This window comes from Rhodococcus sp. NCIMB 12038 (genome assembly GCF_002165735.1).
Classification (GTDB): domain Bacteria; phylum Actinomycetota; class Actinomycetes; order Mycobacteriales; family Mycobacteriaceae; genus Rhodococcus_F.
Window position 1 is genome coordinate 285,689 of record NZ_NHML01000008.1, and the last position, 55,443, is coordinate 341,131.

General features: G+C 67.2%; 58 protein-coding genes and 4 pseudogenes (2 of these 62 only partly in view). 28 read left to right on the forward strand and 34 right to left on the reverse strand.

Annotated elements, in window-relative coordinates:
• Window positions 1-137: the final stretch of a gas vesicle protein K gene (locus CA951_RS14625; RefSeq protein ID WP_143543055.1), read on the forward strand. It extends 196 nt beyond the left edge of the window; 137 of the gene's 333 nt are visible here — the last part of the coding sequence; its start codon lies off the left edge, out of view; the stop codon is at window positions 135-137.
• Between the two features lie 25 nt (window positions 138-162).
• On the opposite strand, the gene CA951_RS14630 is transcribed toward CA951_RS14625, so the two are convergent.
• The 3 genes from CA951_RS14630 to CA951_RS14640 are packed head-to-tail and all read right to left on the reverse strand — an operon-like array spanning window position 163 to window position 2,171.
• Window positions 163-357, reverse strand: a complete 195-nt coding sequence (locus tag CA951_RS14630; RefSeq protein WP_087557497.1) for a CsbD family protein — start codon at window positions 355-357, stop codon at window positions 163-165.
• Window positions 358-408: 51 nt separating this feature from the next.
• On the reverse strand, window positions 409-1,467 hold the full coding sequence (locus CA951_RS14635) for an S-adenosylmethionine:tRNA ribosyltransferase-isomerase (RefSeq protein WP_087557498.1): 1,059 nt from the start codon (window positions 1,465-1,467) through the stop codon (window positions 409-411).
• The gene (locus CA951_RS14640; RefSeq protein WP_087557499.1) at window positions 1,464-2,171 is read right to left on the reverse strand and encodes an SDR family oxidoreductase; all 708 of its coding nucleotides are present in this window, start codon (window positions 2,169-2,171) and stop codon (window positions 1,464-1,466) included. Before CA951_RS14640 ends, CA951_RS14635 begins: the two co-directional genes overlap by 4 nt.
• A 229-nt stretch (window positions 2,172-2,400) precedes the next feature.
• On the opposite strand from CA951_RS14640, the gene CA951_RS14645 reads away from it, so the two are divergent.
• Window positions 2,401-2,721: a hypothetical protein gene (locus CA951_RS14645; protein WP_087557500.1), complete on the forward strand. Its 321-nt coding sequence runs from the start codon at window positions 2,401-2,403 to the stop codon at window positions 2,719-2,721.
• A 21-nt stretch (window positions 2,722-2,742) separates the two neighbouring features.
• Here CA951_RS14645 and CA951_RS14650 read toward each other — a convergent pair whose 3' ends face one another.
• The 3 genes from CA951_RS14650 to CA951_RS14660 all read right to left on the reverse strand — a co-directional run bounded on the left by CA951_RS14650 (window position 2,743) and on the right by CA951_RS14660 (window position 4,606).
• A complete protein-coding gene (locus tag CA951_RS14650) occupies window positions 2,743-3,405 on the reverse strand; it encodes a class I SAM-dependent methyltransferase (RefSeq protein WP_256973660.1) in 663 nt (220 codons plus the stop codon).
• Window positions 3,406-3,500: 95 nt separating this feature from the next.
• Complete coding sequence (locus tag CA951_RS14655; protein WP_087557502.1) at window positions 3,501-4,022, reverse strand: hypothetical protein; 522 nt, start codon at window positions 4,020-4,022, stop codon at window positions 3,501-3,503.
• The gene (locus tag CA951_RS14660) at window positions 4,019-4,606 is read right to left on the reverse strand and encodes a hypothetical protein (protein WP_087557503.1); all 588 of its coding nucleotides are present in this window, start codon (window positions 4,604-4,606) and stop codon (window positions 4,019-4,021) included. Before CA951_RS14660 ends, CA951_RS14655 begins: the two co-directional genes overlap by 4 nt.
• Before the next feature lie 129 nt (window positions 4,607-4,735).
• On the opposite strand from CA951_RS14660, the gene CA951_RS14665 reads away from it, so the two are divergent.
• Complete coding sequence (locus tag CA951_RS14665) at window positions 4,736-5,770, forward strand: Gfo/Idh/MocA family oxidoreductase (RefSeq protein WP_087557504.1); 1,035 nt, start codon at window positions 4,736-4,738, stop codon at window positions 5,768-5,770.
• A gap of 14 nt (window positions 5,771-5,784) precedes the next feature.
• Here CA951_RS14665 and CA951_RS14670 read toward each other — a convergent pair whose 3' ends face one another.
• On the reverse strand, window positions 5,785-6,594 hold the full coding sequence (locus CA951_RS14670; RefSeq protein WP_087557505.1) for an alpha/beta fold hydrolase: 810 nt from the start codon (window positions 6,592-6,594) through the stop codon (window positions 5,785-5,787).
• A gap of 309 nt (window positions 6,595-6,903) precedes the next feature.
• Here CA951_RS14670 and CA951_RS14675 point away from each other — a divergent pair, with 309 nt between their 5' ends.
• Window positions 6,904-7,188 carry a hypothetical protein gene (locus CA951_RS14675; RefSeq protein WP_256973664.1) on the forward strand — a complete coding sequence of 95 codons (285 nt, stop codon included), beginning with the start codon at window positions 6,904-6,906 and terminating at the stop codon, window positions 7,186-7,188.
• Here the strand turns inward: CA951_RS14675 and CA951_RS14680 are convergent.
• Window positions 7,179-7,661 carry a DUF6194 family protein gene (locus tag CA951_RS14680; protein WP_087557507.1) on the reverse strand — a complete coding sequence of 161 codons (483 nt, stop codon included), beginning with the start codon at window positions 7,659-7,661 and terminating at the stop codon, window positions 7,179-7,181. The genes CA951_RS14675 and CA951_RS14680 overlap by 10 nt on opposite strands.
• A 77-nt stretch (window positions 7,662-7,738) precedes the next feature.
• Between CA951_RS14680 and CA951_RS14685 the strand changes: the two genes are divergently transcribed.
• Complete coding sequence (locus CA951_RS14685) at window positions 7,739-8,488, forward strand: TioE family transcriptional regulator (protein WP_087557508.1); 750 nt, start codon at window positions 7,739-7,741, stop codon at window positions 8,486-8,488.
• On the opposite strand, the gene CA951_RS14690 is transcribed toward CA951_RS14685, so the two are convergent.
• On the reverse strand, window positions 8,439-9,053 hold the full coding sequence (locus CA951_RS14690; protein ID WP_087557578.1) for a bifunctional 2-polyprenyl-6-hydroxyphenol methylase/3-demethylubiquinol 3-O-methyltransferase UbiG: 615 nt from the start codon (window positions 9,051-9,053) through the stop codon (window positions 8,439-8,441). The genes CA951_RS14685 and CA951_RS14690 overlap by 50 nt on opposite strands.
• A gap of 126 nt (window positions 9,054-9,179) precedes the next feature.
• Between CA951_RS14690 and CA951_RS14695 the strand changes: the two genes are divergently transcribed.
• Window positions 9,180-9,599 carry a nuclear transport factor 2 family protein gene (locus CA951_RS14695; RefSeq protein ID WP_087557509.1) on the forward strand — a complete coding sequence of 140 codons (420 nt, stop codon included), beginning with the start codon at window positions 9,180-9,182 and terminating at the stop codon, window positions 9,597-9,599.
• Window positions 9,600-9,612: 13 nt separating this feature from the next.
• Here CA951_RS14695 and CA951_RS14700 read toward each other — a convergent pair whose 3' ends face one another.
• Entirely contained in the window at window positions 9,613-10,716 is a 1,104-nt protein-coding gene (locus tag CA951_RS14700) for a substrate-binding domain-containing protein (RefSeq protein ID WP_256973665.1), read from the reverse strand.
• Between the two features lie 137 nt (window positions 10,717-10,853).
• On the opposite strand from CA951_RS14700, the gene CA951_RS14705 reads away from it, so the two are divergent.
• Both CA951_RS14705 and CA951_RS14710 read left to right on the forward strand, forming a co-directional pair.
• Window positions 10,854-12,218: a hypothetical protein gene (locus tag CA951_RS14705; RefSeq protein ID WP_087557510.1), complete on the forward strand. Its 1,365-nt coding sequence runs from the start codon at window positions 10,854-10,856 to the stop codon at window positions 12,216-12,218.
• On the forward strand, window positions 12,218-13,204 hold the full coding sequence (locus tag CA951_RS14710) for a glutamate ABC transporter substrate-binding protein (RefSeq protein ID WP_087557511.1): 987 nt from the start codon (window positions 12,218-12,220) through the stop codon (window positions 13,202-13,204). Before CA951_RS14705 ends, CA951_RS14710 begins: the two co-directional genes overlap by 1 nt.
• Before the next feature lie 8 nt (window positions 13,205-13,212).
• On the opposite strand, the gene CA951_RS14715 is transcribed toward CA951_RS14710, so the two are convergent.
• The 3 genes from CA951_RS14715 to CA951_RS14725 form a co-directional block, all read right to left on the reverse strand.
• Window positions 13,213-13,626, reverse strand: a complete 414-nt coding sequence (locus CA951_RS14715; RefSeq protein WP_087557512.1) for a hypothetical protein — start codon at window positions 13,624-13,626, stop codon at window positions 13,213-13,215.
• Window positions 13,627-13,702: 76 nt separating this feature from the next.
• The gene (locus CA951_RS14720) at window positions 13,703-14,461 is read right to left on the reverse strand and encodes a haloacid dehalogenase type II (protein ID WP_087557513.1); all 759 of its coding nucleotides are present in this window, start codon (window positions 14,459-14,461) and stop codon (window positions 13,703-13,705) included.
• 81 nt (window positions 14,462-14,542) lie between these two features.
• Complete coding sequence (locus tag CA951_RS14725; protein WP_087557514.1) at window positions 14,543-14,986, reverse strand: DoxX family protein; 444 nt, start codon at window positions 14,984-14,986, stop codon at window positions 14,543-14,545.
• Between the two features lie 219 nt (window positions 14,987-15,205).
• Between CA951_RS14725 and CA951_RS44235 the strand changes: the two are divergent.
• Window positions 15,206-15,654: pseudogene (locus CA951_RS44235) on the forward strand (DUF5990 family protein).
• A 9-nt stretch (window positions 15,655-15,663) separates the two neighbouring features.
• On the opposite strand, the gene CA951_RS14735 reads toward CA951_RS44235, so the two are convergent.
• On the reverse strand, window positions 15,664-17,067 hold the full coding sequence (locus CA951_RS14735; RefSeq protein ID WP_256973703.1) for a CHASE3 domain-containing protein: 1,404 nt from the start codon (window positions 17,065-17,067) through the stop codon (window positions 15,664-15,666).
• A gap of 160 nt (window positions 17,068-17,227) precedes the next feature.
• Complete coding sequence (locus CA951_RS14740) at window positions 17,228-17,593, reverse strand: MmcQ/YjbR family DNA-binding protein (protein WP_087557581.1); 366 nt, start codon at window positions 17,591-17,593, stop codon at window positions 17,228-17,230.
• A gap of 104 nt (window positions 17,594-17,697) precedes the next feature.
• Between CA951_RS14740 and CA951_RS14745 the strand changes: the two are divergent.
• A pseudogene (locus tag CA951_RS14745) lies at window positions 17,698-18,595 on the forward strand (VOC family protein).
• 33 nt (window positions 18,596-18,628) lie between these two features.
• Here CA951_RS14745 and CA951_RS14750 read toward each other — a convergent pair.
• The gene (locus CA951_RS14750) at window positions 18,629-19,078 is read right to left on the reverse strand and encodes a hypothetical protein (protein ID WP_087557515.1); all 450 of its coding nucleotides are present in this window, start codon (window positions 19,076-19,078) and stop codon (window positions 18,629-18,631) included.
• 33 nt (window positions 19,079-19,111) lie between these two features.
• Window positions 19,112-20,344 carry a DUF6745 domain-containing protein gene (locus tag CA951_RS14755; RefSeq protein ID WP_087557516.1) on the reverse strand — a complete coding sequence of 411 codons (1,233 nt, stop codon included), beginning with the start codon at window positions 20,342-20,344 and terminating at the stop codon, window positions 19,112-19,114.
• Between the two features lie 348 nt (window positions 20,345-20,692).
• Between CA951_RS14755 and CA951_RS14760 the strand changes: the two genes are divergently transcribed.
• The 3 genes and pseudogenes from CA951_RS14760 to CA951_RS14765 form a co-directional block, all read left to right on the forward strand.
• Window positions 20,693-21,268, forward strand: coding sequence for an FHA domain-containing protein (locus CA951_RS14760; protein ID WP_373413810.1), 576 nt, complete (start codon window positions 20,693-20,695; stop codon window positions 21,266-21,268).
• A 71-nt stretch (window positions 21,269-21,339) separates the two neighbouring features.
• The gene (locus CA951_RS42800; RefSeq protein WP_143543056.1) at window positions 21,340-21,771 is read left to right on the forward strand and encodes a hypothetical protein; all 432 of its coding nucleotides are present in this window, start codon (window positions 21,340-21,342) and stop codon (window positions 21,769-21,771) included.
• Window positions 21,772-21,936: 165 nt separating this feature from the next.
• Window positions 21,937-22,226 (forward strand): annotated as a pseudogene (locus CA951_RS14765) (hypothetical protein); the annotation flags it as partial.
• Between the two features lie 30 nt (window positions 22,227-22,256).
• On the opposite strand, the gene CA951_RS14770 reads toward CA951_RS14765, so the two are convergent.
• From CA951_RS14770 to CA951_RS14795, 6 genes are all read right to left on the reverse strand, one after another.
• The gene (locus CA951_RS14770; RefSeq protein ID WP_087557582.1) at window positions 22,257-24,281 is read right to left on the reverse strand and encodes a TerD family protein; all 2,025 of its coding nucleotides are present in this window, start codon (window positions 24,279-24,281) and stop codon (window positions 22,257-22,259) included.
• A gap of 303 nt (window positions 24,282-24,584) precedes the next feature.
• Entirely contained in the window at window positions 24,585-25,160 is a 576-nt protein-coding gene (locus CA951_RS14775) for a TetR/AcrR family transcriptional regulator (RefSeq protein ID WP_087557518.1), read from the reverse strand.
• 67 nt (window positions 25,161-25,227) lie between these two features.
• A complete protein-coding gene (locus CA951_RS14780; protein ID WP_087557519.1) occupies window positions 25,228-26,349 on the reverse strand; it encodes an agmatine/peptidylarginine deiminase in 1,122 nt (373 codons plus the stop codon).
• 135 nt (window positions 26,350-26,484) lie between these two features.
• Window positions 26,485-27,507 carry a glutamate ABC transporter substrate-binding protein gene (locus CA951_RS14785; protein WP_087557520.1) on the reverse strand — a complete coding sequence of 341 codons (1,023 nt, stop codon included), beginning with the start codon at window positions 27,505-27,507 and terminating at the stop codon, window positions 26,485-26,487.
• Window positions 27,507-28,847, reverse strand: coding sequence for a hypothetical protein (locus tag CA951_RS14790; protein WP_256973705.1), 1,341 nt, complete (start codon window positions 28,845-28,847; stop codon window positions 27,507-27,509). The genes CA951_RS14785 and CA951_RS14790 overlap by 1 nt, the downstream gene beginning before the upstream one ends.
• Window positions 28,848-28,998: 151 nt before the next feature.
• The gene (locus tag CA951_RS14795; RefSeq protein ID WP_087557522.1) at window positions 28,999-29,424 is read right to left on the reverse strand and encodes a hypothetical protein; all 426 of its coding nucleotides are present in this window, start codon (window positions 29,422-29,424) and stop codon (window positions 28,999-29,001) included.
• 346 nt (window positions 29,425-29,770) lie between these two features.
• Between CA951_RS14795 and CA951_RS14800 the strand changes: the two genes are divergently transcribed.
• Window positions 29,771-30,643 carry a hypothetical protein gene (locus CA951_RS14800; RefSeq protein WP_087557523.1) on the forward strand — a complete coding sequence of 291 codons (873 nt, stop codon included), beginning with the start codon at window positions 29,771-29,773 and terminating at the stop codon, window positions 30,641-30,643.
• A 39-nt stretch (window positions 30,644-30,682) separates the two neighbouring features.
• Entirely contained in the window at window positions 30,683-31,579 is an 897-nt protein-coding gene (locus CA951_RS14805; protein WP_087557524.1) for a glucose 1-dehydrogenase, read from the forward strand.
• A gap of 40 nt (window positions 31,580-31,619) precedes the next feature.
• On the opposite strand, the gene CA951_RS14810 is transcribed toward CA951_RS14805, so the two are convergent.
• A complete protein-coding gene (locus tag CA951_RS14810) occupies window positions 31,620-32,363 on the reverse strand; it encodes a Clp protease N-terminal domain-containing protein (RefSeq protein ID WP_087557525.1) in 744 nt (247 codons plus the stop codon).
• A gap of 142 nt (window positions 32,364-32,505) precedes the next feature.
• Here CA951_RS14810 and CA951_RS14815 point away from each other — a divergent pair, with 142 nt between their 5' ends.
• The 3 genes from CA951_RS14815 (at window position 32,506) to CA951_RS14825 (ending at window position 35,315) form a co-directional block, all read left to right on the forward strand.
• Complete coding sequence (locus CA951_RS14815) at window positions 32,506-32,868, forward strand: PadR family transcriptional regulator (protein ID WP_087557526.1); 363 nt, start codon at window positions 32,506-32,508, stop codon at window positions 32,866-32,868.
• Complete coding sequence (locus CA951_RS14820) at window positions 32,868-34,214, forward strand: permease prefix domain 1-containing protein (protein WP_087557583.1); 1,347 nt, start codon at window positions 32,868-32,870, stop codon at window positions 34,212-34,214. The genes CA951_RS14815 and CA951_RS14820 overlap by 1 nt, the downstream gene beginning before the upstream one ends.
• A gap of 111 nt (window positions 34,215-34,325) precedes the next feature.
• Entirely contained in the window at window positions 34,326-35,315 is a 990-nt protein-coding gene (locus tag CA951_RS14825) for a rod shape-determining protein (RefSeq protein ID WP_087557527.1), read from the forward strand.
• Here the strand turns inward: CA951_RS14825 and CA951_RS14830 are convergent, their stop codons facing one another.
• The 3 genes from CA951_RS14830 to CA951_RS14840 form a co-directional block, all read right to left on the reverse strand.
• Window positions 35,316-38,147, reverse strand: coding sequence for an FtsW/RodA/SpoVE family cell cycle protein (locus CA951_RS14830; RefSeq protein ID WP_087557528.1), 2,832 nt, complete (start codon window positions 38,145-38,147; stop codon window positions 35,316-35,318).
• Between the two features lie 15 nt (window positions 38,148-38,162).
• Window positions 38,163-39,293: a hypothetical protein gene (locus CA951_RS14835; protein ID WP_256973678.1), complete on the reverse strand. Its 1,131-nt coding sequence runs from the start codon at window positions 39,291-39,293 to the stop codon at window positions 38,163-38,165.
• A 278-nt stretch (window positions 39,294-39,571) separates the two neighbouring features.
• Window positions 39,572-41,107, reverse strand: a complete 1,536-nt coding sequence (locus tag CA951_RS14840; RefSeq protein ID WP_087557530.1) for an alpha/beta fold hydrolase — start codon at window positions 41,105-41,107, stop codon at window positions 39,572-39,574.
• Window positions 41,108-41,284: 177 nt separating this feature from the next.
• On the opposite strand from CA951_RS14840, the gene CA951_RS14845 reads away from it, so the two are divergent.
• The 5 genes from CA951_RS14845 to CA951_RS14865 all read left to right on the forward strand — a co-directional run bounded on the left by CA951_RS14845 (window position 41,285) and on the right by CA951_RS14865 (window position 45,810).
• On the forward strand, window positions 41,285-41,767 hold the full coding sequence (locus CA951_RS14845; protein ID WP_087557531.1) for a DUF1931 family protein: 483 nt from the start codon (window positions 41,285-41,287) through the stop codon (window positions 41,765-41,767).
• A 188-nt stretch (window positions 41,768-41,955) separates the two neighbouring features.
• A complete protein-coding gene (locus CA951_RS14850) occupies window positions 41,956-42,354 on the forward strand; it encodes a hypothetical protein (RefSeq protein WP_087557532.1) in 399 nt (132 codons plus the stop codon).
• A 253-nt stretch (window positions 42,355-42,607) separates the two neighbouring features.
• Complete coding sequence (locus CA951_RS14855) at window positions 42,608-44,077, forward strand: APC family permease (protein WP_087557533.1); 1,470 nt, start codon at window positions 42,608-42,610, stop codon at window positions 44,075-44,077.
• Complete coding sequence (locus tag CA951_RS14860; protein ID WP_256973682.1) at window positions 44,061-45,497, forward strand: FAD-binding oxidoreductase; 1,437 nt, start codon at window positions 44,061-44,063, stop codon at window positions 45,495-45,497. Before CA951_RS14855 ends, CA951_RS14860 begins: the two co-directional genes overlap by 17 nt.
• Window positions 45,498-45,510: 13 nt before the next feature.
• On the forward strand, window positions 45,511-45,810 hold the full coding sequence (locus CA951_RS14865) for an HNH endonuclease (RefSeq protein ID WP_087557535.1): 300 nt from the start codon (window positions 45,511-45,513) through the stop codon (window positions 45,808-45,810).
• A gap of 14 nt (window positions 45,811-45,824) precedes the next feature.
• Here CA951_RS14865 and upp read toward each other — a convergent pair whose 3' ends face one another.
• Genes upp through CA951_RS14880 form a run of 3 tightly spaced genes read right to left on the reverse strand, consistent with a single transcriptional unit; the run spans window position 45,825 to window position 49,008 of the window.
• A complete protein-coding gene (gene upp, locus CA951_RS14870) occupies window positions 45,825-46,454 on the reverse strand; it encodes a uracil phosphoribosyltransferase (RefSeq protein WP_087557536.1) in 630 nt (209 codons plus the stop codon).
• Between the two features lie 20 nt (window positions 46,455-46,474).
• The gene (locus CA951_RS14875; RefSeq protein ID WP_087557537.1) at window positions 46,475-47,740 is read right to left on the reverse strand and encodes a URC4/urg3 family protein; all 1,266 of its coding nucleotides are present in this window, start codon (window positions 47,738-47,740) and stop codon (window positions 46,475-46,477) included.
• Window positions 47,737-49,008, reverse strand: coding sequence for a GTP cyclohydrolase II (locus tag CA951_RS14880; RefSeq protein ID WP_087557538.1), 1,272 nt, complete (start codon window positions 49,006-49,008; stop codon window positions 47,737-47,739). The genes CA951_RS14875 and CA951_RS14880 overlap by 4 nt, the downstream gene beginning before the upstream one ends.
• A gap of 175 nt (window positions 49,009-49,183) precedes the next feature.
• Between CA951_RS14880 and CA951_RS14885 the strand changes: the two genes are divergently transcribed.
• Complete coding sequence (locus CA951_RS14885) at window positions 49,184-50,569, forward strand: DUF2252 domain-containing protein (RefSeq protein ID WP_087557584.1); 1,386 nt, start codon at window positions 49,184-49,186, stop codon at window positions 50,567-50,569.
• Between the two features lie 148 nt (window positions 50,570-50,717).
• Here CA951_RS14885 and CA951_RS44240 read toward each other — a convergent pair whose 3' ends face one another.
• Window positions 50,718-51,095 (reverse strand): hypothetical protein, encoded by a 378-nt coding sequence (locus tag CA951_RS44240; RefSeq protein ID WP_179220201.1) that lies wholly within the window; start codon window positions 51,093-51,095, stop codon window positions 50,718-50,720.
• A 107-nt stretch (window positions 51,096-51,202) separates the two neighbouring features.
• Between CA951_RS44240 and CA951_RS14895 the strand changes: the two genes are divergently transcribed.
• The 3 genes and pseudogenes from CA951_RS14895 to CA951_RS14905 all read left to right on the forward strand — a co-directional run bounded on the left by CA951_RS14895 (window position 51,203) and on the right by CA951_RS14905 (window position 53,004).
• The gene (locus CA951_RS14895) at window positions 51,203-51,802 is read left to right on the forward strand and encodes a TetR/AcrR family transcriptional regulator (RefSeq protein WP_087557539.1); all 600 of its coding nucleotides are present in this window, start codon (window positions 51,203-51,205) and stop codon (window positions 51,800-51,802) included.
• Window positions 51,803-51,983: 181 nt separating this feature from the next.
• A pseudogene (locus CA951_RS14900) lies at window positions 51,984-52,413 on the forward strand (ionic transporter y4hA); the annotation flags it as partial.
• A 60-nt stretch (window positions 52,414-52,473) separates the two neighbouring features.
• Entirely contained in the window at window positions 52,474-53,004 is a 531-nt protein-coding gene (locus tag CA951_RS14905; protein ID WP_087557586.1) for a hypothetical protein, read from the forward strand.
• Between the two features lie 39 nt (window positions 53,005-53,043).
• Here the strand turns inward: CA951_RS14905 and CA951_RS14910 are convergent, their stop codons facing one another.
• The gene (locus CA951_RS14910; RefSeq protein WP_087557587.1) at window positions 53,044-53,562 is read right to left on the reverse strand and encodes a PadR family transcriptional regulator; all 519 of its coding nucleotides are present in this window, start codon (window positions 53,560-53,562) and stop codon (window positions 53,044-53,046) included.
• Window positions 53,563-53,664: 102 nt separating this feature from the next.
• On the opposite strand from CA951_RS14910, the gene CA951_RS14915 reads away from it, so the two are divergent.
• Window positions 53,665-54,141: a DUF1707 domain-containing protein gene (locus CA951_RS14915; RefSeq protein ID WP_087557540.1), complete on the forward strand. Its 477-nt coding sequence runs from the start codon at window positions 53,665-53,667 to the stop codon at window positions 54,139-54,141.
• A 37-nt stretch (window positions 54,142-54,178) separates the two neighbouring features.
• Here CA951_RS14915 and CA951_RS14920 read toward each other — a convergent pair whose 3' ends face one another.
• Together CA951_RS14920 and phnE are read right to left on the reverse strand one after the other, a co-directional pair.
• Window positions 54,179-54,802, reverse strand: coding sequence for a tyrosine-protein phosphatase (locus tag CA951_RS14920; RefSeq protein ID WP_256973685.1), 624 nt, complete (start codon window positions 54,800-54,802; stop codon window positions 54,179-54,181).
• An 82-nt stretch (window positions 54,803-54,884) separates the two neighbouring features.
• Window positions 54,885-55,443, reverse strand: partial view of a phosphonate ABC transporter, permease protein PhnE gene (gene phnE, locus CA951_RS14925; protein ID WP_087557541.1) — the 3' portion only. 260 nt of this gene lie beyond the right edge of the window; only the last 559 of its 819 coding nucleotides appear in the window; its start codon lies off the right edge, out of view; the stop codon is at window positions 54,885-54,887.

A 55,443-nucleotide genomic window follows, 5' to 3' on the forward strand; every position in this document is an offset into this window, starting at 1 on the left:
ACCAGATCGAACGCATCGGCACGACGCTCATGCTGCTCGAGGAGCGCATGGCCGAGTTGCGTGATCATTTCGACCTCACACCCGAGGACCTGAACATCGACCTCGGACCGCTGGGTCCGCTGCTGTCGAACGAGTAGCCGAACTCACCGAGCGTCGGCAATATCAGTGTTTGAGGGCGTTCTTGATCTTCTTTCCTGCGTCCTTGACCTTGTCGCCCATCTGTTTGGCGTTGCCACTGGCCTGTTCTTTACTCCCCTCTGCTTCGAGGTGGGCGTTGCCAGTGGCCCTACCGACCGCTTTCTTGGCGGCGCCCTCGGCGGTTTCGACCTTGTGCCGGATCTTCTTTCCCATATTCATGACGCCGTCCTGTCCTCTGCTGTCACTCCCGATTGCCCAGCGTCACCGGTTTCAATCACGCAGCAACAGCGCGCTGTCCCCGAACTCGTGCCACAGATATCCGCGTGCGAGCGCCTCGTCGTAGGCGCGTCGGACCGCCGCCGCGCCCACCACCGATTCGAGCAGCATCAGGTGGGAGGCCCCCGGCGCGTGCCACCCCGTGATCAGCCCGTCCACCACGCGGGCCGGCCGCGCCGCGCTCAGCACCAGGTTCGTCCAGCCCACGCCCGCCACCGCCAGCCCGTCCGGCGTTGCCTGGGTCTCGAGTGCCCTGGTCACCGTGGTGCCGACCGCGATCACACGGCCGCCGGCAGCGCGGCGATCATTGATCAGTCGCGCCGTGTGCTCCGGCACCTCGTACCGCTCGGGGATCGGCGGCTCCCCACGCTCGGGCGAGGACACACCCGTGTGCAACAGGATCGGCGCCGTCACCACCCCCGAGGTCGCGAGATCGGTGACCATCGGATGCGTGAACGGTCGCGCGGCGCTGGCCATCTCGGCGCTCCCACCGGTGCGGCCGAAGATCGTCTGGTAGTAGGACAGCGGCCAGCGCCCATGGACGTACGCGTACGTGATCGGACGGCCCGCGGTGGCGAGCAGTTCCGTCGCTACGTCCGCGACGCCGTCGACCGAGGCACGCCACAGCCGGGTCGAACCACGGGGCCAGGGCTCCCGGAGTGTCGCAACGGCGCCGCGCGAAAGCCCGATCCGCGTGCCCGCCTCGAGCGAGTCGAGGGCTCCCGATACCGGGCCCGGCGCTCGCACCTCGACCGCCCAGTCCCCGCCGCCGAGTTCGGTGGAGAAGTGCACGACCACCGGTCCCACCGTGTCGACGGTGCCGTCCACTGCCGCGGCCAGCGTCGCCGACGCGTTCACCACCACCACGTCACCAGGCCGGAGAAAGCGCGGCAGGTCGTGAAAAGTGCTGTGCACCAGCGTGCCCCGATCGGACACGAGCAGCTTCACCGAGTCGCGCAGCAGGCCCCGATCCTCCGGCGGGCCGCTCGCCTCCAATCGCTGGGGCAGGACGAACCGGAATTCGGTCACGGACCCGCTGCCTGCCCGGGTCACGACAACACTCCCGTGTTCGCGGCCGTGAAGTCGGATGCACGGTACCGGCCGCTGGATGGGCGCGTCTCGAGCAGCCTCAACAGGGCCGGGACCACCGTTTCCGGCTCGGGCCGATCCGAGATGTCCTCGCCGGGGAACGCCGCCTGGTGCATCGCCGTGCGCATGTCGCCGGGATCGAAAGCGTAGATCGCGAGATCTGGCTCCTCGACCGCCAGTACCGCGGTCGCGTGGTCGAGCGCCGCCTTCGCCGCACCGTAGCCGCCCCAGCCCACATAGGCCTCGACCGCGGCGTCCGACGAAATGTTGATCACGGTGCCGTCCGCGGCCCGCACCTGCCCGATCAGCGCGGTGATCAACGCGATCGGCGCCAGCACGTTCGTCGCGAAGACCTGGGCCAGTTCATCCTCCGGGTACCGGGTCAGGGCGGGCATCGGGCTGGGACCGAGCGCGCTGGCATTGTTGACGAGCAGGTCCAGTCGCCCCCGCGCCGCGATCACCTCGGCGAGACGCTCACGATGTCGCGGATCCGTCACATCACCGGGGATGGCAGTGATGGTGCTCCCCCGCGAGGCGACCCGATCGAGCGGTTCGACCCGCCGTCCGGTGACGATCACCTCCCAGCCGCGCTCCGCGAGCGCGAGCGCGCTCGCCCGACCCAATCCTGCCGATCCCCCAGTGATCAGCGCCCGTTTGGTGCCGTTCATCGCAGACTCCTTGCCTCCAGTGACATCTGGCACCATCCTGAAACCTGAAGTCCACTTGATGTCAAGGGCTGCCGCCGACGATGTGCTGCCCGCGCCGAGGGGGGTGGGATTCTGGGGTGGAACGGACGATAATGAGTCCCTACCGTGAGACGAATGCGCCACGTGCCACGACCCGCCTGGAAGCTCGCGAGCCGAACCCGGGCGCCGACCGAATCGAGAGTGACTTCGTATGAACACAGTCGCAGTGCGCTCGGCGATCGCAGCGGCCGCTGCATTCGCCGCCTTCGCCGCACCCGGTATCGCGGCCGCCGCACCGAACCTGCACGGGGATCCGACGACTCCCGGCAACCAGGTCCAGGTGGAGAGCGAGCCGGGCGACTCGAACAGCTACACCTGCGGGGCGGTCGGCGTCGCGGGAGCCGGCGTCGGATCGAATTCCTCCGGTGGCGCCGGTTCGGTCAACGGCACCTATTTCGGACCCGGCCCGGTCCAGGGCGGCTGCGTCGGTAGTGACGGGTCGGTGTACTTCCCGACCGGCAACGCCGAATAACGGCAACCCCGAAAGCGCTGCCTAGATCCGCGTGACGGTCGCGAGCCAGGCCGGCGCGCCGTCGTCACCGTGGAATCGCGTGTGAATCCGGTCCGGTTCGATCGCGGTGATGTTCCATCCGGCGCCAGGGTTGAACGCCGCGCTCAACTCCTCCCGGGTGACGGGGTGCGGGCCGGTATCGGGGCCTTCGTCACGGAAGCACAGCACGTACAGGGTCCCGTCGCGTTCGGTCACCGAGGCCACACTCGCCACGTAGCCCGGCCGCTCTCCGGCGTCGAACGTGTGGAACAGCCCGCAGTCCAGCACTGTCGCGAACCTGCGTTCAAGCGTTTCCAGCCGGAGCGCGTCGGCGGCGGTGAACTCGATCTCGATTCGACGATCCCCGGCCTTCGCCCGGGCGATCGCCAGCGCCGTCTCGGCCACGTCCACGCCCACAACCGACAGTCCCAGCGCGGCGACGTGAAGAGCGTTCTCGCCGGTTCCGCAGCCCGCGTCGAGGACCGCTCCGGCGAATCCACCCTCGGATGCCACCCGCACGACCGCCGGCTGGGGCCCGTCGATATCCCAGGGCGCACGGCCCTCGTGATACGACGCATCCCAGGGCAGCCCCGTCATCCGCTCGTGACTCGTGGGTTCCCGACCGCCGAACGGATCGTCGGCGAGAGGCCCTGATCGCTCCGGCACCGTCGTCCCCTTCCCGCATCCGATCGGGCCAACCCATCATGGCACGGCAATGCGTGAAAGTCGGCCGTTCCTCCTGTCGCCGCTCGTCCTTTCGCTCAGAGTTCGAGCAGCCGCTGGAAGAACTCGCGATAGCGTTTCAGCGCGAGACGGAGGTCCTCCGTGGAGCCCTCTTCACCTCGGGCCCATTGCTCCTCGAGCCGCGAGCGCGCCTCCGAGAATCCGGTCGTGATCCGGTCGACGACGTCGGAGACGAGGCCGTCGGCCTTCTGTACGCACTCTCGGGGATCGTCGACGAAGCCCGACTGAACCTCGTCCCAGCGCAGGCGAAGTACCGAAAGTTCGTCCTCGGCGAAAAGTGCCTGCCCGCCCGACGTGTCGGCGTTCTGTGCGGGCGGTTGGGATCCCTCAGCCGACGCGGATCGGGCTTCCCCCGCCGAGTCCGGGACCTCCGCAGGCCGCTGGGCCGCCTCAGCCGGCGCAGCGGCGGCCTCGGGAGCAGATTCGGTTGTTCCCGTGGGTGATCCGGTTCCCTCGGCCGCCGAGGCGGGGGCCTCGGCTGACGTTTCGACACTCCCGGTCGGGCTGGTGCCCTCGGGTTGCCCGTGTGGGGTTGTCATGCGCGTGTCTCCTTCGGCTTGTCCTTGTTCGGCTCGTCTTTGTTCTCATCCGTCTCGAGCAACTTCTCGAAAAGCTCGCGGTAGTGCACGAACGCCTCCCGCTGTTGCTCCGTACCGATCTCGCCCTGCTCCTGCGCGAGATAGATGCCGTGCGCCGTGCGGTAGTTCTCGACGACCTTCGGGTGGTCCACCGAAATGTCGGCCGCGCGCTGATCGAAGTCGTCGATCGGGTAACCACGTTCGCGCATGACGTGGATCACGAGCCGGTCCGCAGCGGCGACCGCACTCGACGGGTTGTCGACGAACTCGATCTGAACCGTCCGCCACGAATCGGCGTACTTCGCTCGCGCCTCCGGTGGCAACGCGACGATGTCGAGCTTCTCCCGCTTTCGTTCGCGGGCGGCGAGCTCCTTCTCGGCGGCGCTTTGGTCGCCCACCTCACCGACCGTCCGCTCGTATTCGGGGCCGAACCGTCCTTTCAGCCGTTCCGTCCTCTTGCGACTGTTGATCGAGCGGGAAGCGATGATCGCCAGCACCGCGATCACGACGAGCACCGCGATCAAGATCCATCCCCAAACAGGCATTTCCTCAGACCTCCTCGTCCCTCGACCGTGTACCCCGACTGCTCATTCGAAAACGGCCACCATGGCGGACCCCTTAGTCGATTTCGCAGTCCGGTAGATTGTTCGAATGTCTTAACATAGACTCGCGGCATGACCCTAAAGATTGGAATTGTCGGGTACGGCCTCGGTGGCCGGTATTTCCACGCGCCGTTCGTCGAAGCAGCCGAGGGAATCACACTGGGCGGCATCGTGACCCGGTCCGCCGAGCGCGCCGCCCAGGCTGCCGCCGACTTCCCCGGAGTGCCGGTGTTCGCGAGCCTCGGCGAACTCGTCGATTCCGGTGTCGACGCCGTCACGATCACCACTCCACCGCAGACGCGACGCGAGCTCGTGCTCGAGGCGGTCGGGCGGGGTGTGCACGTGGTCGCGGACAAGCCGTTCGCGCCGGATGTCGCGACGGCCCGCGAGTTGATCGCCGCCGGCGACGAAGCCGGGGTACTGCTCAGTGTTTTTCACAACCGTCGCTACGACGCCGACATCCGCACGCTGAAGTCGGTGCTGCCGCGACTCGGCGACATCTGGCGGGTCGAGTCGCATTTCGACCAGGACGGTGCCGACACCCTCGAAGCCGGCCCGACCGGTGGGTTGTTGCGGGACATCGGCGCACACGTCGTCGACCAGGTGCTGTGGTTGTTCGGTCCGGCTGACCGGGTCGACGCACACCTCGATTACGTCGACCGGCCGGAGGGACGCACCGACGCCGGCTTCGTCGTCAACATCACCCACCGCAGCGGCGTCTATTCGACCGTCTCGTCGACCAAGGTCAACCATCTGGAGGGACGTCGGCTGCGGGCGTTCGGCAGTGCCGGCAGCTATGTGGCGGACGGCACGGACGTCCAGGCGCAGGCCCTGTTCGCCGGGACGCGGCCCGTCGACGATCCCGCCGGGTGGGGTCTCGAACGACCGGAGCGGTGGGGTGTCCTGCACACAGCGGAAGGTCCGGAAACGATCCCGTCGGAGCGGGGTGCGTATCAGGACTACTACACCGAATTCGCGGCTGCAGTTGCCGGTACCGGTCCGCAACCGGTTCCGGCTCGCACCGCACTCGGCACCATCGCAGTGCTGGCGGCGGCACGCGAGGCCGCCGAAACCGGCCGCACGGTCGTCGTGCCACCCGTCGACTGACCGCTGCGCGCCGCTCAGCGTGCCGAGGAGAGGAACTCGGCGACAGCCGCGTTGACCGGATCCGGTCGCTCCATGTTCGTCGCGTGGCCCGCACGCGGGACAACGATCGACGTTCCCTTCGGCGCCAGTGCCGCGGCCGCCTCCGCGTGTGCCGACGGCCAGAATTCGCTCTCGGAACCGGCGACGAAAAGCACGGGAAGGTCGCTCGAGCGGATTGCCGGACGCCAATCGCGTTTCGCGTGGTCGTTCAACAGAGCGAGCTCCGGTTGCGACAGTTTCCAGTCGACGCGGCCCATCGCGGCGACGAAGCGGACCAATCGCATCCCGCGCTTCCAGATCGGGGTGCCGTGGCCGGTCGAGGGAATTCCGTCCGCAAAGTACGTGTCTACCTCGTCCGGTCCGTAACCGTAGAACCCGTATTCCCAGTCCGGTGTGTTGAGCATCGTCGGGGTCTGATCGACCACGACCGCGGCGCGAAGCCGCCCCGTGCCGTACGTGTCGACATACGACCAGATCGTGTTCCCACCCATCGAGCCACCGATCATCGCCGCATCCTGCAGGTCGAGTTCGTCGAGGAGCGCGTGCACGTGGTCGGCCCGTGTCTGCATCGTCGTTCCGTGCGGCATTGCCGGAGCGGTCCCGTGGCCCGGAAGATCCACGGCGACGACGCGGTGGCCGGACCGGATCAGCGACGCGATCTGATAGCGCCACGAGGTGGCGGGCGCTTTGAACCCTGCCAGCAAGATCACGTTCGACGACGACCGGCCGCCGTCACCGTGCACGGTGTAGTCGATTCGAGCCCCGCCGGATTCGATGGATGGCACTGCGTCTCCCGTCGCCCTCCTGCCAAGCGGCACGGTGCCCGCCTGCGTCACTGCGACGGTAGTGCAGCGCGAGGGAGCAATCCATGGAGAACTTCTCCACTGCACAAGGACTTCTGTGTGGAGTTCAGCGAGGCGGTGTGGGCCCGCGACGTCTGCAGAATTCCTGGACCGCCGGGTGTAACGTTCCGGGCCGTCGCGGACACCATTCGAGTAGCCGTGGACGTCGGGTCCACGCATTCGGACAGGACACCAGAAATGCACACCTCACTTCCCCACGAGGCTTCCCCCGCGTCGAATCGTTCGGGCGCAGTGAACACTCTCCGTCGAATCCCGCTGCGGAACCGGCTCGTCACGGTCGTTGCCACCGCTGCACTCGCGGTCATCCCTGTCGGAGCGGCCACCGCCGTCGCGGCGGCGACCGAACTGCCCGCAACGACAGTCTCCGCGCCGACCATCCCCGGCGACCGCGGCGACAACGGTGACGGCCCCCGCCATGATCGGCAACGCGACCAACGGCAAGAGCGCAGAGACCAGGGCATGACGCTCGACGAACTCCTCGTCGGGTGGAACAGCAGCCAAATTCATCAGATGTGACGTCGCGCGGTATCCGCTTTTCGTTCGTACCGCGTACGGGCGAGGGTGTATGCCGTGCAGAGCAACTCGCGGGTGAGCCCACTGGTGCGGGGACCGGGATTAACCACTGCCAGCCAGGCCGCGGAGCCGTAGACGGGGTGAGCGACGACCGTGTCGGGCGCGCCGGCGTCGACGTCAGGGGTTCCTTGTTCCCGCGGTGCGTGGCCGACCGCCGCGATGAACGCCTCCTTCCCGGCGTGGATGTTCACCCGGAAGGCCCCCTCACGGTCGAGCCGCGAATCTTCGTCACCCGGATAGTTTTTCGTGACGATCGTGGCGAACGGCTGGGTCGTCGTCGGTACGACCCCATCCGGTGAGTAGTAGAAGAAGGTGTCGCCCCAGCTGACCTCCGGCGAGCCGTCGCCCGGGACCGGCCTGAGGGTGAGGACGTCGTCGAGACCTTCCACGAAGTCGATGATGTCGTCTATCGTCATGCTTCCAGCGTTTCATTGAAGTTCGGGTGGAGACTTTGTAGAGCACGTGCAGGAGAAACAGGGGGTCGAGTCTCCACATGCAGAATTTCCGGACCGTGGACGTGGCCCGCCGTGCGGGGTGCTCCGTCCAGCAGATCCGCAACCTCGAACGCGACGGTGTGCTGCCTCCCGCCACCCGCACAGCCACCGGATACCGGATCTACACCGAGGTGCATCTGCAGTGCGCGCTGGCCTATCGAGAACTCGCCGTCGCCGCCGGTCCGGTCGACGCCAAACGGATCGTTCGCAGCGTGCACACGTGCCCGGCCTCGACGACGGTCGCTCTCCTCGACGCCGCACACGCCCGGCTCCACACCGAACGCGCTGAACTCGCGCTGGCGAAGAACGCTGCCGCGGTGATCTCCACCGAGCCGATCGACGACGTGCGGGCATCCGACTGGATGGGCGTGGCCGAACTCGCCGCCGCGCTCGGCGTCCGCTTGTCCACGTTGCGACACTGGGACACAGAGGGACTCGTCATCCCTGATCGGAACGCACCCACAGGAGCGCGCCGATACTCCCCGTCCCAGGTCCGCGACGCCCGCATCGTGCACCAGTTACGCAAAGCCGGCTACCGCATCGCACCCCTCCGCGCCGTGATGGCACAACTGCGGCGCCCACCCGGATCGGGCGACATCGGCGCCGCACTCGCCATCCGCGACGAGACCCTGACGACCCGCTCCAGGGCCCTGGTCGACGCAACCGCCGCGCTCGCCGGGCTTCTACCACCGTCCGATGTCAGTCCGCGCGCGACAGCACCGCCACCAGAAAGTCGGAGTCGTCGGTGAACGGACGCAGATCCCACGTCGAGAGCAGCAGATCCGCCCTCAGACCAGTGGCTGCGGCGTCCGCGAGGAAGTGTGGGAACTCGTAGCCCCGGTCGGCGCCGAATCCGACGATCACCCGGCCGGCCGGAGCGAGATGAGCAGCGAATCCCGCCAGCACCGACTCCCGGGTCGACGGCGCCAGGAAGGTCATCACGTTGCCCGCACACACGATCACGTCGAAATCGGCCGCGACGCCGCGGGAGGGCAGATCCAACTCCGCGAGGTCACCGACCAGCCACGTCGGGCCGGGGTGATCCTCCTCCGCGACGCCGATCAGCACCGGATCGACATCGACCCCGACCACGGCATGACCTGCATCGTGCAGATGGCCACCGAGCCGGCCCAGTCCGCACCCCGCATCGAGAACCCGGCCGCCACGGCTCAGCATCGCATCGACCAGCCGGGCCTCGCCCACGATGTCCTGGCCCTTCGCCTCCATCGCACGGAACCGTTCGACATACCACGTCGAATGCCCCGGATCGGCCGCGGTGATCTCCTCCCACCGGCTGGGGGTGCGCTCGCTCATTGTCGATTCCTCCTCGATCAGGCCCGTTCGGGCCACTGCCACCGTAGCGAACCCGGATCTCGCGAAACGTCTCGGTCACCGGGACGCCCGGGCCCTCCCGGCGAAGCCTCCGGGGAGTATCGAGCCATGCCCGAGTCCCTTCCAGACCGTGTCCAGATCACCGACCGACTGCATGTCGTGGCAATCCTGCTCGACACGAAGGACTGGCCGGGGTTCGCCGCGGCCCTCACCGACGACACCGTGGCCTACGGCCGGACGGGGCCTGCCGACGTGGTCGCGCGTGTCCGCTCCCACCTCGACGTCTGCGGCGCCACCCAGCACCTGCTCGGCAACATCCGCATCGACCTCGACGGCGACACGGCACGCACGACGTCGTATTTCCGGGCCTTTCACGTCGGCCTCGGCGACCGCGCCGGCGCGACGTACGAATGCCTCGGCGAATACCGGGACGAGTGGCGGCGCGGCCCGTCGGGCTGGTTGCTGTCCGGGCGGGAGATCGACGTGCGCGCCGAAATCGGCGATCGGAGTGTCATCGCGCCCCGCTGACCGGTCGTACGGCTCAGTCGTGCTCCCGGCACACCGCGGAGTCCGGATCCGGTGCGCAGATCTGCTGCCAGGTGTAGAAACCGGAGTTGACCACCACGTGGAGATTGTCCTTCGTGATGTTCTGCACGGGCAGGAAGACCGTCGGTACCGCCATGTACTGATTGTCGATCGTGCCGTTGATCATGTTGTCGGGTAGGTCCTGGCCGTGCAGGATCGACGTGGTCAGCTGCGCGGCGACCTTCGCCTGGTCGGACAGGTTCTTGAAGATCGTGTTGTCGAGGGAGCCCTGTGCGATGAGTTGCAGCGCACCGAGATTGGCATCCTGTCCCCCGGTGACCGGTATCCGTCCGGCCAGCCCACGGCTGGCCAGGGAGGCGACGATTCCGCCCGCCAGGTCGTCGTTCATGGTGACGAACAGGTCGATGTCGTTGTTCTCCCGGGTCAGGCATTCGTCCGCGAATGCCTGACCTTCGGCCGGGTCCCAGTCGTCGATCGTGGTCTCGCAGACCACGCGGATCTTGCCGCGGTCGATGAGCGGTTGCAGATACTCGTTTTGACCGAGCAGAAACTGGCGGGTTCCGTACTCACCCAGATTGCCCTGCACCCTGGCGACCTTCAGACCGTCGCCGGGCATCGCGGCGATCAGATCCGCGGCGCGACTCCCCTGTCGTCGTCCGACCTCGAGCGGATCGAAGATCACCTGAACCTCCGCCGGTCCGCCGACCGCGTCGTGGTCGTAGAGCACCACCGGAACGTTCGCGTCGGCGGCGGCGGTCAACGCTCCTCCCGAGAATCTCGCGTCCGCGGAGATCAGCACGAGCACTGACGCGCCGTCGTCGATCGCCGACTCGACCTGGCTCTGCTGTCGGTCGGGATCGCCCTCGGCGTTGCGGACCGTGACGGTGGCCTTGGGCGCGAACAGTTCGAGGAAGTCGGTGAACAAGGGTTCGTCGCGCTCCATGAACCGTGTGGTCGTGGTGTTCGGCAGGAAGAAATAGACCTTCTTCGCCCCGTTGTCGCCTGGCGGCGGGGCCGCGCACGCCCCGAGCACCATCGCGGCGACCGAGGCCGCGACACCGAACGCGCGCACTTTTGCGTTCACGACGCTCGTCTTCATGATCCGAGGACCTCCAGGCTGATTATGCCTGGTGTGGACATACCCGCGGGCGCGGGCTGCTACGCGTGCTCGTCGATGCTTTCGGTGTTTTCCGGCACCGATCGGCGCACACTGAGTGCAGGGATGAGGAGGAGAGGGTGTTCGACCAGGACCGCGGCACCGTATCCAGCGAAGAGCGTGACACTTCGCCGGCGGACGAGCACCTCCTGAAGGAATCCCTGCTCGTCGAACCCGACATCCGCCGACGCCCGTGGCGCGAATTTCTGGAGTCGACGCCGGGGCGTCTGTCCGTCCTCGCTGTCGTCCTCGTCGCGGTGGCGCTGACGGCCGGTGTGGTGACGTCCGCCGTGATCAACGCACGGCAGCAGCGAATGGAAACCCTTCGCGCCCATACGGAACCGCTGGCCGACGCCGCACAGAATCTGTTCAGCTCGCTGTCGATCGCCGACGCGGCGGCGACGTCGTCGTTCATCGCGGGCGCCATCGAACCGCTCGCGGTCCGCGACCGGTACAACCAGGCGATCGGCGACGCGTCGAACGCACTCGTCACCGCGTCGTACGGCGTCACCTCCGGTGATGTGGACTCGCTGCGCCTGCTCACCGAGATGTCGCGGCACCTCGCCGTGTACACGGATCTGGTGGCAACCGCACGGTCCAACGACTCCGCCGGAAATCCGGTCGGGGTGGCGTACCTGGGAACCGCGTCGGCACTGATGCAGGACACCATCCTGCCGCTGGCCGAACGTCTCTACAACGATCAGGCCGGTGCGGTCGCCGACACCCAGTCCCACACCGCGCGACTGCCCGTCACCGCCATCGTGGTCGCGTCGGCGGGGGTCGTCGTCCTCGGCGTCGCGCACGTCTACGTGGCGCATCGAAGTCGCCGTCGGGTCAATCCGGGGCTTGCGTGCGCGGCGGTCCTGCTCGCTGCGCTCGTGGTGTGGATCGTGGTCGCGGGACTGTTGTCGACGTGGGCGAGCGAACGCGCGCGGATCGACGGCGCCGAGCCTCTCGCGGCGGTCACGAAGGCGCGGATCCTCGCGCAGCAGGCCCGCGCGGACGAGACGCTCGGACTGCTCCGGCCGGGTTTCGATCCGGCGGGCAGCGACTACACCCGGCACACGGACGCCCTCACCTCGATTCTGAACTCGGACGCATCACCGGACGCCGTCGACGTGCCGGCGATCGACGATGCGTCCGCTGCGTTCGAGGGGTGGCGGAGCGCGCACGGTGAACTGCAGCGCAAGCTTGCGGCCGGCGACTACCAGGGTGCGGCGGACGTTGCGGTCGGCCCGGGATCGACGGCGTCGACGGCCCAGTTCCGGGCGCTCGACGAATCGCTCGAAGATGCCATCATCGCGCTGCGTGCCGAGGAACTCGACGCGATGCGTGAGTCGTACCGGACGATGGCGGCGCTCGCCGTGGGCGCCGTCGTGCTCGCCGTTTCCGCTGCGCTCGCCGTGATCGCGGGGATCGAGCCCAGGGTGAGTGAGTATCACTGATGGTGCGACCTTTCCGTTCACGGCGACCGGGGCTCTCTCGGCTGATCGGGAGCCTCGCGATCGGAAGTGTGCTGATCGCCGGTTGCGGGGCACCCGATGCACCCACCCCGATGTTCTCCGGAGACTTCACGGAGTTTCCCGTGTCGGTCGGCGCCCGGATCATCGAACCGGCCGAATCACCGCCACCCGCGGAGCCCGCGTCCTGCACACCGACGGCGAGCCTTCGTCCAGGGATTGCCGGCGTCGGCGGCACTCTCGACGAGATCCGGGCCCGCGGAACCCTGGTCGTCGCCGTCGATCAGAACACCAACCTGTTCAGCTTCCGCGATCCGACTACCGGCACCCTCACCGGCTTCGGCGTCGACCTCGCGCGGGAGGTCGCCCGTGACCTGCTCGGCGACCCCACCAAGGTCGAATTCCGGCCACTCGGTTCCGACGACGGCGCCGCCATGCTCGCGCATCGGGACGCGGACCTGATCGTGCGCCCGGTGGCACTGCCCTGTGAGAGCCCACAGGATCTGGCCTTCTCCACGGTGTATCTGGAGACGCCCCGTCGGCTCGTCGTGCGCGACGGATCCGGGATATCCGAACCCGCGGACCTGGCGCGGCGACGGGTCTGCACGCACGACGATCCGGCGTCCGTGTCGGCGCTGTCGCGCATCGCCCCCAAAGCCACGATCCTTGCCGTAGCCGACTGGGACGACTGCCTCATGGCCATCCAGCAACGGCAGGTCGACGCCGTAGTGGGTGCTGCCCACCTCGCCGGAATCGTCGCCCAGGATCCGAATCTCGACATCGTCGGTCCCGATTCCGATTCCGCCCGGTACGCCATCGCCCTCGCGCCCGGCAACGACGATCTCGTCCGGTTCGTCAACGGCACCTTGGAGCGAGTGCGCACCGACGGAACCTGGACTGCCCTCTACGATCGCTGGCTGTCGCCGCTCGGCCCGGCGCCCGCACCGCCGTCCCCGGAGTACCGGGACTGAAGCCGCAATTACCGGGCGACCTCGGGATCATCGTCGGCAACTGTCTGCGGAAGGCCGGTCCCCATCGGGTCGAGCAGGGCTGTCGTGCGGGCGCCCCATCGCTCGTGCGCGGACTGTCGGGTCATTCCGGCGGCCTTCCCGATCGTTGCCCACGTCGCGCCCTGAAAGCGCAGTCCGAGAACGGTTTCGATGCCGTCCAGCCCGGCGGCCAGCTGGATGCGAAGACTCAACAGATGCCAGGCCAGGGTGCGCTGGTTCGGAATGTCCGTGTTCTGCTCGGCATCCCATTCCGCCGTGCCGGGAAGCGGCCCGGTGCCGATGATTTCGTCGGCGTAACGGCTCGCTTCGGCTGCCGCAGCCGTGATCACGGCGCGTGCGGCGGCGTCGATATCGGCACTGATGGCACGTTCGACGAGTTCCATGTCGATCTCCCATTCTGTCAGGACAAGCCTGACAGCTGCTGGCATGGACGTCAAGGATTACCTGACACGTGCCGAATTACCCGGGCGATGCCGAGCCGAGCTGTACTGCGAGATCGGTGATACCGGTCGCCGAAATGTCCCAGCTACCCGTGGGCGCGAGATCGGTGGTCTGGTCGGGTCCGTGTTCGAGGGGCCGGAGAATGAACGCTGTCGCCAGTCCCGCAGCCTGCGCGGCCTCGAGGTCGCCGTTGTGTGCGGCCGCGAGCATGACTTCGCCGGGGTTGAGGCCGAGAAATTGTGCGGTGTGCAGATAGGCCCGGGGATGCGGCTTGTAGATCCGATTTATATCGGAGCCGATGATGACATCCCACGGGATTCCGGCATTCTTCGCCATGTCGAGCAGCAGAGAAGTGTTGCCGTTCGAGAGCGGACCGATGATGTAGTCGGACCGGATTGCGGTGAGACCGGGCACGCTGTCGGGCCACGGAGTGAGCTCGTGCCATGTGCGCGAGAGCTGGTCCAGCTCTCCGATGTCGTGATCCGTGGGGTCGATGCCCGATTCGAGGAGCGCGGCGTCGAGGTTTTCGCGGTGCAGGGTATCGGGCGTCACGAACTCGCGGGCACCGGACCGGATGGGTTCCATGGACGGCTGGTAGCGGTCCCGCCACCGGTCGGCGAACGCGGTTGCGTCCAACTCGAGCCGATGGCGTTCCGCGTAGCCCGCCACCGCGGAGGCGATATCGGTGCGCCAGTCGACGACGGTGCCGAACGTATCGAACAGCACGGCACGAATACTGCGTCCCGTCGACGGGGACCGGAACCGCACACCACCCATGAGGCGCCCTTCGCTCGAACACACGACGTCGCACCAGAATAGGCGCGGCGACTCGTCGTCGCGAGTCGCCGCGCGGATGGTTCAGGCGCGTCGAACGGGCATGATCGAACGCACCAGCGGGTCACGGAGGTATAGCCCGCCCCACACGAATATGCCCACATAGATCGGGAACAGGGTGGTACTGACGATCGGCTGCTCGGTGAGCATGTTGGTAGCGACGGCTCCACCGAGGTATCCGGTGAGCAGCACGGCACCCAGGATCGAGGTGACGGGCACGATGTAGAGAATCAGGCACACCAGCAGAACGACCCCGATCACGCGGTTGAGGTTCTCGGCGAAGCCCAGGTCGGCCATCGCCTCACGCACCATCTGGGTGTTCGCGATGTGGATGAGCGAGTCGAACAGGAGAAACAGCACCGCCAGTGCGCTGACGATCAGCCCCGCGACGCGGGCCTTCTTCGTCGTTCCGTCCGTGCGCGCGGATGTCGCGTCGGACGCTCCGGTGGCGGGAGGTGTCGTGGTCATGAGATTTCTCCTTGTTGTTCAGGAAGCTGCAGACCGCCGGCCTGAAATGCCTGCCGTCGGTGAAGCGCGGCATATTGTCCGCTCCAACACGCTTCGTGGGTCCTCACACCAGTACAGACCGGAGGTGACGGGAAAACTCACCGCAGCGGGGCGAACTTGGTGCGCCATCCACTCTTCGACCGCCCGCACAGAGGTTCTCACGGGTGGTTGGATGGACTGGTGCAACTCGTGATCGAGGCGACCGAGCTTCCCGGATCGTCGTGCCCGCCGGGGGCCGATTTCCCCGGCTACGACAACATCCATGTGGCCGTGCAGCGCCGTGGCGCTCCCGGCGATCTTCTCGACCTGCATCCCGGGGACGCGACCACCGCCCGCTGGGTTCTCGAGTGCAAGACGACCCCGACGCCGACAGGTCTCGACATCACCGGGCCGTACGTACAGGGCCGTCCCGGCGGGCGCTTCGTCTACCTGTCGTGGGGGTCAGTCGCCGAAGACGGTGGATTCGACATGTTCCGGCGGGCGAAGTTGATATGGGACGGGGTGGATCGGGCCACCGCGGACGCGGCGGCGGCGGCCGGACGCATCACCGCGCGACTCGGACTCACCGACGCCCGCGGGACCCCCTGTGCGCTGCAGTGCGTCCACCGTTGGTCGAGTGGTCTGCCTAGCCATCGCAATCAGGACGCGGGCACTTCCCACTCGACCACTGTCCCCGGCGCGCCGTCGCGGATGACAGCACGACCGCCGAGTTGCGCGGCTCGGTTGCAGATGTTCGCCAGCCCGTGCCCCCGGACGACGTCCGCGCCCATGCCGGTACCGTCGTCGGTCACGCTCAGCGCCAGACGGTCGTCGTCGGCGGCGACCAGGACACGGCACGACGTCGCATGGGCGTGCCGGGCAACGTTGCTCAGGGCCTCGCGCAGCACCGCCTGAAGTTCCGGATCGGCGTCGTGGCCCGAGAACTGGTCGACCGGCCCGTCCAGGCATACGTCGGGAGTGAAACCGAGTGCGGCCGTACTGCTCTCGACGATCTCACCGACCGCGGCACTCAAACTCGCGGTCCCGTTCGACAGCCCGGTCGCACCGATCTGAAGGTCGAAGATGACCGCCCGCAATCCGCGAACGATGCTGTCGGTTTCGTCGATCAGCGGATCCAGATCCGTGGCGAGGCGGGGATGCCGTCGAGCCAGGGAGGTCAATGCAAGCCCGAGCCCGAACACGCGCTGAATTGTCAGGTCGTGCAGATCAGCCGCCATCCGGGTCTGTTCGTCGTGGCGGGTTCGTTCGTGTTCCGCCCGCACGAGGAGCCGGTTCTGGGTGAGCAGACTGGTCCGCATGGTGTCGACGGCGCCGCCGATCATCGAGACTTCCCTCGGCCCGTCGGTGCCGATTTCCCGCTCGTAGTCGCCCTCGGCCACCGCGCCGATATCGGCGACGAGACGATCGATCGGCCGGGTCAGCAATCGTCGCGTCAGATAGAGGGCGGCTATCGCGGTGCCGATCGCGAGAACGAACGCGACGGCGGTCGCGACATTTGCCAAGACCTGCGCCGAGCGAACCCGATCGACCTGTTCGGTCACCCGTTCATCCGTCAGGGCATCGAGGTCCTGAAGCTGTGAGCGCAGCCCGTCGAACAATTCCTTGCCCGTGGCAGTCATGGCCACGACCTGCTCGTCCGCTATCTCGTTATTGCGACGAGCGAGGATCTCCGGCTCACTGGCCTGAGCGGTCCAGGTGTTCGCCGCCTCGACGACCGCGTCCAGCGTTGCCGAAGCCTTGGCGTCGCCGGCAAGCAGCGCGTTCAGATCCGACAGGGACGCGGCCGCGGCGTCCCTGCCTGCGTCGTACGGTTCGAGGAAACTGGGATCACCGGTCAGCACGTAACCGCGCTGCCCGGTCTCCTGGTCCACATAGGCGGTCGTCAGATCCGACACGGCATTCTGCGCGGGCAGGAGGCGCTCGGAGAGCACGTTCTCGGACGCACGAACCACCAGTCTCCCGTACACGGAAACCGCGGCGGAAACGGCGAACAGGGCCACGAGGATCCCGATCGCCAGCCACAGCAACGTCCGCAACGACATCCGCCTGGCATTCGCAGTCCGACCCGACATGGTCAGCCTCTCACCCGATCCGGACGCGGGATCGGGTGCCTGGACGGCCGACCCCGCCGGTTTCCACACTATTGCGCCCGACCTACGCGGCGGAACCGATTGCACAGTCCGATCGACGCCGGATCCTGGGTCACCCGGGAGGGTGTGTTCCGAGCCAGGTCGCTTGTCTGCGCGCCGACGCGCGCGAGAGCCACGCATCCTGAACGAGCTCCGCCAATTCTTGCCGGGACAACTCACCGATACGGCTCCCCCGCAAGAGCACCGACAGGTGGCCGTCGAAGTGTGGGGTGGTGAAGAACGGTGTCGCGCGGTCACGGACCAGCGCCTGCTTGTCGGCTTCGGACGGCACCCAGAACACGATCACGTCGTCGTAGCGTTCCCCGGTGTCGGGGTCCGTCGCATCGGGTCGGGGATTGCGGAAAAACACGAACGACTTGCCCCCGACCTGGTAGACGGGATTGTCGCCGGGGCCGTGGGTGACGGTGGCGTGCGGCATGCCGAGAGCCAATTCGTGCACGTCGTCGACCCGTGCCGCCCGCCTGCTGGTTCCCACCTCACAACCATAAATGCTCCGGATCCGGGACGCTTCCGCACAGGGTCATCAGGCCGTGGGTGCGCCCGGCCTCGACCATCGCCTACTACGCCGACTCGGGCTCGACATGGCGGAAAGGGTGTGTTCGCCACCCGCAACGGCGGCGAACAACTCGCGATCGTGCACGCGCCCACCCGGCCGCTGGTCGAGCTGACCGTCGCCGCCGACGACCCCGACGACATCACCGCCATCACCGCGCGGCTGACCAGGCTCGGTGTGGCGATCCAGCACGACGGCACCTCCGTCAGCGCCGTCGAACCGGTCACCGGCACGGTGGTGCGGGTGGAGGTGCGACCCCGGATCGTGATCGAGCCCGCGGTGTCGCCGACGCCGTACAACGGACCGGGCCGGATCGATCGCTGGGGGCGGGCCCCGTTCCTCACCCGCACCGACCCGGTACGCCCCCGAAAACTCGGCCACGCGGTGATCGGGTCCACCGACCTCGAGACCACCATGACGTTCTTCACCGACGGTCTCGGATTCAAGGTCAGCGACTACATGGGCGACAAGGCCGCGTTCCTGCGCTGCTCCGTCGAACACCACAACGTCCTCGTCATGGCCGCACCGGTGAACTTCATGCACCACACCAGTTGGCAGGTCGACGACATCGACGAGGTCGGCCGCGGCGCCCACACCATGCTCGACGGCAACCCCGAACGCCACATCTGGGGACTCGGCCGCTACTATGCCGGCGCGAACTTCTTCTGGTATCTCGAGGACCCGGCCGGGAACTTCTCCGAGTACTACTCAGACATGGACACCGTCCCCGAGGACGAACTCTGGTCCCCGGAGGTGCTGCACGGACTGTAGGGCCTCTACGCCTGGAGACCGCCGCCGCCCGCGTCGTTCCTCGAACCGGACGACCTCGCCGCCGTCATGACCGGAGCCCATTCGGCGAAGGGGTGACAGGAAGAGCCGAATCGGATGGAATCTCGGACGTCAATCGACGACGAACTGTGTCCGCTCGAAGAGCCGTCCGACGCCCCGTTCCCGCTGTCGCCCGATGACGTACCGGCCGGGGGCGATGCCGGTGGCTCCGTGCTCGGGGTGGAGGAGGTAGGCGGTGACGCGGGTGTCGAGGATGCCGAGTGCGAGGCGCCGGGGGTCGTTCACCGGCGTCGACCACATGCCGTCGTCGGCGACGAGGCTGTGCGGGTTTCCGCCCGCCGCGCTCCGCAGCAACTCCATTCCCGACAGCGGTACGTTCTCCGATCGCGTCCACGGACCGGGCGTGACGACGTCGGCGACAATGGGATACGGGATCACAAGGAGGTCGCCCTGGGCCTGCATACCGTCGATGACGGGTACGGATACTTCCTGGTCGAGATAGTCGAAGACATCGAGGCCGGTCAGGGCCGTGAGATCGGACAGGGTCATGATCGAGTTCATGCGAATCACCTCTGGAGTTATGGGTTTCGGGTTTCAGGTTCGACGAACGAGATGGGCGTAGTCGGTGCCGTCGATGCCGTAGGTCCAGGCGGCGGCCTCCAATGCCGACGAAATCCGTGTCGGCACATAGATCCCGTATCGTCGCCGACGTCCGTCGCGTTCGGGAGAACCATTGACGGCGAGCAGGATGTGATCGCTACGGCCCCAGCCGTCCGATATCACGTAAAGCTGCAGCGTGTGACCGACATTGCCGGGATCATCGGCTCGGTCGATCAGCGCGAGCCCGGCCTCGTCGATGTAGGTGTCCCATCCGATGCGCTCGATCGCGCATCGGCGGACCTCGACATTGCGTTCGCGTGCGATGCGTTCGACGGTGGGCTCGAGGACGACCCAGTCGGGCACGATGGTCCCGTGATGAACGAAAAGCAAATGACCGTCCTCGAATTCGAGCGCAGGCGCATCCGGGTGGTGCAATCGGCGTTCGTTGTGTACACGGCCCGGTATGGGCTCGGCATGAAGGGCGGTGGGACGTTCCGCCATGACGCACACGTTGTCGAACGCCCACCACCACCCGGTCGCGCCGGTCAGCGCGGTCTGGAGGTCGAGCAGCTCGACGTCGTCGGAGCGGAACCTGGCGAGCCCGAACCGGCGGTACGTGTCGTAGAACGCGACCCGATGGGCTTCTTGCTGTCCATACCAGCTCACCCCACCGGCGACGGCGGGCATCAATGTCCGGATTGCAGCCGCGACGCCGTCGAAAAGGCTCGTGCGCAACGAATCCCACACGGCGGCGCGGATGATTGCGTTGGGGCTGATGTCGACGCGGGCAGAGTCGTCGGGCGACTGGGCTCGCGCGGTCTCGACGGCCCGACGTTCGTGCGGCCAGTCTGATCTGCCTCGGGCGATCAGTGTGTCCATGCGTCTGCGCGATTCCGACAACATCGTCGCTATTCGGGCGGAGATGCACGTTACTCCGTCGCCGGCAAACGACAGCGTCGTCGCCAATCCCTCGGTGGCGATCAGGTCCGATCCGGCTGGGGGTGACGGCACCCAGACGAACTCCGGTTCGCGGAATCCTGATCGCCGATACAGTGTTTCGACGGCAGATTCCGCCGTCGTGCGATCGGACGGCCAGGCGCGCAGCCCATGCCCGAGCCATACGTCACGCACAGCTTCGACACCGGACATGAATTCGGCGGAGTGATCTTGGTTGTCGGTGAATGTCGCTCGGTGTCGAACCACCGAGCGAAGCGGTGCGGCGCTCACGCGAATGTGGCGGAGTCCGCCTTTCCAATAGTCATGTGTATGAGCGTGGCACGCGAATGCCTCGAGCGCAAGGCCTCCGACTGACGCCACGATCCGTCGCGGTCCCTACCACTCGCCGACTCGATTCGGGGGTGGCCGGACACCACCCCCAGGGGGTCTAACACGACCCGACCCTTCGCGCCACGATGGAGGAACCGGCAGAAAGCACACCATGACGTCGGCCAACTACAGCGACCCGCCGACCGACGGACCCCAGCAACGCACTGCCTCGACAGGCGCACTCCGAAAGGGGAACTCCCAGTGACGGACTCTGTTCTGTCGTACACCGACCACGGGCACACCGACGAGATGACGCTCATCCCGGACCACTCCCCGATCGTCATCGGCCGCTCCTCGTGCGCCGACCTGTCGCTGCCGACCGACCCGGACATCTCCCGTTTACACGCCACCATCGAACGCATCGGCATCCACTGGACCATCACCGACGACGGCCTCTCCCGTAACGGCACCTTCGTCAACGGCACCCGCTTGCAAGGGCGCCAGACTCTGCACCCCGGAGACGTCATCCAAGTCGGCGAGAGCATGCTCACCTACCACGGGGAGCCGGGTACGGACTGCGGCATCACCCACATCGGGAACACCCTCGACTCCGACATCATTCTCACGCCCGCACAACGCACCGTCCTCACCGAACTGTGCCGGCCGTTCCACGACGGCACCGACCACCCCATCCCGGCATCGAATCGGCAGATTGCCGACGCTCTGCACCTGAGCACCGAAACGGTCAAGACCCATCTTCGTGCCCTCTTCTGCACATTCGAGATCGAGGACCTCCCTCAGAATCAGAAACGCTCCCGACTCGTCACTCTCGCCCTCAACAACGGGGTCCTCTCCAAGCCGAAGGGGGTCGGTTTCCAGCCCTAGGATGCGTTTCGATGCGCGGGAGATCCGGCGGATCCTGTTGTTGCCAATAACATCTATCCAGCGAGGAATCCATGGATCCGATCATCGTGATTGTCGGTGGCGCGGTGGGCGCCGTCGCCGCATATGTCGTGCCGCTCTGGCTGATCAGAAGCGGTCGCAGTCCACGACTGGCCGCGAAACGTGAGGTGTCGACGGCGATCAGCGACGGCGCGCTGCCCCCGGACGCAGACATCGGGTCATGGCGAACGCGACTGGTGGAGAACCGACAGTCGATCACCCGGGGCCGCTGGGTAATGCTTGCCGCTGGTCTCATCATGTCATTCGTCGCGCTCACCGACTTCGCCGACGAGGGTGGATCACTCCTCACATGGCTGTTCGCCGGGTCGGCTGTTTTGTTACTTGTCGACGCGTTCGGGATGCATCGCCAGGTGAAACGAGCCGATGCTCTACTCGCGGCGATCGGCGAAGGACCAACGGAGGCACCGAACTTCGGCGCTCGCTGAGTGGACACTCGCATTCGGCGTTCGGTCGTACCGCAGGAATCGCGAATACACTGTGCCCGCAGGTACGCTCGCCGATCTCGCCGGGGCCGATGTTCGCGGGACAAGGAGGAGGCGAGTGGAGACAGGTGCACGCGACGGGACCGGATACCGCGTGTGCGCCGGATGCCGGATTTCGGCGACGTCACCGACGACGACATTCTCGATGCCGTCGAGACGACGCCGGATTCGTCGTCGGCGATCCTGTCGTCGGCCGGTTCGGTTACCTGTGCCCGACCCGCGTCGCCCTGATACCCGACAGCCTGGACGCGAGCCGTCAGGCCGTTCCGGACGGCAGCGTGCTTCTGCGCATCGCCGCGTCGGGTGACATCGACACGGTGGTTCGCGCGTACGAACGGCTGCGGGACGCGGGCGCACTCGCGCCGCTCCCACGGCCGCTGGACCGGCCGACGCTGTGAGTTCGAGGCCCACCACACGTCGGCCGACCGCTATTCGTCTTCGGGTTCTGCAGTCCTCGGCTGCTCGGTCTGTTTGGGTGCAGCCGGCACCCATTCCCGTAGTTGCTGCACCACCGTCCCGTAGAACGCGTCCGCCGAGGACGTCACGCTGCTGATGAAACTCGACGCCGTTCCCGACCTTCGGCCGCCCATCGGGAACGATTGTTCGAGACAGAAGGACACGATGTCCCCGGACCTACCGGCGGTCAGCACTTTCGGATCGGCCCGCACCGCCTCGATGTGCTCGCAGGCTTCGTTCCCGCGCTCGGAGAACACCGCCTCCACCTGAACGTCGCCGGGGACGTCCTTGAGCTGCTTGAGCAGCCACGACAGCCGGCGACCGGAGGTTCCCTCGTTCGGCGCCTCGACCGTGGTGCGGCAGCGGATCTTGTTGGTCCGCACATCCGCGATCACCACCAGATCACCGGCAGTCCCCGGGATCCGCAGGACCGCCTCGAACACGCCGTCGGCCGCCAACCGCTCGGCAACCGCCGCGTTACGGGCCACCGGATCGGTGCCGTGCCTGCGCGGCAGGACGTGTTTGACGGTGACCCCCAACTCGGCGGTCAGTCGCAGTGCGAGATGCCGGGACAGGGACACCCAGGTCTCGGCCACGGTGAGGGCTTTCTGGTCCCCGGCGCGCAGAGTGCCGGCGGTGACCGCATCGCGAACCGTGACCCAGTGCCGGCCCATGTCGACGAACTCGACCGCCCCGGAACGCGGATGGTCGAGGTACCGCAGGAACTCCGCAAGGACCCACGCCTGCAGATCGTCGTCGATTCCGCCATGGGACAGCAACATCCGTGCCTCGTGCGCCACTTCCGCCCACGACAAATGCCGTAAAGCGACCTTGGCGAGCTTGCGCCGATCGACCTCCACCGGCAGCTCCCCCGCGCTGGCCGGGACGTCGTTCGACAGGCTGACCACCACGTCGTACTTCTTCTTCCGAGCCACGTCGAGATAGTTCTCGAGTTGCTCCTTCTTCAGCTTGCCGCTGCCGGTCTTGACCTCGAGCAGACCGGTCCACACCCTGCTCCCGCGGGAAACCTTCAGGACGGCATCGGGAATCACCTTCGTCTCGCCCCGCTCGTACGCCACCTCCACGTATCCCTCGAAGGTGCCCGTCGGAGCCCCTACCCGGGCACACACGGCGCGTGCGAACGGACGCACCGCCTGCATGGTCGAGATCAGTGCCGACGTGGCACGCCGCTCCTGCTCCTCACCCGCGCCCACACCGATGACCGAGAACAACCGCGCCGGCTGCCAGGTGTCCTGTTCGGCGAGACCGAATACGAGTGGCTTCGACTTCTTCACCGCCCGCTTGGTGGTGCGGACACCCCGGGTCGACGCTTTCCGTGGTGCGACCGGTGTGGTGGGCAGTTCGGGCACCAATTGCGGGGTGCCGGAGTCGGCAGGCACCGCTGCGTCGGAATTCTCACGATCGGATGGGGCGTCGGCGGTCTCGGCGGGTTCGGGGTCCGGGTCGTCGTCGATGTCGACTCCGAAATCGCTGGCCAACCCCGCCAGCCCGGAGTCCCAGCCCTGCCCGACCGCCCGAACCTTCCAGTCGCCGTTGCGGCGGTACACCTCGCCGAACACGAAGGCCGACTCGGTGGTGGCATCGGCAGTGACGTACTCCGCCAACGTGTGCCCGGCGCCGTCGACGACCCGGAGGGCGAGTTTGCCGAGATCACCGAACTGGCCGGCAGCGACACTGCCTCCGAGGGCAACGGTGTGCACATCGTCCGGCACGGTGGACAGGTCGATCGCGATCCTCGCCTGCGCACCTTCCTCGGTGCCGCTCGTGCCCAGGAACCGAATCGATCCGTCGGTGGACTCCGGCTGGTTGTAGAACACGAAATCGGCGTCGGAGCGCACCTTTCCGTCCGCGTTGAGCAGCAACGCCGACGCGTCGACCTCGACGTCCGACTCGGTCCACCCGAGCACCACGTCGATCTGCTCCACGTCAGCGGGCAGGGACAAATTCTGCCCCTTGGACAGCATCGGAAACTCCACCACAACCACCTTCGTTCGACCCGGAACCGCAACGACTCGCGCGGCGGTACAGGGCCTGTGCCGAACCGACGTCCGTCGCATCAACTGCGCATACTAATCGGTTCGTTTCGGGCGTGGACACCACCTGGCAAACATCGTGTCGCCGCGGATAATCACTGTCTCAGCAGGTCGACAAGATCCCACGGTCGTGTGTCAGCTATGTGAATGACATTGCAGAACAGCCGAAATGAAAAGAAGTACGGGGCTGAAGAACGGAACCCTGGAGCACCCGCACACGGTTCGGCGGGTGCGTTTTCGGCACCGTCAGGGTCGGGGTCCGAGTTCAGCCGTGATCGCCCCGGCGGCGAGCTGCTGGGCCCGTTCGAGGGTGATGGATCCACTGAGCCAACGCTCGCTCAGCCCCTCGATGAGGGCGGTGAGTCGTTCGGCGGCATCGGCGGGGTCGGCGTCCGGGTCTGCCAGTTCGGCGGCCTGCGCCTCGACGATGAGGGTCTCGACATCCGTTGCCCAGGCGCGAGTCGCGTCGCGGAGTTGGTCGCGGAGGTCTTCGTCGAAGATTGCGGTGGCCCGGAGTTCGCCCCAGGCGATGCTGTTTTCACGGACAGAAGGGGTGTTTTGAATCTCGAGCAGAAGCGTCTGTTCGAGCTGGGTCCGCGGATTCGTCGACGCAAGGGCTTCCGTGGTGTAGCGCTCGGCCCTCTCGTTGATGTGCTCGAGGGCGCGGCGCAGCACTCCCGCCCGGTCCTGGAAGTGGTAGTAGATCAAGGCGGTCGAGACCCCCGCCTCGGCGGCGAGCTTCTCGATCCGCAGCCCGCGCACACCACTTTGCGCGATCACACGGACGGCTGCTTCCAGAATCAACGTCTGACGTTCGGACACGGAACCTCACTTTACGGGAAGGCGGCGGTGCGGCCGCCGCGGAGACCTCGGTTGCCGCACCGCGTGATCAGCCCGCGGGCTCCTGCTGGGTGGTGCAGTGGATTCCCCCGCCGCCGGCGGCGATGGCGTCGATGTTGATCTGCACCACACGACGGTCGGGGAAGAGTCGTTCGAGTTCATCCCTGGCGGCCGCGTCCGCCACGGGGTCGCCGAACTCGGGCGCGATCACGGCGCCGTTACAGACGTAGAAGTTGATGTAGCCGGCCGCGAAGTCGTCTGATTCGAATTCGGGCCGGACGGAACCCGGCGCCTCGAGTACCACGACTTCGAGTGGGCGGCCTCGAGCATCCACCGCCGTCTCGAGAATTTCGAGGTGGCGGGTGGTCACGTCGTGATCGAACGATTCGGGATCCGGATCGAATCCGGCGACGACCACGCCAGGGCGGGCGAAGCGGGCGTAGAAGTCGGTGTGGCCGTCGGTGATGTCCTTTCCCGCGATCCCGGCCAGCCAGATGATCTTCTCGAGCCCGAGCAACGGTCCCAGTTCGGCCTCGACGTCCGCCTTGGACCATCCGGGATTGCGGTTGTTGTTGAGCACGCAGCTTTCGGTGATGATGGCGGTTCCTTCGCCGTCGACCTCGATGCCGCCGCCTTCGAGGATGAGGTCGGTGGGCAACGATTCGACGCCGGCGTGGCCTGTCACGACATCCGCCACTCCCACGTCCCGGTCGAAGTCCTGCTTTTCGCCCCAGCCGTTGAAGTTGAAGTTGATCCCGGCCCTGGTTCCGTTGCCCTCGACGAACACGGGGCCGGTGTCGCGCATCCAGAGGTCGTCGAGAGGGGCCGTTACCAGTTCGACGGCGGGGCCGACGAGCCCGCGCACGAGGTCGAGTTCCTCCTCGCGCACGAGCATCAAAACGGGCTCGAACTGCGCGATCGTTTGAGCGATGGTGGCCAGATTGCGGCGGACCTCGGGTAGCAACTCGGCTCCCCAGATCTCCTCACTCGCACCGAACGCCATCCAGGTCCGCTTGTGCGGTTCGCCCTCCTCGGGCATTCGCCACATCCGCTGATCCTCCTCATCCGCACTGGTGCCACCTTCGAGGTAGGACACCGGGCCGGTGCAGGCCGCTACCAGCAGCCCACCGACCGCGGACAGACCCGACTGGATGAAGCGCCGTCTGAGCATCACTCCGCCTTCCCCTTTCGTTTTCTCGCATCGCAACCCCGATCCAGCCGGGACCAACTGCGACCATACTAGCCTGACTAAATTGTTAGTTAGTGGGTGCGCAATGACGAAGACACAGTAGGGCGATCCCGTCACTCAATCTCGATAGGTAGCCGGGGGTGGTCCTGCGATCGGCCCGAGCGAAGCGGCGAGCCACCGGTCGTACAGGCGCATCCACGTGCCGTCCGCGCGCAGGCGGTCGAGGGTGCCGTTGACGAACCGCACCATGTCGTCCTTGTACTTGTTGACACCGATCCCCCAGTGCTCTTCATCCTCCATCGGCGGTCCGACGATCTGAAAATGCGGGTCCTGGGACACGAGGCCGGCCAGGAGCGAGTCGGAGGTGCTGGTCGCGTCGGCCTGCCGTTTCTGCATGGTGACGAGGCAGTCGTCCCAATCGGGGACCGCGACGATCGTGGCCTCCGGCGCGACCCGTTGGACGGTGGGAAGCGACGTGGTGTCGACGAAGGTGCAGACCCGTTTTCCGGCCAGGTCCGCGGGCCCCGTGATATCGGAACCCCGCGGAACCATAATTCGCTGAAAGGCGCGGAAGTACTCGGTGGAGAAGGCGACGCGCTGGGCGCGTTCGCACGTGATCGCGGTGGCGTGAACGACGACGTCGACATCGTTGTGCTCGAGTGCCGTGAACCGCCCGGCCGAGGTGAGCAACCGGAATTCGACTTTTGTCGGATCGCCGAAGATGTCCTTGGTGATCTCCTTCGCCACGTCGATGTCGAAACCCTGCAGGGTGCCCGTGGTCGGGTCGCGGAAGCTGAACGGGTTCGTGTTCTGATCGACACCGACGATCAACCGGCCGCGCGCCGCGATCTCGGCGAGTGACCCACCGGGCGGCATCTGCCCGGGCGGGGGCTGCGGGCCGGGCCGCAGGCTTGCGAGCGCTCCGCACGACTCGGGGGACGGTCCTGCAGGCGGCGGATTGTTCGTGGGCGGGATGATCTGTGCACCGTTCGTCATCGGCCGTGTGGTGTACGTACCCGCGACCGTCGGGGTGAGCGGGTCGGGTGCTGCGCAGCCGGCGAGGACGGCGACAGCGAGAATGCCGACGAGGTGCCGAGCACGCGGCCGCGCCCCCGGTCTCGAAATCCTCACCTGCGTCATCAGTGGTACTCGTTCAGTCGCGGCCAGATACCCCCGCCGACGGCGAATCCGCAGGACACGCCAATAATCATGCTACCGATCGCCAAGGATGACATCGACCGATAGGCGTCGGTCACGGCGCTTGCCTCGTCGTCGCGAAGTCGGTCGATCGCGTTCTGCAGGGCCTCGTCCATGGCCGCGAACTTCGCCGCCGACGTCCCGGAGCCGGAGCCGGCGGCGATCGCCGCGGCGGTCGGGTAGTCACCGCGCTCGAGGGCGATCTCGATGTCCCGGTGCGCGGCCAGCCAGCCGTCGCGGGCCGCCACGGCGTCGCGGAGGTCGTCCGCGGCGACGTCACCGTGCGAGCTGTCCAGCTGCCGGGTGAGTTCGTCGGACAACGCCTGGGAGTGACGCGTGTAATCGATTTCCGATTGGGTGTCGGCCCCGCGCTGCAGGAGGGCGAGGGTCTCGTCGGCGCGGGCCTGCTGCGCCAGGATACGAGCGCGCGCAACAGTGTTGATGGGTTGTGTTCCTTCGGTTCTCGCGTGTTCGCTTGCCGACGTCGACACCAGGCTTCCGGCGATCAGCCAGACCAGGAGCCCCGCCATGAGCAGCGTCGCGACAGCGAGACCGGGGTTGAACCGGCGCTTGCTCTTCCGCACCACGTACAGCTGGGCGAGGACGAGCGCGACGAGCGCGGCCGCGGTCACCGTGAACGCGGCCGCGGGAAGTTGGGCCGTGTGTGTCTGGGTCTCGGCGACCGCGTCGGACTGACGGACATACAGCTGCTCCGCCAACGGGAGGATGGTGTCCTGCATGAGCGCGGAGGCATCGGACAGATATGCCACCCCGACCGGGTTGCCGGCCCGATCGTTCGCTTGAGCCGTGGCGACGAGATTGAAGTACTCGGCGAGGTTGCGCACGACGTCCGACAACAGTGCCAGCGATTCGGCATCCTGGGACGACACCCCGTTGGTCGCCGTGACCAGCGCGTTCGACGCATCACCCACCGCCTGCGTGAACTGCTCCGCGCCGGTACCCGATTCGCCACCGGAGATGAACGACGTCGTAGCGGCGGCATCGGCGATCGACAGCGAGCTGTAGAGGGTCTGGGCGGCGTTCGCCAGGGGCTCGGTGTGGGTGCGCAGTACTTCGACTCGCTGTTGCCGCGCGCCGACCGCCGCCGAAGTGATCACGCCGGCGGCTATGACCACGGCGATGAGCGCGACTCCCAGCACGGTCAGCCGTCCGGGGGTGGACGTGAGGAATTCGACCCACGGGCGGCGACCTTCGGGCTCGACGAGCAGATCCTCGTCGAGCGTCGGGGTTTCGATGACGACGTGGTCGCCGCGGTGGAACATCCGGCCCTCCTGCACCGCCGCCCGCGATATCGGTTGAGCACCGACCCGGGCGGCGTGGCTGAGTCCAGTGTGCACCGAAGGCGGTATTCGACGCGCCGACTCGCAGGACACGGCACGCTGCGAACTCGGCACCGCAACGGGACGTACCCCGTCATACACCGAGGAGCAACACCCCAGTCGCCAGCAGAGCAACGACCTTCACAACTTCCAGACCGATGTAGACGTAGTGCGCGTGAGAACGCGGGACGTCCTCGCCGGCGAGGACGCGGTCGGATCGACGCGTCAACCGGGGCCGGACCCCGACCAGCTGAACCACGAGCACCGCGATCGCGGTCGCGCCCGCCACCACCACCCGGGTCGGCGGCCCCTCGATGAGGAGCCCGGCAACGAGCACCGCCGCCCACACCATTTCGGTGACGTTCAGCGCCCGAAACACGAGCCGGCCGATCCCCAGCCCGAGCGGCACCGTCACCCCTGGTGCACGGAACTTCAGCGGCGCTTCGAGAAACGAGATCGCGATGACCATCCCCAGCCAGGTGAACGTCACCGCGATCGAGACTGCATGAGCTGCGGTCATCCCTACCCCTCCTCTTCGTCCTGCTCTCGCCGGTGCGGCGGGCGCAATCGGGAACTCTGCACCGCCAACCGGGTCTGTCGTCAGTGCTGTCCAGCATGCGCCAGCCTCACGCGGAAGAGTCAGACGGGTAGTCATCGCCGATGAAGCATCGAATCCTTTGGAGGAGAGACGATGTCGCGGTCGATCACGTGGTTCGCGGGGCAACCTCATGATCAAGGATCCGACATCTGCGCTGCCCACGGAACGAGACAACGCTCCGCGACAAAGCTACAACTCCCGTCCCCGATGTCCATTTGCCACTCGTCCAGCCCTTTCCTCCCGGACCGTCGGGTCCGACAATGGGACGGTGAGTTCGCGAGGTTCCGCCGCAGACTGGGCACTCGGCCAGGTCCACGCCGTGCGTGACGATCCTGATGCCCGCCTCGAGCTGAGTGCCCGCACGTATCACGGTCCGGTGGGCAACGCACCGCGGCATTTGCCGTTTCGCCGGGCGGCGCTGTCGTTCATGCGCTGGCAGGTCGGCCGCGGCGTGCTGGCCGCGCTCGAGGCGACGCCTCCCGGGAGTCCCTGGTGGCGGGCCGTCAACGAGCGACTGCTGCGCGACGGGTGCGAGGCCGTCGCCCGGAGCGGCGGAATGGGAGGGACGCCGTCATCGCACGCGGTCGACCTGTGGATGCTGTTCGTTGCCGATCCGACCGCACGCACCTGGTACCGAGCCCACAACGCGAGCATCGCCTCCGCCTACCTCGACCATCGCGACCTCGCCGAAACCGAGAGCCGTCCCGAGCGCTTCTTTCTCAACGTCGTGCTGCTCCGCGTTCTCTTCGCCCATGCCTTGGTCGCGGCGCCACGTCTGGCGCTCGGGCGGCTCGCGCCGGCAGGACCCCTGCTCGGCGATCCGCGACTGTCGATGACCGGGATCTTCCTTTCCCTCTCGCGGGTTCTCCCCGACCGATATCCACTCGGAGACGACGTCGCTGCGTATGTCGCCGCCGAGCACAACCTCGGCGAGATGCTGGACTACGGCCTGATCGGACCGCGCCTGCAACAGCTGTACGAATGGTCGGCGGACGAGCTCGACGAACCGCGTCTGCTCGACTGCATTCGCGCCGGCAGCCCGACCTATGCCTGGTCGTACACCGATCGCGAGGTGTGGCATCCGGCGCGACCGCCCGCCGCGATCCGCGCGGTTCGGCGCTTCGTACCGGCTCGCCGGTAGTTGTCTCTGCAGACCGGGAATGACGAAAGGGATACGACAATGGCCGACCAGTACGCCCGGAAGGATCCCACCACGCAGTACCCCGATCCCGACCGCGAGCATCAACCGGAGATACCGCACCCGGGACTGACCGCCGACCTGGTGTCCACGCCGGATCACGGCGAGAAGACCTATCGGGGTAGCGGCCGCCTCGCGGGCCGCCGGGCCCTGATCACCGGCGCGGATTCGGGCATCGGACGGGCCGTGGCGCTCGCGTTCGCCCGTGAGGGTGCGGGCGTGGTGGTCAGTTGCCTCGACGCCGAGGAGCCTGATGCACAGGAGACCGTGCGACTGGTGGACGAGGCCGGGCAGCGAGGAGTCGTCGCGACCGGGGACATCACGTCGGAGGACCACTGCCAGACTCTCGTGGACCTGACGGTCCGTGAACTCGGCGGCCTCGACATCCTCGTGAACAACGCGGCGTTTCAGATGGTGCAAACGGGTGGCATCGCCGACATCACCACCGAGCAGTTCGACCGCGTCCTGCGGACGAACCTCTACGCGCTGTTCTGGCTGTGCAAGAAGTCCGTCGCGGTCATGGAACCGGGATCGACCATCGTGAACACGTCGTCGATCCAGGGCATGAATCCCTCCCCCGGCCTGCTCGACTACGCCACCACCAAGGCGGCGATCATCAACTTCACCAAGGGACTGGCCGCCGATGTGGCGAAGCGGGGAATACGGGTCAACGCCGTGGCACCGGGCCCCATCTGGACGCCGCTGATCCCCGCGACCATGCCCGCCGACGGCTACCGGAATTTCGGCGAGGACGTGCCCTTGGGCAGGCCCGGCCAGCCGGCCGAACTGGCTCCCGCGTACGTGTTCCTCGCGTCGAACGAATCCAGTTACGTCACTGGAGAAGTACTCGGCGTCACCGGGGGAATTCCCTTCACGTGAGCGCCGTGGTGACTGGCGTGCGACCGCACTCTGGGCGAGCTCACTCCTTGTTCTGGGCGGCGACGATCGCGGCGAGGTTGGCGGCAATGTTCTCCTCGACGGCTGTTTTGTCGACGCCCAGTCCGGCGAGCACACCGACGCCGTCCTCGACCTCGAGCAGGGCAAGCAGAATGTGCTCGGTTCCGATGTAGTTGTGCCCCAGTCGAAGTGCCTCACGGAAGGTCAGTTCGAGTGCTTTGCGTGACTGGGCGTCGAAAGGGATGAGTGCGGGTAAATCCTCGACAGCGGGTGGCAGCGTCGCGGTCGCGGCGTGGCGGACCGTGTCCAGATTCACGCCCTGTGCGGCGATCGCCCGGGCGCCGAGCCCGTCGGGGTCGGTCAGGAGTCCGAGGACGAGATGCTGGGTCAGGATCTCGGAGTTGTGTGCGGCCCTGGCTTCGTTTTGCGCGACGACCACGACCTGCCGTGCGCGGGGAGTGAATCGGCTGAATCCCTGATTCGGATCGAGGTCGGAGGCCTGCCCGGGGTCCTTGGCGACGAACCGCTTCTGTGCGGCCTGCTTGGTGACTCCCATACTCTTGCCGATTTCGGTCCACGACGCACCCGAGCGGCGGGCCTGGTCGACGAAGTGACCGATGAGGTGGTCCGCGAGTTCGCCGAGGTGTTCGGCAGCGAGAACCGCGTCGGTGAGTTGCTCGAGCGGGGCCTCGGAGTGCACCTTCTTGATCGCGTCGATGAGGTCGTCGAGGCGGATGGGCGGGGTGGCGGACGTTGAATTCTCCATGCGTCAACTCTAAGTTGACGCTAACGAAGCGTCAACCCTGGGTTGTCGACCGAGGCATTCATTCCGCTCCGCGCCGAGAGGGCAATTGAGCGACGGGCAATCTGCTACTTTGATGGCTAGCAGATCTAGGGATAGGGGTTCTATGCATATTGAGAAAGATCTAGTGGCCGCGTCGGCCACTCCCCTGGTGCTCGGGATTCTCGCCGAGGGCGAGTCGTACGGGTACGCCATCCTGAAGCGAGTCAACGACTTGTCCGGCGGACGGATTCAGTGGACCGACGGCATGTTGTACCCCTTGCTGCATCGGCTCGAACGGCTGGGATTGGTGTCGGCGTCGTGGGGCGCCTCCGACAGCGGGCGGCGGCGCAAGCACTACACGATCACCGATAAGGGCCGGGAAATGCTGGCGGAACGGCGCGCGCAATGGGACGTGGTCGCGGACGCACTGAGCCAGGTGTGGCGCTCCGTCCAACTGCCCCCGGCGCCCGCGGAAGGATGGTCGTGATGGATACCGACAAGGAACTGGAATCGCAGATCGGTCAGTGGCGGGGGTTCGTCGAGCGCCGTCACGCGATATCCGCCGCCGACACGGATGAGATGGAAGACCATCTACGCGATCAGATTTCGGATCTGTCCGCCGCCGGCCTGAAGACCGACGAGGCGTTCCTCGTCGCGGTCAAACGGATGGGCAACGTGGACGACATCTCCCGCGAGTTCGCGCGGGAGCACTCCGATCGGCTGTGGAAGCAACTCGTCCTGCTGCCCGCCGCGCCGGACGGCGATCGCACTCGCCCCACCCGTGAACTGCTCGTCGTTCTCGGGTTCGCGGTCGGCGCCGCACTCGCCCTCAAAGCGGGCTTGGCGACACTCGACGAGCAGGACCTCGCCCGCAACCTCAGCCTGTTCGTTCTTCCCTTCCTCACCGGATACTTCGCGTGGAAACGGAAGGTGACGCTCCGACTGGCCGCGGCGCTGGTGGTGCCGTTCGCCCTGGCGGCGGTCCTGTTGAACGTCTTCCCGTTCGTCTCGAACGGCTCCACCGAGGTGATCGCCGCGATCCACACACCGATCGCGTTGTGGTTCGCGGTCGGCGTCGCGTACGTCGGCGGCCAGTGGCGGTCGGACCGGCGGCGGATGGATTTCATTCGATTCACCGGCGAATGGGTGGTCTACCTGACCCTCCTCGCCCTCGGCGGCGGCGTGCTCATCGGCCTGACGGTCAATGCTTTCGACGCCCTCGGCCTGAGCGTCGAGTGGGTCGTCGAGGACTGGGTGCTGCCGTTCGGAGCGGCCGGTGCGGTCATCGTCGCCGCATGGCTCGTGGAGGCGAAGCAGAACGTCGTGGAGAACATCGCCCCCGTCCTCACGCGGGTGTTCACACCACTGACGACTCTCATGCTGCTGGTGCTGCTCGTCGCGTTCGCGACGACGGGCAGCGTGGTCGACGTCGACCGGAACCTGCTGATCCTGATGGACCTCATCCTGGTCGTTGTCCTGGGCCTGCTGCTGTATGCGATTTCCGCCCGCGACCCCTACCTACCGCCCGACCTGTTCGACCGCCTCCAACTCGTCCTCGTCGTCAGCGCCCTCGCGGTCGACCTGCTGATGCTGTTCGCCATGCTCACGCGAATCGCGGAATTCGGCTTCACCCCGAACAAGGTGGCCGCACTCGGAATGAACCTGGTCCTCCTCGTCAATCTGACGTGGTCGGCCGTTCTCATCCTCGGGTTCCTGCGGGGCCGGCGCGAATTCGGGTCCACCGAACGCTGGCAGACCCGTTACCTCCCCGTGTTCGGTGTGTGGGCGGCGTTGATGGTCGGTGTGCTTCCACCACTGTTCGACTTCGCGTGACCACGTCGTGACCGCTTTCCGGGATTCTTCCAATGCACGCGATACCTTCCGAATGACGCTGCCGCTGCGTAACATCAAGCACATCTCGCTGGAATCCCTCTGGAGGCCGACGTGGGTGGACTTGGTATCGATCTCGGAACTGCCAACACTGTCGTCGGAACTCCCGACGACGGCATCGTACTGAACGAGCCTTCGTTCATGCTGGTTCGGACGAAGGAACCGCACCGTGCTCTCGCCATCGGCACCGAGGCGCGAAGTCTCGTCGGCCGTACGCCTATCGGAATAACTCCGGTGCGGCCGTTGCGTGACGGGGTGATAGTCGACCTGGAGTCGGCACGGGCCTTCGTGACGGCGATCGTCAAACGGGTGTCGCCGGGCAGGCGATACGGGGTGCGGCCCAAGGCCGTCATCTCGGTGCCTGCCGGCGCCACCCCGCTCGAGCGCAGGGCTCTGCTCGAGGTCGGGCACGAGGCCGGCCTGCGGAAGGTGGGGTTGGTGCCCGAGCCGGTCGCGGGTGCCCTCGGCTGCGGAATCAATCCGCTCGAAGCCCGCGCCCACCTCGTCGTCGACATCGGTGGCGGCACTTCGGAAATCACCGCCATCTGTTTCGGTGGCATTCTCTCCCACCGCAGTTGCCGACTCGCCGGGGACGAACTGACCAACGCGCTGTACCACTACCTGCGGTCGGAGCACAACATCGTCGTCGGCGAGCTCACCGCAGAGCGCGCGAAGCTGGGCGCACCGGACACCGACGAAGGGCAGTCACTCGTCGTCGAGGGCCGTGACGCCGCCACCGGCCGGGCACGGTTCGTCACTCTCGAAACCGAGGAGATCGTGGATGCATTGCGGCCGACCACAGCCGGAATCGTCCGCACCCTGACCGAGTGCCTCGAAGACCTTCCGCCCCAGGCGATCGGCGACGTGATGTCGGAAGGGCTGCTCGTGATCGGCGGCGGGGCGATGCTGCGCGGCCTCTCGCAGCTGCTCGAGGAAGCGTTCGGATTCCCGGTGAAGACGGCCGAGCGCCCCCTCACCTGCGTCGCCGAAGGCGCCACCGCGTGTCTCGTGCATCCCGAGGTCGTTGCCGCGTACAGCAGCTGATCACCGGGGCGGCGTTGGGGCAGGTGGTCGCGGGAAGTAGTGCTCGAGGATCTTCTTGACCACGGGGCCGGAAGTCGCGGACCCGGAACCGCCACCCCGGACCAGCGCCGTCACCACGATCTCGGGGGCGTCGAACGGCGCCACCGCGGAGAACCAGGCGTTGAGTCCCTCCCCCGGCGCCGACGGATCCTCCGCAGTTCCGGTCTTGGCGCCGGCCGGTACCGGGAGGTCCGCGAGTTGCCCGGCGGTCCCGGCCGCCGCGGACGCCCGCATCCCGGCCCGGACAGGATCGAGACGATCCGCGAATGCGAGCCGCTGTGGTGCCTCTGTCGGGATGGGGATCAGTTCCGGCCCGTACGACGCGGCCAGCTGAGGAGTCACCATCGCGCCGGTGGCGACCCCGGACGTCCAGCGCGCGACCTGGATCGGGGTTGCGCTGACCGTGCCCTGCCCGATACCCATCAGCAGCGTCGACCCGGGATACCACGTGGACCCGATGCTTCCGACGTTCTCCGGGGTGCCGAGGAATCCCTCCGCCTCGCCGGGCAGGTCGATCCCGGACTGCCGTCCCGCGCCGAGTTGACTCGCGACGTCGGCCATCTTCTCCGGTCCCAGGAGCTCACCGAGTTTGTAGAAGTAGACGTTGTCGGACCATTGGATCGCCTGCAGCATATTGTTCGGGCCCATCGGCTGCCAGTTCCGGAAGGTGTGCCCACCGTAGGTGTAGGCCGCGCCGGTCTCGATCACCGCGTCGGGCGAGAGTACCGGGTATTGCATGTCCGCCGACGCGACGACGATCTTGAATGTCGAACCGGGCGGGACCGCGGCCTGGGTGGCGTTGTTGACCAACGCACTCGGGCCCGGGGTCTGGCTCTGCGCCGCGAGGGCGACGAGGTCGGCCGGGGGACCGTAGACATTGTTGTCGACGCCCGGGACGCTGGCGAGAGCGAGCACGGCTCCGGTCCGCACATCCATCACGACCGCGGCGCCGAGGTCGCCCTTACTGGTGCGCATCGCCTCCACGAGCGCGTCGGTGGCCAGGGTCTGCACACCGATGTCGAGGTGCAGACGCAGATCGTGGCCCCGCACCGGGTCGACGCGCTCGCCGGTGGCCACCGGATTGCCCGATGGGTCGACGTACATGCACTGTTTGCCGTCACTGCCGCGGAGCAGAGCGTCGTACTGCTTCTCGAGTCCCGCCTTGCCGACCCGGGATCCGAGCGCGAGGTGTGGCCAGCGTTCCATGTCGTCGGCATCGGCGACCCCGACGTGTCCGAGGATGGACGCAAGTACGGCACCGTACGGGTACTGCCTGCGACCGGACGGCACCACGAGGACACCGGGAAGGTGCGCGTCCACGATGCGCCGAGCCTGATCGGGCGCGACTCTGCCCACCTCCACCTGGGTTTCACCGTCGCCGCCGGCGTCGATCAGGTCCGACAGCTCGTCGGGCGACTTCGCGAGCAGCGCGGCGAGCCGGTTGCGGGCGTCGTCGTCGCTGTCCTCGAACATCCGAGCGACCACGGCAACGGCGTACTCGGCGACGTTCACCACGAGGGGGACACCGTTGCGGTCGACGATCAGTCCGCGTTCGGCAGGCAGGCGGATGCACCGCATCATCTGTGCATCACTCATCGCCCGATACTCCGCACCCCGGTCGTGCTGCACCTGCCAGGCGAACACCGACATGGCCACGAGTGCGGCGATCATCGTCATCGTGCCCGCCGACACTCCGCGTGGGCGGCGCCGGCGACGGGGGTCGGGGGCCCACAGTGGTCGTGCGACGCCGTCGCGGCGCACCGCGAGTACTAGTCCGATGGCGGCGAATCCGACGATCGCGGCCGTCCCCCCATAGCTGAAGAGGGGAATCGGCATCCCGGTGTGGGGTAGCAGCGACAGACTCTGACCGATCGACACCAGAGCATGGATTCCGAACAACCCACCGATCCCGGCCGCGACGAGTGCAGCCTCCCGGGTCCGTGCCGTCCGCGCGGCGAGTGCGGCCCGCCACACGATCACCGACGTCGCCACCACGACGGCCAGGCCAGCGATCAGCCCCCACCCGTACACGAGGCTGGCGAACGCCAGATCGTGCTCCGATTCGGGGAGAAACTGTGCCCGCACGTCGTACAGCGGGTCTCGCGCCAGACCCCACAGGCCGCCACTGCCGATCGCGATGTTCGCCTGCAACTCGGCCCACCCCGCGCCTGCCGGGTCGGCGTTGCTCGACAGGAACACGTGCACCCGTTCGAGCTGATACGGGCGGAGGAACAGCACCGCGAGCGGTAGCGACGCGATCCCCATCACGAACAACGGGACCAGCGGCAGCAGCGGAACCCGCGCCAGGATGAGCATGAACCCGGCTGTCGCTACGAGCACGACGGCCGTCGACAGGTCGGGCTGTACCGCCACGAGTGCCACCGGCACCGCTGCAATCGCCAGGGTCGCGACGAATCGCGCGAGGGTGAACCCACCCGCGAGCATGCCCGCGGGTACCAGAATCAGGGCGAGCTTGGCCAACTCGGAGGGCTGAACGGTGAACACGCCGAAGTTCAGCCAGCGCTGCGCGCCCTTCGTCGCGACTCCTGCGAGGGACACGGCCGCGAGCAACAGGGTCGCCACCGCGAACAGGGCCCACCCGAAGGCCCGGAGATCACTGATACGCAGGCGGGACAACACCCACATGATCACGAGTCCGACCGCCGCGAAGAGGGCGTGTCGGACAGCGTGCCCCGTCATCCCGGTCGCCGTCAGATTCAGGAGTCCGAGCACGACGAGGACGATCGCCGCCCCGACGATCCACGGGTCGGATTCACGCTTGCCGTCCTGCATGGCAGCCCCCGGCGCTCAGCAGCGTGCGTTCTCGGCGGGTATCAGCAGTGGCTCCGACCCGGCCGTCGCCGGGGCGCTCGTGATCGCCGCGACGGCCAGCGCGGACCCCGGCGGAAGATCGGTCCGGACGATGCCGTACACCTGCTGGGACCCGGGCTGGACACGCTCCGACACGTCGCCGCCCGCCCGCACCTCGCCGGAGCAGCGGTCGTACACGCTCACCCTCCACGTCACGGCATCGACAGTCGCCGCCGGATCGAGGTGGACGTCGACCCGGATCTCGCACGCCTGCCCGGGCCCGCACTCCCCGTTGGCGCGCGTGGCCGTGACGAGCGTGATCGGCCCGGCGCTGGCGGGCGCACCGACGTCGACGGGTGGCGGCACTCGTCCGGCCTCGGTCGTCGCCGGCGTGGGCTGATCGGCCGGGGGTTCCGGTGGCGGCGATACGGGTCGAATCTGATTCTGCTCCTCGGGATTCACCGGATTCAGGACGGCGTCCCAGCCTCGCTGCAGTTCAGTCCACGCCCGTGGAGCCATCCACACTGCGGCGAAAAGCATCAGGATCGCGACGAGCCCGAGGGCTCCCTGCCGCCGCGAGGGACGCCTCTTCCTGCGATGCCACGGATTCCGGACCGGCGGGAACCAGCCCGGCGATGCGAGAGTGAACCCGCTGACCACCGGCGGCGGCTTCTCACCGGCAGGCGGCTCCTCCACGGTGCGGCCGTCAAGGCGCGGTCGTCCCGTGGTCGCCGCGACCAGCCGGGCGAGTTGGCAGCGTTTCCGCCGCTCCTCGTCGGGTTCGACGTCGGGTTCGACCGCCAGGCGAACTCGTTGCAGCAGCGCATCGAGATCTGTTGTTTCGACCAGCGATTCGTGCAACCGGTCGGGCAGGGCCGAACCGCGACAGTTCGTCGCGATGCTTCGGAACAGCCCGGCAACCTCCTCGTTGAAATCTTGCCCGGACACCGCACCGCGCCCGTATTCGATCGTGAGATACCCGCTGTCGGACACCGTCACGTTTCGGATACGGCTGCGGTCCGGCCCTTCGCTGCGCGCCGGTTCGAGCTGATCGAGCGCATCGGCAACGAGCAGTGACGCCTGTGCCGGTGACAGTATCGCCGCCGCGAGGAGCCTTCCGAGTGCCACACCACTGACAGGGCCGGCGTGATCGGGTTGTGCGGGCGGTTCGGATCGAGCATCGGCGGGTTCGTTTCTCCTCGTGAGGAGCCCTGTCACTGCTTCGATCATCGCGCACCCCGACGCTCTGCCTCCCGCACCGTGCGAACGAGAACGGAGCGGACGGCGACGGACCTTGAGTTGGGCTTACCCTGTGCCGAAATCCTTTACGCCTGCGTCATTCCATTTAACTCCGGCCGATGCTCCGGCGTCCGCGAAATCGTCCCGTCCACTTCCGCACAGTCTCGTCAGCGTTCGGTCGGGGGTACACCGAACGCCTGCATCACGACCGCACCCCAGTCCCGCCATGCCGGGCAGGGAACAGGATCCCGGTGGTTCAGGAACCGGATCACCTCATCGTCGAAGGCGGCGGAGGTCGGTAGGGACGAGTGCGCGGCGCGGACCGGGCAACCGTTGCGTTCGACGTCCAGGCGCCGACCGTGCGGCATCAGCGGAAGATCGGCGGCCGACGCGATACTCAGCACGCGCACCTCTTCGGGCAGTCTCTCGCCGAGAACGGCCTGTGCGCTGCCCGCGTCCCCGAGCAGCTGCCGCGCCGCGGGAGTGTCGGGGTCGAAGGGGAAGAACGCGAACTCGATCGCGGGCACCGCCCAGCGCAACAGGTCGCCGAACACCCGCCCCGGTCGGTCGACTTGCGGCGGCGGAAATCCGAGCGGGGTATCCGGGAACACACCCACCAGGATCAGTACGTCCACCTGTGCCCGACCCGTGGCGACCGCTTCCCACGCGATCCAGCCGGCGTGGGAATGCGCGGCAACGGTCAACGGCCGCTGCAGGTTCGCCGCCTGCTCGGCGAACAGGGCGACCTGTTCTTCGACGGGCCGCTGGGTGTCGACCGGCTCGTAGGGGGCGCCCGTTCGGATCGGGCACGTGGACTCGCCTCGGGGCTGCCCACCACCGGTTCCGGCGTAGGAAAAGTAGTACACCTGTTCGCATTCGTACCCCAGCCGCTGCACGTCGGCCTGGAAAATCACCCCCTCACCCGAACGCGAGTTGATACCGGACATGAGGAGCAGCGAACCAGCCTGTCGTGGTCCGGGTTCCGGATCGTCGTATGCGCGGGTCCGAACGAAGATCACCGACACGACCGTCGACGCGACGAGCACCGCGGCAAGTACCGCGGCGGGTCGCCTCAGCGGCGCACGGCCCATCGCCCACACCGTCAGCCCCGTCACCGCTGCAGAAACCGGGACGAGCATCACGGTGAGGGCCGGCACGCGGTCCGCCAAGGCGCCCAGTGCGAGAATCGCCGCGCAGTACGGCAGCATCACCTCGATTCGCAGGCCGCGGCGCCACGTCCGCCCCATCGCCGCGCGCAGGGTGACACTGCCCTGCCACGGCACCGGCCCGAGTATCGACACCAGCACCGCGACGAGCGCTACCGCCGGCCAGAACGCCCGCGAGTACAGCATCGCGTAGGCGGTCGCGTCAGCGCACGACGCCAGCAGAACGGGGCCGAACGCAGTCGCGTAGAACGCTGTCGCGAAGCGGATACGCCTCGTGTCGAGTCCACCGAGCAGCCAGGCCATCAGCATGATCCGCACCGCCGACACGACGGCCAGCAACACCAGGAACTGCGGCCACGAGTCGGTGCGTACCAGCAGAAGTCGCAGGTCCGCGAACTGGTCCAGCGGCGGCAGCGCGACGAGGTGCAACAGTCCCGGCCACACCGGAACCACCCTGCACAGCGCGAGCACGACGACCAGCACGGCGGCGACCACCAACGGCCACCACCGCGCCCCGCGCCGCTCCCACCGACTCATACCCTTGGCTGTACTCGCTGTCGGTGGTCGTGCACAACCCGGCCCGGTCCATCACGCAGGACTTCGTGCCGGACAACACGATTCCAGGGTGAGGCAGCTCTGTCACTGCGGCAGGATCATCCCGGCGGAAGAATGAACATGACATAGCCGGGGCGTATCGGGGAGGATGATCACCTGATGGACGGTGCGGAGGTCGGAAGCCACGGGTCGCTCATGACGTTCGACCAGTTCGAGGACATCTTCCGGGTGGCCGCCAGTATCGGCGTCGTGAGGGACGACTTTCACCGATTCGACGACGTCGTCACCGGGAAGCTGTACGACCTGCTCGTCGTCGCCCAGTCGGATGCCGCGGCTCAGCACCGCGACGTCATCGAACTCACCGACCTGCCGATCACCAGAGGCCTGCAAGAGAACATCGGATTGTTCCGGGAACTCGGACCACACCTCCGGGTCGGCCCGATCCTCGAGCGACTGACCGGCTACCCGCCGCTCGACGGCGTCCTCGCCACCGACACCCGATCCGGGCTCCCGGACATCACCGGCGGGCTGAGCGTCGCCCTCGCGCGAACCTTCCGCATCGTCTACCCCGAGCTGAGGACCCTGCGGGCCCGGGCCACGCACTGGTCGCTGGTCAGCACCCTCGTCGACCTCTATCTCTGACGCCACCGACGACGGGTCACTGCCCACTCACAGCTTTGGGAACACCCCTGGGGGTGCAAACATCCACCCCCGGATGGAGGGTCGACCACCCCTCTGGGGGGAGTTGGCGGGGCCCCGTAACGGCGAAGACTGGTGTTCGTCCACAAGGGACACGGAAACCCACCCACACCAGACTCAGGAGCAACGCCATGAATTCGACCAAGACACGCATCGCCGCAGCAGCCGCAACGGGCGCCGCCCTCGGACTCGGAATGTTCCTGAGCCAGAGCGCCACTGCCATCGCCGCGCCCGCGCAGTCGACGTCGCCTCAGGTCGTCTCTCCGGATTCCGGGCTCTCCCCGTACAAGGTCGAGGTCAGGGACCGTATCGGTTGCGCCAATGCATGGCCCATGGTCTCCTGCGACGCCCCCGATGAGGACGTGCCGCCGCAGGTCACCCTCGTCGAACCCGGCACCACCCTGGTCGAGCCCGGTGGCACATCCCTCTACGGTCCGGCCTCCGCGACCATCCATCAGGTCAACTACCCCCTCGAGCCCGACGACGGGGTGATCTCCCACCCGCTCGATCCCGACATGCCCTGGATGTGATGTGACGACTACCTGAAATAGACGACTCGGCCGCCGGAGCCCATGGCCCCGGCGGCCGAGGTGTGTGTGAAGACGACTGTCCTGCGCAGCCGAAATATTTAGAAAGACGAACCATCGCTGACATTCGCACGCGCGAGGAGGACGATAAAACAGACCGGTCTCGCTCTGATCGTGGAACGGGTCCCGTTGTCGCGGGTCTTTTCGAAGCGATTCACCTTCTCCGCAGTTCCCGATCGAACGTGAGGCGGCCGAGATGACGGCAGAAAACGTGTTGGGCTCGCAGAGCGCCGATCAGGAATGTGAGGACTGCGGCTACAAACCGGAACTGAAGCGAACTCTCGGCTCCTTTCAAGTGTTCGCTGTGTCGTTCGCGTTCATCTCGGTGGCGGTCGGGATCTTCGGCACCTACGACGACGTCCTTCGAGACGCCGGGCCGGTGGGGATCTGGCTCTGGGTCGTCGTGGCGTTGGGGCAGACCCTGGTGGCGCTGGTGATCGCGCAATTCGCGGCCCGCATCCCTCTCAGCGGTTCCTCCTACCAGTGGGCCTCACGGCTGGCGAACCCGAAGATAGGCTGGCTGTTCGGTTGGCTGACCTTCTGTTACCTGGCGCTCGGCGTGGTGACGGTCGACAATGCGATGGCAAGCTCCGCCCTCATGCCGCTTTTCGGTATGGAGCCAGACGAGGGCACTGCGCGCGTGATCACGCTCGTCGTGGTGCTTGTCCAAGCAGTGCTCGTCGTGTTCTCCACGCGCCTCGTCGGCTTGATCACGTCGGGCGCGGTAGGACTCGAACTGGTGATCGTCGTGGTGCTGGCGGTCGGGCTCTTCGTCGCCGTGGCGGTCACGGGCGACGGCTCGGTCGGCAATCTCACTTCCCGCGGTGTCGCCGAGGGCGCCCCCAACTATTTCGCCGTCGGCGGCGGTTTGATGGCTGCCATGATCATGGGGCTCGCCACGCTCGTCGGCTTCGATTCCGCGGCGAACATGGCAGAGGAGGCCAAGGATCCGTTTCGCAGCGTCCCGCGCGCGATCGTGGGATCGGTCGTGGCGGCGGCGGTGCTGGGACTGGTGTTTCTGATCGCGCTCACGATCGCGATCAAAGACGTTCCCCGGATCAGCGGCAGTGACACGCCGGTGGCGGCGATCCTGCGCGATCAACTGGGTCCGGTGATGGAGCGGACACTGCTGGTCGCGATCGCGTTTGCCTTCTTCGGCGCGGGGATGGTGACGTTGGCGACCTGCTCGCGGATGGTGTTCGCGATGTCCCGCGACGCACGTTTCCCTGCTCACCGGGTGATGCGCCGGGTCAATCCGCGCACGCAGACCCCCATTCCGGCGACCATCTTGATCGTCGTCATAGGGGTCGTCCTGATGGCTGCCCTGCCCGGAGGCGCACTGCTGGAGTTGCTCACGGTGGGGACAGTCATCTCGGCGGTCCTCTACGGCGGCATAATCGTCCTCTATCTTGCGGTCCGCAAACGATTGGAACGTAAGTCGGGCGCGTTCGATCTCGGGCGCTTCGAACTGCCGATCGCAATCGGTGCACTGGTGTGGTCGGCCTTCGTGGTGTTCGTGATCGTGTCGCCCTCGAGTGCGTTGACCTCGATTCTGATTGCGATCGGGTTGCTCCTAGCAGGCGGAGTGTATTTCGCCTACCTGTTGATATTCCAACGTGTGGTACTCGAAACCGAGCCCGGAGACGCCGATGTCTTCTCGCACTGACCGACTGACAACGCCCCTCACCGCCACCACCATGCTCACCGGTGACGTGGTGCGTCCGGGCGATTCCGGGTACGAGGAGGCGCGGGTCGGATGGAACCGCCTGTATTCCCGCTACCCTGAGGCGATCGTGTTCTGCTGCGACACGCAGGACGTGGTCAACGCGGTCCGCTGGGCGCGAGAAGAAGGCATCGCCCTGCGTGCCCGCAGCGGACGCCACAGTCTCGAGGGCTGGTCGTCACTCGACGGCGGCCTCGTTGTCGACGTCAGCCGGATGAAGAACATCGTGATCGACGAATCGGCGGGCACGGCGACCGTGGGAACGGGTCTGACGCAGATGGAGACGGTCGCGGCGCTCGGGCAACACGGCTTCGTCGTTCCTACCGGCTCGGAGGGCGGTGTCGGGCTCGGTGGTGTGATTCTCGGGGGCGGCTTCGGACTACTGACCCGCAGCATGGGCATGGCCTGCGACAACCTGCTCGCCGCGGACGTCGTGGTCGCCGACGGCGCACGCTCGGCGAAGGTCGTGGAGGCCTCCGCGGACAGCAACTCCGACCTGCTCTGGGCGTGCCGCGGTGGAGGCGGCGGCAACTTCGGGATCGCGACGTCCTACACATTGAAGCTGCACGAGCTGTCGAACGTCACCTTCCTGGTCGCGAGGTGGACCGGACACGGCGATCTCGGAGATCTGCTTCGAGCATGGCAGCGCGAGGCACCGGTCGCCGACGAGCGGCTGACGAGCGCACTCGAGGCGGATTCCACCGCGGTCGAGCTGTCTGCGCTGCTGCACGGTGGTTCGCGGCGAGAACTCGAGGACCAATTGCGCTCGCTGTTGACGATCGGCAGTCCCGACGTGACGGTGACGGAGGGTTCCTGGCCGACCGTGTACGGCGGCGTGGACAGGGGTCCGAACGACGTCGCCCTCTGGAAGTTCTACTCCCAGTTCGTCACCCGTCCGTTCCCCGACGAGGCGATCGATCTGATCGTCCGCTTCATGGGCAACACCCCCAGCCCGCCGAGCAACTTCTTCTGCTCGAGCTTCGGCGGGGCCGTGCGGCACGCGCCGCCGGGGGGATCCGCGTTCCCGCATCGCGACGCGCTGTTCTACTGCGAGCCGGGCGCAGCGTGGAACGACCCCGCACTGAACTCGGCGGCGCTGGGCTGGGCCGCCGACTTCTGGCGCGCGCTGCGCCCCTACGGCGACGGCGCCTACGTCAACGTGCCCAACGCCGCCGCGTCGGACTGGGAGCGCGAGTACTACGGCTCCCACCGCGAGCGCCTACGGCAGGTCAAGGCCACCTACGACCCGGAGAACGTGTTCAACTTCGAGCAGAGCGTGCCCCCGTCGCCGGCTGACCCGTCCCGAGCCCTACGCTGGGGCGATGGCGGTCAACCGAAGTCGCAAGGCCAGGCGGGCCCGTAAACGCAAGCGTCGGATGGACAGTGTCGAGCACGACCTCACCGACGAGCAGTGGAATGCGCTCACCGAGGCGTGGGGCGGCTGCGCGTATTGCGGTGCGACCGACAAGCCGCTGCAACGCGACTGCGTCCAGGCGCTGTCCCGCGGCGGGCGGTACACCCTCGACAACATTGCCCCGGCCTGTGGCTCCTGCAACGCCAGCAAATGCAACGACGAGGTCACCGGCTGGCTGCGGCGCAAGCGGCTCGACGAGCGCGCATTCCTCCTGCGTCACATCGAGATCAAAACAGCGCTCGCGTTGCGGTTCCCCGCGTAACCACCGGCAACGTGCTATTTGGTGCCGAAGATGCGGTCGCCTGCGTCGCCGATGCCGGGCAGGATGTAGCCGTGCTCGTCGAGTTGGCGGTCGACGGCGGCGGTGTAGATCGGCACATCGGGATGGGCCTTATCCAGCGCGGCAACGCCTTCCGGGCAGGTCAGCAGGCAGACGAACTTGATGGATTTGGGACCGCACTCCTTCAGCCGCTCCACCGCCGCCACCGCGGAATTGCCGGTCGCCAGTAGCGGATCGACCACGACCACGTCGCGCTCGTGCAGGTCGCCGGGCATCTTGAAGTAGTACTCGACCGCGCCGAGGGTCTTGGGATCGCGGTACAGACCGATATGCCCCACCCGCGCACCCGGCACGATCGTCAGCATGCCGTCCAGGATGCCGGTACCCGCGCGCAGGATGGAGACGAAGACCAGCTTCTTCCCGTCGATGACCCTGCCGGTCGTGACCTCGAGCGGCGTCTCGATCTCGACCTCCTGCATCGGGATGTCGCGCAGCACCTCGTACGTCATCAGCGCGGAGATCTCGTTCGCCAGTCGCCGAAAACTGTTGGTGGAGGCATCCTTACGGCGCATCATCGTGAGCTTGTGCTGCACCAGAGGGTGGTCGATCAGGTGTACTGTCCCCATGTGTTCGTCCTCGTTTCGTTCTAGAAGACCGTGCCGTCGCTGACGACGGAGAGCGGAGGCAGCCCGCCACGCGTGCGCTGTGCCAGCGCGCGGCCCGCCGCCCAGGTGCCGCCCTCCAGGACGCAGGCCAGCGGCATCGCCCGGGCATCGACACCCAGGCCTGCGCGCACCAGCGGGGCCAGTTCGTCCAGCAGCGCGACCGTCAATGCGCGCCACTCGACGATCAATTCGTCGCCCGCCGTCCAGCTGCGCGCAGCCCAGTCGGGGTCGCGCAGGCGCAGCACGCCGGTGTCCAGAAGCAGGCCGCCGTTGCGGTATTCGGGCAGGCCCGTCAACGCGTCCAGTCCCACCACCCGCACACCGGCCCATTGGAAGGGCTCGAGCAGCGAATAGGTCAGCCACTGCGACAGTTTGTGGAACGGCACCCAGCCCCGGGTCAGGCCTGGACCGTCCACTGCCTCGTGAGGCCAGCAGTCGCCCAACGGCTCAATGCCGATGGCGTTGCCCGCCGGCCAGATGCCCGACAGCGACGTCAGAAGCTGCGACAGGATGTCGTGGGCCGCTACCGTCGATGCAGCCGAACCCTGCGGATCGACCAGCAGGTCGAACAGACCACCCGGCCGGCCGTGCGGACCGAACACGTCGGGCTGCGCAGCGAGCGCCTCGCCCAACCGGCGCAGCAGCAGCACCCGACCGTCGAGTCCCACCAACGGATTCGACGGACCCACCTGGAACGCCTCGGCCAGCAGGTCCGCGTCCAGGCCCCGCAGTCCCGCCGCGTCGACCTGCAGCGGCTGCGCCGCATCGCTCGAGAACAATCCGCCCAGGAAGGCGTGCCAACTCGCGACGCCCAGACCCTCGGAACGGGCGAAGTGCTGCCCGCTCGCGGCCTCGCGGTACTGCCAATCGGGACCGGCGCCGGCATCGAGCAGCACGCTGACCACCGCGAGGTCGATCATGGCGCGGGCGCGGCCCGGCGCGTCCAGAGCGGCCAGCCGTCCATCCAACTCGGCCTTTCGATCCACTCCACCGGCCTCGAAATGGCGCCACCGGCTGTGGAACGGAATCTTCAGGTCCGGATAGCGAGCACGCGTGACGTCGACGACCTCGCCCGCGGCAGTCTGCAGCGCGTCGTCGTCCACGCCGAACCAGTGTGAACCGGCCTCGCGCGCGCGACGCAGCAGAAGTTGCGCACGTTCCCGCACGGCGGACGTGGTGCGCAGGGCCGCGGCCGCACCCTCGGCCTGCCCGACGTCCAGGGCGGGACCGACGCCGGTCATGCTCATTCGTCCAACTCCCGGCCCTTGATCTTCGCCAATTCTTCGGCGTCCGGCACCGCGCCCGGGGTGAAGTAGCCGGCCGCCATCTTCGCGTCGATCTCCACGCGCGCGTCGGCCGGAATCAGGTCGGCGGGCAGATCGACCCGCTCCCCGACCTCGATGCCCGAGCCGGTGATGGCGTCGTACTTCATGTTGCTCATGGAGACCAAGCGGTGGATCTTTCTGACGCCCAGCCAGTGCAGCACGTCGGGCATCATTTCCTGGAAGCGCATGTCCTGCACTCCGGCCACGCATTCGGTGCGGGCGAAGTACTGATCGGCGGTGTCTCCGCCCACCTGACGCTTACGGGCGTTGTAGACCAGGAACTTGGTCACCTCGCCCAGCGCGCGGCCCTCTTTGCGGGAGTAGGACACCAGCCCGACACCGCCACGCTGCGCACCCCGGATGCATTCCTCGATCGCATGTGTCAGGTACGGGCGGCACGTACAGATGTCGGAGCCGAACACGTCCGAACCGTTGCACTCGTCGTGCACCCGGGCGGTCAGCTCCACCCCGGGATCGGCCAGGTCTCGAGCGTCACCGAATATGTACACGGTCTGCCCGCCGATCGGGGGCAGGAACACCTCGAGGTCCGAGCGCGTCACGAGCTCCGGGTACATGCCGCCGGTCTCCTCGAACAGCACGCGGCGCAGATCCGTCTCGCTACAGTGGAAACGTTCCGCCACACCAGGCAGATGCCAGACCGGCTCGATCGCCGCCTTGGTGACCAGCGCAGCACCGCTGGGCAGCAGGAAACGGCCGTCCGGGTGCAGGCGGCCCTTCTGGATGGCCTCCATGATCTCCGGCAGGATCACGTGCGCCTTCGTCACGGCGATGCTGGGCCGGATGTCGTGACCGGCCGCCAGCTCGGCCGCGAAGACCTCGGCCACCGTGGCGCCCCACGGGTCCAGGCTCACGATCTTGCCGGGCTCGCTCCACTGCGGATACGGGCCGATGGCGTTGGTGGGCGCGGTGTTGGTGAGGTCGGCCTTGTGGTGCCGCGACAGTGCACCCGACGCGACCGCCAACGCCCGGTAGATGCTGTACGAGCCGCTGTGCGTGCCGATCACGTTGCGGTGGGCGCGATTGGTGGTGGTGCCGACCACCGGACCGCGCTCGGACGCCGTGGGTGCGCCCCAGTGGACCGGAATAGCCCCGACACCGCCGCTGTGGGACGTCAATCGGATGTGGCCGGCGGGGTTTTCGGGCGTCGCGGCAACGGGTTCAGCGGACATGACGTTCCTCCGTCAAGGAAGGCCCGGCGGCACGGCATGCCTCCGGAACGTGTCTCCGGCGCCGGATGCTGCCCGCCACCGGAAACCGAAGCATAACCACCTTTCAGCCACAATGTCGTGCGGCGAAGACGCGGAGCGTTCAGGCCGCGCAAATGCCTCCGATAGTGTCGCCGTGGTGACGAAGAATCGAGCGCGCGCCGTGGACCTGCGAACCCAGGATGACGCGGACGACGTCGTCGCGCGTGGGAACACGTTGCAGGCAACCGTGCCGTCCCGTGCACACGATCACGCCGCGACCGGCGCCGACAGACCGGATGTGCTCGACTTCGTCGAGGCCGACAACGAGGGCAGGCTGGCACATCTCGTCCCGCTGCGGATCGGTCGGATGATCGCCTCACCGTTCGCCTTCTTCCGCGGCGCCGCCGGTCTGATGGCTGCCGACCTCTCCGCTACTCCGGTCACCGGATTGACAGCGCAGCTGTGCGGTGACGCGCATGCCGCGAACTTCGGCCTGTACGGGACACCGGACGGTCACATCGTCATGGACATCAATGATTTCGACGAGACCATCCCCGGTCCGTGGGAATGGGATCTCAAACGCCTCGCCGCCAGCCTGGTCCTCGCCGGACGCGAGGGCGGAGTGTCCGAGAGCGGGTGCGTCGAGGCCGCCGACGACGCCGTCAAGTCGTATCGGCGCACCATCCGCGAACTCGCCGAACTTCCGTTCCTCCAGTCCTGGAATGCGCTGCCGGACAAGTCGGTGCTCGCGCGGGCGAAGGCCGACGCCCTGCTCGACGACTTCGACAAGGCCGCGCAGAAGGCGCGACGCAACACCAGCGAGAAGGTGGCGGCGAAATGGACCGCCCACATCGAGAACCACGAGACGGGGATCCGCAGGCGACGGTTCATCGACGATCCGCCGATCCTCACCCACGTGGATCGCGCGACCGCCGATGCGGTGACCGACGGGCTGGAACGCTATGTCGAGTCACTTCGGGAGTCTCGACGGAATCTAATCACCCGATTCGCCGTGTCCGACGTCGCCTTCCGGATCGTCGGAACCGGCAGCGTGGGTCTGCGCAGCTATATCGCCCTACTGCACGGCAATCGGGACGAGGTGCTCGTACTTCAACTGAAACAGGCCCGGCCGTCCGCACTGGCGGCATACCTGCCGGTCGACGAACCGAAGCACGAGGGCAAGCGGATCGTGCACGGCGCCCGGCTGGTGCAGGCGGAATCGGACATCCTCCTGGGCTGGACGACCATCGACGGCCTCCCCTATATCGTGCGGCAGTTCCGAAACCTCAAAGGCGACATCGATCCGACCGGTCTGGAGCAGGACCATCTCGACGACTACGGCCGCCTGGCCGGCGCCCTGCTCGCGCGTGCACACACCCGCTCCCTCGATCCGCGGGCGCTCGCCGGATACTTCGCCGGCGACACGGAACTCGACGAGGCGATCGGACGGTATGCCGTCCGCTACGCCGATCAGACCGAAGCCGACCACGCAGAACTGGTGGCCGCAGTGAAGTCGGGGCGGATCGCCGCCGCACCGGCCTGAATCGGCACGACTACCTGGATCGTCGGGGGCCGAGACAGGTCGCCACTCCCTTGAGATACGACGCGCGGTTGCGCCTCGTATCCACCCGAGCCGAACTGCCTCGGAGTCGTGAGTGTGAGTGGCGACCTGTTTCGTCGCAAGCAGAAACCTACCTCGCCCCACCGACACGAACCTCCCGGCCGGGCTCTGCTGCGGCGGACCGCCGCCGCCAGCTCAACCACCGGAGGGACAAGGCCAGCACTCGCGGCACGACGAAATACACCGCGGTGGGAACGACGACACCGGTCAGTGACAACGCCCGAAGCCAGGTCGGCCAGGTGCCAGTGATCGGACCCGACAGCGTCATGACGGTCATGCCCAGCGTGACGAGCGGAAAGATCGACACCCAGGTGACGGCAACCCGCAGGTGGATGGACGGCACCGGCACGACGTCCCCGACAGCCCGGCCCGTCCGTGTGCGGCGCGTCTTCCTTGCCGCCGGGGCGAGTTGCTCCAGCACTGCAGATGCGAGAGCGAGAGATTCCATCCTGAGAGTGCCTTTCCGAAATTCCAACTATTCAGTTGCACTCGGAGCGTAAAGCGTGGAGGAGCAACTTGCAACCAAACAGTTGGAGTTTGTTCTAGGATGCACCGGTGGCGTGGGATACCGAACGAACGAAGAGACTCCTGCTCGAGGCCGGCGCCGAGGAGTTCAGTGCGTTCGGACTGGCCGGCGGCAGAGTCGACCGGATCGCCGCGAAGGCAGGAGTGAACAAGGAGCGCATCTATCAGTACTTCGGCAAGAAGGAGGCGTTCTTCAGCGCCGTCGTCGAGAGTGAACTGACGGCGTCCCTCGCTGCCGTCGAACTGTCCGGAGACGGAGTGTCCGCCGTCGCCGACTACGCCGGCCGTCGATTCGACTACCAACGCACGCACCCGGCCTTCACCCGGCTGCTGTTCTGGGAAGGCCTCGAACTCGAGAAACCGGTAGCCGAGGAAACCCGCCGGAGGCACGCGCAGACGTTGGTCGGGGGAGCCCGGAAAGCCACCGGCCTGTCCGAGGCCGACGCCCAGGAACTTCTCATCACGGTGATCACCCTCGTCGACGGTTGGGTCACTCTCCAGACCGCGGACCGGCTGTTCTCGCCACCTCCTTCCCGCCGCGACGACCGGGACTCACGAAGACGCGAATTCATCGTGATGACCGTCGAAGCCGCCACCCGCGCCGCGATCGCCCGCAGCGATCGGACCTGACCCATTGCGGTGCACGGGAGCGGATCGAGCTGACAAGGTCCAGTCATCGCATTCGGGTGGTGGTCGGTCGCTGCGAAGTGGCCGCTGGTGATACCACCCGTCGCGGTTGCGGTGCTGGGCCTGACCTGGGGGCCGCCACATCGGCACGGTCCTGGCACTCGCCGTCGCGGTGGTGCTGGTCGGTGCGGTGCTCGCGGCGGTGGCATCACTCGCGACGTTGAGCTTGGTGCTCCCGACCTTCACGACGAGCCGGCAAGGCCCCGAATTCTCCTCGGCCCAATTGGTATTCGCGGCGGTGGCCTCGCTGGTGCTGCACGGGATGTTCGTCCTCACCCAGACCGGGCCGCACCGGCACTTCTTCCTGCCGGTCATCACCGATGAACCGGGAACCGGCGATCGGACCTCCGCACCCCCGACGGGCAGGATGGCCGGGATGAGCCTCGCCCTGCTGGTCGTGGCGCTGTGCGCAGTCGCAGGGTTGGCGAAGGTGGAATAACCCGCATGGATCGGCGATGGCCAGCATCGGCTCGACCGTCCCCGCAATCGCCGTCGCGTCCATCTGGCTGGACGGGCCGCTTCTGCTCGGCCTCGGTCCGACCCAGGTCGTGCTGCCGCCCGTGGAGGCGTCACCAGCGCGCCCGCCCGATTCGCGTTCGGGTAAGTTTCCGCGCATGAGAACCGCATCGTGGGTAAGCGCGGCGACTGCGGTGTTGCTCGGCGCCACCGCTGCCGCAGCATGGAGGAAAGCGTATCTTGCCGATCAGGCCAGGCGCGAAGCGAAGGCCGCGCTGAATGCGGCGCTCGAGCAACTCGAAGCGATGACCCGGATCGCCGACGCCGCGCAGCAAGCGCTCCCACGACCGCTCGAAGTCGAGTTCGACGTCCAGCGCATCCGTGGACCCGTCGACCGGTTCCGGCTCCACAACGTCGGAACGGGAATCGCCACCAACGTGCGGTTCGTCGTCGATCCCGCCGAGGAGCAGAATCGGCGGGTCCCGACGCCGCAGTGGCTGGACGAAGACGCGGTGACGCTGCTGCCGAAGGAGTGGGCCGATTTCTCCGCGAGCGCGCTGTCTCCCGTCGCCGGCTCCTGGCGAATCGTATTTCCGGCCTTCGTCACGGTGATCCACGACGAGGCCGGCACTCCGCGACGAGTGGACCTGCCGGCGAGCGTCGTCACCGAAGACGGCGTGATCGGCTGACTGCCCGACACCGGCGCCCGACGAGGCGCAACCGAATGTTCACTGCCCCAGCCGGTCCTCGACCAGGTCGAACCAGTCGAGCACAGCGCGCTCGTAGACGATCCCGAAGTCGAGGGTGGCCAGCGCGAATCGGTTGGATCCGTGCACGGCGGCGTCACGCTCGTACTCGGCGAGCTGACTCTCGTGGGCCGCGCGGTGCGCGTCCAGCATGGCGGCCAATCGCTCGGGCGGAAGGTGCGCCCCGAACGCGACGGTGAGAAGCAACGGATAGCGAATGTTCTCCTGGCCCGGTTCGCGCTCGATCCATTCCGCGAACGCCCGGCGACCCTCGTCGGTGAGCGTGTAGGGCTTGCGCTCGCGGGCACCACGCTCCCCCGCCTCGATCAAACCGGCACGCTCCATCGCCGCGAGCTCGCGGTAGACCTGGCTGGTCGTGATCGACCAGAACTTGCCGATGCGTTCCTGTGCGGTCACCACCAGATCCCATCCGGTCTTGGAACCCTCGTGCAGGAACCCGAGAAGCGATGCCGCGGTGGCATTGAGGGGGCGTTCGTCCATCTCGCGGTCCTTCACTCGGTCGGGGTTGACATTCCACTGTGGCATATCGATCATAGTGGTAGCGACATTCCACAGTGGAACGTCATCGCCGAGGAGGGTCCGATGCAGTACGCGGACAACATCCGGATATCCGATTCCGAACGCGACCAGGTCGTCGGTGAACTCGGGCGGCACCTCACCGCCGGGCGGCTGACCATCGGGGAGTTCGACCAGCGGGTGGCAGAGGTCTATCGATCGACCACCCGGCAGCAGGCGCATCAGGTGTTGCGTGACCTACCGTCCGCAGCACCGGCCGCTGCCCCGCTCACGACACCACCCACCCGTCCGGTGCGCCGCCGCATCCCGGGTCACCAGCAGATCGAGTGGCTCGCCTGGGCCGCCGCGGGCGGACTCAACATCGCGATCTGGGGCATCATCTCGCTCGCTACCGGCGCGATGATCTACCCCTGGCCGGTGTGGGTGATAGGCCCGTGGGGGTTGGTGCTATTGGGCAGGACCCTGCTCGGTCGCGAAAGCGGGTGCGGCAAGCTCGCCGACGCGCTGCGCGACGACCGGGCGAGAGCCGTCGCGAGTCGCTGAAATGCTGCCGGCACCCGTTCCGCCCAGCCGGGCTGCGTCACCCGGTGAAACGCGTGGTCCAGAGTCGGATCGTCTCCTCGGTGGCACCGCGCTCCCGTAGCCACGCGTGGACTCCACCCGGGTGAGCGTCCCAACGGGCGAGGACACCCTCGATTGCCTCGGGGACGGCACCGCGCAGATCGCGGTCGTTGGGATGCGTCTGACCGAGTTCGGGGGCGAAGCGGGTGATGCGCGCCAGGACGGCGCCCATGTGTTCGTTGGTCGACTCGTAGTCGGCGACGATGTGCTCTGGCTCGACTCCGGCGGTGCGCAACAGCAAGGCCACGGCGACCCCGGTGCGGTCCTTGCCCGCCGCGCAGTGCAGCAGCACCGGGCCGGGCGCGGTGGCCGCCAAGTCGAGGATGCCCACGAGCCGCTGCCCCGCATTCGCGAGGATGCCCTGGTAAATGTCGGCGAGCCGAGCCCCCTGATTCGGTGCGGTGACCTCCGCGTCGGACAGCAGGGAGATCAAGTGCACCACCGTCTCGTCCGACCGCAGCGGGTGCTCCCTGGTCGCGAACTCGCGGGGGCTGCGGAGATCGATGACGGTGCGGGCAGGCCACTCGTCGACCGCGGTAGGGCGGGCGTCGCCCGGCGCGGGCAGAGCGCTGCGGTACAGCACACCGCTCCGCGTCCGGCCGCCCTCGGCAATGGGAAGTCCGCCGAGGTCACGCAGGTGGGGAGTACGTCGAGGTCGGTCACTGTCATATGAGCTTCTTTCTGAGGTAGGCGGCGGCGCGGTCCAATGCGACCACGACCACCAGGACAACAAGGACGATCGTGAGGACGTTGCCGTACTCGAAGAGCCGGAGTTGCTGGGTCAGTTCCATGCCGATGCCGCCGGCGCCGACGATGCCGAGCAGCGACGCGGCCCGCACGTTCCCGTCGAGCACGAGCAGGGTGTAGCTGGCCACGGTCGGCACACTCTGCGGCAGCAGAACCCAGCTGATCCGCTGGGACCGAGTGGCACCGGCGGCGGCAGCCGATTCCCATGCCCGCATGTCCATGGTCTCGAAGATATCGGCGAACAGCCGCGCCATCCCCGCCGCGGATCCGATGACGATCGCCAATGTGCCCGCAAGTGGGCCCAACCCGACCGCGGAGACGAACAGCAGCGCCGACATCAGTTCCGGGATCGCGCGGGTGACGTTGATCGACGCCCGCGCCGCGTGGTGGAGCCAGGCCTGGTCGAACACCGACCGGGCCGCGAGCAGCGCCCACGGCAGCGCGAGCAGCACGCCGATCGCGGTACCGATGACAGCG

Coding starts and splice junctions, on each gene's coding strand:
- upp (WP_087557536.1), bottom strand. CDS start 46,454: ATGGGGACAGTACACCTGATCGACCACCCTCTGGTGCAGCACAAGCTC.
- CA951_RS14905 (WP_087557586.1), top strand. CDS start 52,474: ATGAGAACCGCATCGTGGGTAAGCGCGGCGACTGCGGTGTTGCTCGGC.
- CA951_RS14680 (WP_087557507.1), bottom strand. CDS start 7,661: ATGACGATAGACGACATCATCGACTTCGTGGAAGGTCTCGACGACGTC.
- CA951_RS14640 (WP_087557499.1), bottom strand. CDS start 2,171: ATGAACGGCACCAAACGGGCGCTGATCACTGGGGGATCGGCAGGATTG.
- CA951_RS14685 (WP_087557508.1), top strand. CDS start 7,739: ATGCAGAATTTCCGGACCGTGGACGTGGCCCGCCGTGCGGGGTGCTCC.
- CA951_RS44240 (WP_179220201.1), bottom strand. CDS start 51,095: ATGGAATCTCTCGCTCTCGCATCTGCAGTGCTGGAGCAACTCGCCCCG.
- CA951_RS14875 (WP_087557537.1), bottom strand. CDS start 47,740: ATGAGCATGACCGGCGTCGGTCCCGCCCTGGACGTCGGGCAGGCCGAG.
- CA951_RS14630 (WP_087557497.1), bottom strand. CDS start 357: ATGAATATGGGAAAGAAGATCCGGCACAAGGTCGAAACCGCCGAGGGC.
- CA951_RS14850 (WP_087557532.1), top strand. CDS start 41,956: ATGAATTCGACCAAGACACGCATCGCCGCAGCAGCCGCAACGGGCGCC.
- CA951_RS14720 (WP_087557513.1), bottom strand. CDS start 14,461: ATGGGTGGTGTGCGGTTCCGGTCCCCGTCGACGGGACGCAGTATTCGT.
- CA951_RS14780 (WP_087557519.1), bottom strand. CDS start 26,349: ATGCTCAGACGGCGCTTCATCCAGTCGGGTCTGTCCGCGGTCGGTGGG.
- CA951_RS14785 (WP_087557520.1), bottom strand. CDS start 27,507: ATGACGCAGGTGAGGATTTCGAGACCGGGGGCGCGGCCGCGTGCTCGG.
- CA951_RS14860 (WP_256973682.1), top strand. CDS start 44,061: ATGTCTTCTCGCACTGACCGACTGACAACGCCCCTCACCGCCACCACC.
- CA951_RS14910 (WP_087557587.1), bottom strand. CDS start 53,562: ATGGACGAACGCCCCCTCAATGCCACCGCGGCATCGCTTCTCGGGTTC.
- CA951_RS14820 (WP_087557583.1), top strand. CDS start 32,868: ATGGATACCGACAAGGAACTGGAATCGCAGATCGGTCAGTGGCGGGGG.
- CA951_RS14735 (WP_256973703.1), bottom strand. CDS start 17,067: ATGTCGTTGCGGACGTTGCTGTGGCTGGCGATCGGGATCCTCGTGGCC.
- CA951_RS14830 (WP_087557528.1), bottom strand. CDS start 38,147: ATGCAGGACGGCAAGCGTGAATCCGACCCGTGGATCGTCGGGGCGGCG.
- CA951_RS14690 (WP_087557578.1), bottom strand. CDS start 9,053: ATGAGCGAGCGCACCCCCAGCCGGTGGGAGGAGATCACCGCGGCCGAT.
- CA951_RS14645 (WP_087557500.1), top strand. CDS start 2,401: ATGAACACAGTCGCAGTGCGCTCGGCGATCGCAGCGGCCGCTGCATTC.
- CA951_RS14760 (WP_373413810.1), top strand. CDS start 20,693: ATGACGCTCATCCCGGACCACTCCCCGATCGTCATCGGCCGCTCCTCG.
- CA951_RS14815 (WP_087557526.1), top strand. CDS start 32,506: ATGCATATTGAGAAAGATCTAGTGGCCGCGTCGGCCACTCCCCTGGTG.
- CA951_RS14725 (WP_087557514.1), bottom strand. CDS start 14,986: ATGACCACGACACCTCCCGCCACCGGAGCGTCCGACGCGACATCCGCG.
- CA951_RS14915 (WP_087557540.1), top strand. CDS start 53,665: ATGCAGTACGCGGACAACATCCGGATATCCGATTCCGAACGCGACCAG.
- CA951_RS14710 (WP_087557511.1), top strand. CDS start 12,218: ATGGTGCGACCTTTCCGTTCACGGCGACCGGGGCTCTCTCGGCTGATC.
- CA951_RS14695 (WP_087557509.1), top strand. CDS start 9,180: ATGCCCGAGTCCCTTCCAGACCGTGTCCAGATCACCGACCGACTGCAT.
- CA951_RS14715 (WP_087557512.1), bottom strand. CDS start 13,626: ATGGAACTCGTCGAACGTGCCATCAGTGCCGATATCGACGCCGCCGCA.
- CA951_RS14740 (WP_087557581.1), bottom strand. CDS start 17,593: ATGCCGCACGCCACCGTCACCCACGGCCCCGGCGACAATCCCGTCTAC.
- CA951_RS14790 (WP_256973705.1), bottom strand. CDS start 28,847: ATGTTCCACCGCGGCGACCACGTCGTCATCGAAACCCCGACGCTCGAC.
- CA951_RS14810 (WP_087557525.1), bottom strand. CDS start 32,363: ATGGAGAATTCAACGTCCGCCACCCCGCCCATCCGCCTCGACGACCTC.
- CA951_RS14865 (WP_087557535.1), top strand. CDS start 45,511: ATGGACAGTGTCGAGCACGACCTCACCGACGAGCAGTGGAATGCGCTC.
- CA951_RS14660 (WP_087557503.1), bottom strand. CDS start 4,606: ATGCCTGTTTGGGGATGGATCTTGATCGCGGTGCTCGTCGTGATCGCG.
- CA951_RS14880 (WP_087557538.1), bottom strand. CDS start 49,008: ATGTCCGCTGAACCCGTTGCCGCGACGCCCGAAAACCCCGCCGGCCAC.
- CA951_RS14840 (WP_087557530.1), bottom strand. CDS start 41,107: ATGAGTCGGTGGGAGCGGCGCGGGGCGCGGTGGTGGCCGTTGGTGGTC.
- CA951_RS14655 (WP_087557502.1), bottom strand. CDS start 4,022: ATGACAACCCCACACGGGCAACCCGAGGGCACCAGCCCGACCGGGAGT.
- CA951_RS14750 (WP_087557515.1), bottom strand. CDS start 19,078: ATGAACTCGATCATGACCCTGTCCGATCTCACGGCCCTGACCGGCCTC.
- CA951_RS14795 (WP_087557522.1), bottom strand. CDS start 29,424: ATGACCGCAGCTCATGCAGTCTCGATCGCGGTGACGTTCACCTGGCTG.
- CA951_RS14845 (WP_087557531.1), top strand. CDS start 41,285: ATGGACGGTGCGGAGGTCGGAAGCCACGGGTCGCTCATGACGTTCGAC.
- CA951_RS42800 (WP_143543056.1), top strand. CDS start 21,340: ATGGATCCGATCATCGTGATTGTCGGTGGCGCGGTGGGCGCCGTCGCC.
- CA951_RS14665 (WP_087557504.1), top strand. CDS start 4,736: ATGACCCTAAAGATTGGAATTGTCGGGTACGGCCTCGGTGGCCGGTAT.
- CA951_RS14700 (WP_256973665.1), bottom strand. CDS start 10,716: ATGAAGACGAGCGTCGTGAACGCAAAAGTGCGCGCGTTCGGTGTCGCG.
- CA951_RS14805 (WP_087557524.1), top strand. CDS start 30,683: ATGGCCGACCAGTACGCCCGGAAGGATCCCACCACGCAGTACCCCGAT.
- CA951_RS14855 (WP_087557533.1), top strand. CDS start 42,608: ATGACGGCAGAAAACGTGTTGGGCTCGCAGAGCGCCGATCAGGAATGT.